Annotated in this window: 45 protein-coding genes (2 of these 45 cut by a window edge); 19 read left to right on the top strand and 26 right to left on the bottom strand. The window is 49.7% G+C overall.

The features are described 5' to 3' along the window. Window positions 1-1,085 carry the 5' portion of a PepSY-like domain-containing protein gene (locus tag NZM05_02700; protein MCS7012530.1) on the bottom strand. It extends 106 nt beyond the left edge of the window, so 1,085 of the gene's 1,191 nt are visible here — the first part of the coding sequence; it begins with the start codon at window positions 1,083-1,085; its stop codon lies off the left edge, out of view. Window positions 1,086-1,239: 154 nt separating this feature from the next. Between NZM05_02700 and NZM05_02695 the strand changes: the two genes are divergently transcribed. From NZM05_02695 to lpxA, 10 genes are all read left to right on the top strand, one after another. Further along, complete coding sequence (locus tag NZM05_02695) at window positions 1,240-1,518, top strand: hypothetical protein (protein MCS7012529.1); 279 nt, start codon at window positions 1,240-1,242, stop codon at window positions 1,516-1,518. Between the two features lie 98 nt (window positions 1,519-1,616). After that, the gene (locus NZM05_02690; protein MCS7012528.1) at window positions 1,617-2,729 is read left to right on the top strand and encodes a PorV/PorQ family protein; all 1,113 of its coding nucleotides are present in this window, start codon (window positions 1,617-1,619) and stop codon (window positions 2,727-2,729) included. Between the two features lie 3 nt (window positions 2,730-2,732). Continuing rightward, complete coding sequence (locus tag NZM05_02685; GenBank protein MCS7012527.1) at window positions 2,733-3,386, top strand: riboflavin synthase; 654 nt, start codon at window positions 2,733-2,735, stop codon at window positions 3,384-3,386. 32 nt (window positions 3,387-3,418) lie between these two features. Then, window positions 3,419-4,021 carry a class I SAM-dependent methyltransferase gene (locus tag NZM05_02680; GenBank protein MCS7012526.1) on the top strand — a complete coding sequence of 201 codons (603 nt, stop codon included), beginning with the start codon at window positions 3,419-3,421 and terminating at the stop codon, window positions 4,019-4,021. A 114-nt stretch (window positions 4,022-4,135) separates the two neighbouring features. Further along, a complete protein-coding gene (locus NZM05_02675; protein ID MCS7012525.1) occupies window positions 4,136-5,128 on the top strand; it encodes a hypothetical protein in 993 nt (330 codons plus the stop codon). An 85-nt stretch (window positions 5,129-5,213) separates the two neighbouring features. Further along, window positions 5,214-6,164 carry a phytanoyl-CoA dioxygenase family protein gene (locus NZM05_02670; protein MCS7012524.1) on the top strand — a complete coding sequence of 317 codons (951 nt, stop codon included), beginning with the start codon at window positions 5,214-5,216 and terminating at the stop codon, window positions 6,162-6,164. 2 nt (window positions 6,165-6,166) lie between these two features. Then, window positions 6,167-7,315 carry a radical SAM family heme chaperone HemW gene (gene hemW, locus NZM05_02665; protein ID MCS7012523.1) on the top strand — a complete coding sequence of 383 codons (1,149 nt, stop codon included), beginning with the start codon at window positions 6,167-6,169 and terminating at the stop codon, window positions 7,313-7,315. Beyond that, window positions 7,287-10,076 (top strand): DUF2723 domain-containing protein, encoded by a 2,790-nt coding sequence (locus NZM05_02660; GenBank protein ID MCS7012522.1) that lies wholly within the window; start codon window positions 7,287-7,289, stop codon window positions 10,074-10,076. The genes hemW and NZM05_02660 overlap by 29 nt, the downstream gene beginning before the upstream one ends. 31 nt (window positions 10,077-10,107) lie before the next feature. Continuing rightward, window positions 10,108-10,968 (top strand): 2OG-Fe(II) oxygenase, encoded by an 861-nt coding sequence (locus tag NZM05_02655; GenBank protein ID MCS7012521.1) that lies wholly within the window; start codon window positions 10,108-10,110, stop codon window positions 10,966-10,968. Next, window positions 10,965-11,780, top strand: a complete 816-nt coding sequence (gene lpxA / locus NZM05_02650) for an acyl-ACP--UDP-N-acetylglucosamine O-acyltransferase (protein ID MCS7012520.1) — start codon at window positions 10,965-10,967, stop codon at window positions 11,778-11,780. Before NZM05_02655 ends, lpxA begins: the two co-directional genes overlap by 4 nt. Window positions 11,781-11,842: 62 nt before the next feature. Here lpxA and NZM05_02645 read toward each other — a convergent pair whose 3' ends face one another. From NZM05_02645 to NZM05_02625, 5 genes are all read right to left on the bottom strand, one after another. Further along, window positions 11,843-14,122 (bottom strand): WD40 repeat domain-containing protein, encoded by a 2,280-nt coding sequence (locus tag NZM05_02645; GenBank protein MCS7012519.1) that lies wholly within the window; start codon window positions 14,120-14,122, stop codon window positions 11,843-11,845. Window positions 14,123-14,301: 179 nt separating this feature from the next. Beyond that, a complete protein-coding gene (ribD, locus tag NZM05_02640) occupies window positions 14,302-15,423 on the bottom strand; it encodes a bifunctional diaminohydroxyphosphoribosylaminopyrimidine deaminase/5-amino-6-(5-phosphoribosylamino)uracil reductase RibD (protein MCS7012518.1) in 1,122 nt (373 codons plus the stop codon). Window positions 15,424-15,478: 55 nt separating this feature from the next. Further along, window positions 15,479-16,393 (bottom strand): hypothetical protein, encoded by a 915-nt coding sequence (locus tag NZM05_02635; GenBank protein MCS7012517.1) that lies wholly within the window; start codon window positions 16,391-16,393, stop codon window positions 15,479-15,481. Between the two features lie 8 nt (window positions 16,394-16,401). Next, entirely contained in the window at window positions 16,402-16,929 is a 528-nt protein-coding gene (locus NZM05_02630; GenBank protein ID MCS7012516.1) for a dCMP deaminase family protein, read from the bottom strand. A 9-nt stretch (window positions 16,930-16,938) separates the two neighbouring features. Further along, on the bottom strand, window positions 16,939-17,718 hold the full coding sequence (locus NZM05_02625; protein MCS7012515.1) for a DUF547 domain-containing protein: 780 nt from the start codon (window positions 17,716-17,718) through the stop codon (window positions 16,939-16,941). 12 nt (window positions 17,719-17,730) lie between these two features. Between NZM05_02625 and NZM05_02620 the strand changes: the two genes are divergently transcribed. Further along, window positions 17,731-19,395 (top strand): NFACT RNA binding domain-containing protein, encoded by a 1,665-nt coding sequence (locus NZM05_02620; protein ID MCS7012514.1) that lies wholly within the window; start codon window positions 17,731-17,733, stop codon window positions 19,393-19,395. A gap of 75 nt (window positions 19,396-19,470) precedes the next feature. On the opposite strand, the gene NZM05_02615 is transcribed toward NZM05_02620, so the two are convergent. Genes NZM05_02615 through NZM05_02595 form a run of 5 tightly spaced genes read right to left on the bottom strand, consistent with a single transcriptional unit; the run spans window position 19,471 to window position 29,653 of the window. Further along, entirely contained in the window at window positions 19,471-20,589 is a 1,119-nt protein-coding gene (locus NZM05_02615; protein MCS7012513.1) for a glycosyltransferase family 4 protein, read from the bottom strand. Between the two features lie 2 nt (window positions 20,590-20,591). Beyond that, entirely contained in the window at window positions 20,592-21,713 is a 1,122-nt protein-coding gene (locus NZM05_02610; GenBank protein MCS7012512.1) for a glycosyltransferase, read from the bottom strand. 2 nt (window positions 21,714-21,715) lie between these two features. After that, window positions 21,716-27,253 carry a C25 family cysteine peptidase gene (locus NZM05_02605; GenBank protein ID MCS7012511.1) on the bottom strand — a complete coding sequence of 1,846 codons (5,538 nt, stop codon included), beginning with the start codon at window positions 27,251-27,253 and terminating at the stop codon, window positions 21,716-21,718. Continuing rightward, window positions 27,243-28,625, bottom strand: coding sequence for an O-antigen ligase family protein (locus tag NZM05_02600; protein MCS7012510.1), 1,383 nt, complete (start codon window positions 28,623-28,625; stop codon window positions 27,243-27,245). Before NZM05_02600 ends, NZM05_02605 begins: the two co-directional genes overlap by 11 nt. Further along, on the bottom strand, window positions 28,622-29,653 hold the full coding sequence (locus NZM05_02595; protein MCS7012509.1) for a glycosyltransferase family 2 protein: 1,032 nt from the start codon (window positions 29,651-29,653) through the stop codon (window positions 28,622-28,624). The genes NZM05_02600 and NZM05_02595 overlap by 4 nt, the downstream gene beginning before the upstream one ends. Window positions 29,654-29,791: 138 nt before the next feature. Between NZM05_02595 and NZM05_02590 the strand changes: the two genes are divergently transcribed. The 6 genes from NZM05_02590 to NZM05_02565 are packed head-to-tail and all read left to right on the top strand — an operon-like array spanning window position 29,792 to window position 38,905. After that, on the top strand, window positions 29,792-30,685 hold the full coding sequence (locus NZM05_02590; GenBank protein MCS7012508.1) for a DUF58 domain-containing protein: 894 nt from the start codon (window positions 29,792-29,794) through the stop codon (window positions 30,683-30,685). Then, complete coding sequence (locus NZM05_02585; GenBank protein MCS7012507.1) at window positions 30,682-32,100, top strand: BatA domain-containing protein; 1,419 nt, start codon at window positions 30,682-30,684, stop codon at window positions 32,098-32,100. The genes NZM05_02590 and NZM05_02585 overlap by 4 nt, the downstream gene beginning before the upstream one ends. Beyond that, window positions 32,090-34,321 carry a DUF4175 domain-containing protein gene (locus tag NZM05_02580; GenBank protein ID MCS7012506.1) on the top strand — a complete coding sequence of 744 codons (2,232 nt, stop codon included), beginning with the start codon at window positions 32,090-32,092 and terminating at the stop codon, window positions 34,319-34,321. The genes NZM05_02585 and NZM05_02580 overlap by 11 nt, the downstream gene beginning before the upstream one ends. Then, a complete protein-coding gene (locus NZM05_02575) occupies window positions 34,318-36,183 on the top strand; it encodes a hypothetical protein (protein MCS7012505.1) in 1,866 nt (621 codons plus the stop codon). Before NZM05_02580 ends, NZM05_02575 begins: the two co-directional genes overlap by 4 nt. A gap of 49 nt (window positions 36,184-36,232) precedes the next feature. Next, window positions 36,233-37,969 carry a S41 family peptidase gene (locus tag NZM05_02570; protein ID MCS7012504.1) on the top strand — a complete coding sequence of 579 codons (1,737 nt, stop codon included), beginning with the start codon at window positions 36,233-36,235 and terminating at the stop codon, window positions 37,967-37,969. A 3-nt stretch (window positions 37,970-37,972) separates the two neighbouring features. Next, entirely contained in the window at window positions 37,973-38,905 is a 933-nt protein-coding gene (locus NZM05_02565; protein MCS7012503.1) for a class I SAM-dependent methyltransferase, read from the top strand. Window positions 38,906-38,983: 78 nt separating this feature from the next. On the opposite strand, the gene sdhA is transcribed toward NZM05_02565, so the two are convergent. The 11 genes from sdhA to NZM05_02510 all read right to left on the bottom strand — a co-directional run bounded on the left by sdhA (window position 38,984) and on the right by NZM05_02510 (window position 49,894). Next, window positions 38,984-40,750 carry a succinate dehydrogenase flavoprotein subunit gene (gene sdhA / locus NZM05_02560; protein MCS7012502.1) on the bottom strand — a complete coding sequence of 589 codons (1,767 nt, stop codon included), beginning with the start codon at window positions 40,748-40,750 and terminating at the stop codon, window positions 38,984-38,986. 50 nt (window positions 40,751-40,800) lie between these two features. Next, the gene (locus tag NZM05_02555) at window positions 40,801-41,280 is read right to left on the bottom strand and encodes a Uma2 family endonuclease (protein ID MCS7012501.1); all 480 of its coding nucleotides are present in this window, start codon (window positions 41,278-41,280) and stop codon (window positions 40,801-40,803) included. A 19-nt stretch (window positions 41,281-41,299) separates the two neighbouring features. Further along, window positions 41,300-41,806 carry a succinate dehydrogenase, hydrophobic membrane anchor protein gene (gene sdhD / locus NZM05_02550; GenBank protein ID MCS7012500.1) on the bottom strand — a complete coding sequence of 169 codons (507 nt, stop codon included), beginning with the start codon at window positions 41,804-41,806 and terminating at the stop codon, window positions 41,300-41,302. An 18-nt stretch (window positions 41,807-41,824) separates the two neighbouring features. After that, window positions 41,825-42,268 (bottom strand): succinate dehydrogenase, cytochrome b556 subunit, encoded by a 444-nt coding sequence (gene sdhC, locus NZM05_02545; protein ID MCS7012499.1) that lies wholly within the window; start codon window positions 42,266-42,268, stop codon window positions 41,825-41,827. A 190-nt stretch (window positions 42,269-42,458) separates the two neighbouring features. Then, window positions 42,459-43,565 (bottom strand): glutamine-hydrolyzing carbamoyl-phosphate synthase small subunit, encoded by a 1,107-nt coding sequence (gene carA / locus NZM05_02540; GenBank protein MCS7012498.1) that lies wholly within the window; start codon window positions 43,563-43,565, stop codon window positions 42,459-42,461. Between the two features lie 4 nt (window positions 43,566-43,569). Next, window positions 43,570-43,929: a preprotein translocase subunit YajC gene (yajC, locus tag NZM05_02535; GenBank protein MCS7012497.1), complete on the bottom strand. Its 360-nt coding sequence runs from the start codon at window positions 43,927-43,929 to the stop codon at window positions 43,570-43,572. 145 nt (window positions 43,930-44,074) lie between these two features. Further along, window positions 44,075-45,349 (bottom strand): DUF1015 domain-containing protein, encoded by a 1,275-nt coding sequence (locus tag NZM05_02530; protein ID MCS7012496.1) that lies wholly within the window; start codon window positions 45,347-45,349, stop codon window positions 44,075-44,077. A 16-nt stretch (window positions 45,350-45,365) separates the two neighbouring features. Then, window positions 45,366-46,079, bottom strand: coding sequence for a segregation/condensation protein A (locus NZM05_02525; protein ID MCS7012495.1), 714 nt, complete (start codon window positions 46,077-46,079; stop codon window positions 45,366-45,368). Window positions 46,080-46,173: 94 nt separating this feature from the next. After that, on the bottom strand, window positions 46,174-47,166 hold the full coding sequence (locus NZM05_02520; protein MCS7012494.1) for a response regulator: 993 nt from the start codon (window positions 47,164-47,166) through the stop codon (window positions 46,174-46,176). Between the two features lie 75 nt (window positions 47,167-47,241). Next, window positions 47,242-48,828: an ATP-binding protein gene (locus tag NZM05_02515; GenBank protein ID MCS7012493.1), complete on the bottom strand. Its 1,587-nt coding sequence runs from the start codon at window positions 48,826-48,828 to the stop codon at window positions 47,242-47,244. A 127-nt stretch (window positions 48,829-48,955) separates the two neighbouring features. Further along, the gene (locus NZM05_02510) at window positions 48,956-49,894 is read right to left on the bottom strand and encodes a TIGR01777 family oxidoreductase (GenBank protein ID MCS7012492.1); all 939 of its coding nucleotides are present in this window, start codon (window positions 49,892-49,894) and stop codon (window positions 48,956-48,958) included. A 294-nt stretch (window positions 49,895-50,188) separates the two neighbouring features. On the opposite strand from NZM05_02510, the gene mutL reads away from it, so the two are divergent. Beyond that, window positions 50,189-52,039, top strand: a complete 1,851-nt coding sequence (mutL, locus tag NZM05_02505) for a DNA mismatch repair endonuclease MutL (GenBank protein ID MCS7012491.1) — start codon at window positions 50,189-50,191, stop codon at window positions 52,037-52,039. Between the two features lie 8 nt (window positions 52,040-52,047). Here the strand turns inward: mutL and mrdA are convergent, their stop codons facing one another. From mrdA to NZM05_02485, 4 genes are read right to left on the bottom strand one after another with little or no spacing between them, the layout of a single operon-like run. Next, a complete protein-coding gene (mrdA, locus tag NZM05_02500; protein ID MCS7012490.1) occupies window positions 52,048-53,853 on the bottom strand; it encodes a penicillin-binding protein 2 in 1,806 nt (601 codons plus the stop codon). Between the two features lie 11 nt (window positions 53,854-53,864). Beyond that, the gene (mreD, locus tag NZM05_02495; protein MCS7012489.1) at window positions 53,865-54,329 is read right to left on the bottom strand and encodes a rod shape-determining protein MreD; all 465 of its coding nucleotides are present in this window, start codon (window positions 54,327-54,329) and stop codon (window positions 53,865-53,867) included. Between the two features lie 18 nt (window positions 54,330-54,347). Next, window positions 54,348-55,187, bottom strand: a complete 840-nt coding sequence (locus NZM05_02490) for a rod shape-determining protein MreC (GenBank protein ID MCS7012488.1) — start codon at window positions 55,185-55,187, stop codon at window positions 54,348-54,350. A 29-nt stretch (window positions 55,188-55,216) separates the two neighbouring features. Beyond that, on the bottom strand, window positions 55,217-56,890 hold the full coding sequence (locus NZM05_02485; GenBank protein MCS7012487.1) for an ABC transporter permease subunit: 1,674 nt from the start codon (window positions 56,888-56,890) through the stop codon (window positions 55,217-55,219). Window positions 56,891-57,203: 313 nt separating this feature from the next. Between NZM05_02485 and NZM05_02480 the strand changes: the two genes are divergently transcribed. Next, window positions 57,204-57,671 carry the beginning of an ATP-grasp domain-containing protein gene (locus NZM05_02480; protein ID MCS7012486.1) on the top strand. It continues 753 nt past the right edge of the window, so 468 of the gene's 1,221 nt are visible here — the first part of the coding sequence; its start codon is at window positions 57,204-57,206; its stop codon lies beyond the right edge, outside the window.

Below are 57,671 nucleotides of genomic sequence, written 5' to 3'. Positions count from 1 at the left end.
TCGTCTGGCACTTCTACTGCTGGCAGCGGTTTTAGCACAGCCAGCGAGTCCAGCTTCAAGACAGGCAGGGTGGCTTTAACAGGCTGCGGCTTGAGCAAACTTATCTCTCTGTCTTTCGCTGCAACCTGTTCGCCTGCTTTGTCTGCAGAGGCATTTTGCGCTAGAAGCGTTACGCTCTCGTCTGGCTCACTTTCACTATGCAAATTTATCAACCTTCCTGTGGCATCCAGTGCTAAGGTTGAGTTACCTGTGCTGTCATTTACGCCAATGTGGTATGTGATATTGACCCTTCGTTGGACTGAGGTGATAGCTGCGCCCGCAAAGCTATCTGCCAAAGTTTCTTTGATAGCTTCGGGTAATTCTAACGGAGAAAGACTTTCGGTGAGCCGAATGAGTTCGCCGCCTTCCGCATAGATGGTTTCACGAAAGGTGTTACCTTCCTTGCTTTCAATCACCCAGTAGGCAATTCCATCATTTTCATACCGCCTGAACGCTAAAATTTCTGCATTGGGATAGGCAGCACTGAAGGCTTTTTGCACGGCGCTGGGCAGCACATCGACTTTGCGCACCACATTCCCCTTTGTGTCATAGACCGTTACAGCTTGTTCCTCGCCTTGCTTGGTCGTAACCTCATAAAGCGTTGGGGCCGCACTGACGATTTTCTTTGTGGAAACAATCGCTGCGTCGGCGTGCTCACTGCGCACTGCTTCTTTGATGGCTTCAGGCAGTTCTACAGGCGAAATGATCTCCACCAGTTCTACCAGCTTGCCATCTGCCGCAAAGAGTAACTCACGCTGCTTGGTCGCATTTCTTGCGCTAATTTTGTAGAACATCTCACCGCTGCGTTGCACACTGGTTGCACGAATGAACTCATCAGTTGGATATGCTTGCTCAAATGCCTGCCTGACTTCATCGGGCAGTTGGAGCAGTTTGAATTCCCTGTTTGATTCAGGCAACTTTTTCGGCTGAGCCGTAGCGGGTTTCTTTGCTCGGGCGGATTTGTCCTGCGCATCAAGCAACTCGGGCAGGAGCACACAGCGCAAAAGAACAAATGCAGCAGCATAGACAAAGCATCGTGTCGCCATATTTTCTCAAAGAAAGGAGTTCAGTCAAAGCAGTCCAAGATAAAAAATCGGCAGCAGAGAACTTTCCCGTCTATACGGCTCGCCTTGCCCAAAGTTCCAATTTTCACTTTACTGTCTCGCAACGATTTAGGGTAGCTTACTGTTGGGTGCTTAGGTGAAGGAGATTGCCTTTTCAACTGACCGTGACGCATCGGTCATAAACAATAGAGAAACCATGTCGCAGAATAAGGAAGGTCGAACTGAGGAGCGTCAGATGCCTGACACGGTGCGCACCGCTGGCTCTGAGAGCATTCGCGAAACAGATATGGGCACCTTGCTTAACAAACCGAAGGTGTCTGAAGAGGTCAAAAAGACTGTGATAAAGAAAGAAAAGAAACTGCCTGACACGGTACGCACCGCTGGTCACGACGATATTATGGCAACGGATAAGTAAGTTTGAGCCACAGTAGAGAGACTGCAGAGCGGCTTTGAAGTGTTCCTGAAAACTTCTATATCGAAGGCGTCGGACAGACAAGTCTTTCCCTGCTAACGATGTTAGCGCAGTGGCGTATCATTTTACTACTACTTGGATTATTTGTCTTTTGGCTTCCCTCTGGGCAGGCACAGGTCGTTTTGGGCAAATATGCAGGTGAATTTCTGGCATTCGGGGTTGGCGCCAGAGCCCTTGCAATGGGCGGCACAGCCACTGCGTTAGCACAAGATGTAACTGCTGGCTACTGGAATCCTGCTGGGCTTTCGCACATTAATTATCCACAAATTGCCTTGATGCACTCGCAAAGCTTTGGCAATGTGGTGAACTATAACTACGCTGCAGCTGCCATTCCATTTGAAGAGAATAAAAGTCTCGGGCTAAGCGTGATGCGCTTGGGCGTCTCTGATATTCCCGACACGCGCAGCGCTTGGGACGAAGCACGCAATCGTCCAATAGATAACGCAGAAAATCTTATCACGCGTTTTGGAGCAGCTGATTGGGCTGTTCTGGCATCGTATTCAGTAAAGACGCCTTACAAGCTCTCTTACGGTCTAAGTGCCAAGTTTATTTTTCGCAATGTTGGCACTTTTGCGAATGCATTTGGCGTTGGTGTTGATGCAGGCGTGCTGTATGAGCTTGGGAGCTGTTTTACCGTTGGCATTGCCGTGCAAGACATCACAACTACTTTTGTCTCTTGGACAACTGGACGCAATGAGCTAATTGCTCCTACTGCAAAATTAGGCGGGGGTTACACGCTGGAAGCACTCTTTGGCCGCTTCACGGTGGGAATTGACATTGACACCCGCTTTGAGGGACGCAAACATGCGGCGCATCTTTCGTTAGGTACTGTTAGCTTCAACTTCCGAGGTGGTTTAGAATATGCGTACAAAAACATTGTCGCAATTCGCGCAGGCATAGATGACATTGGTCGCTTAACCTTAGGTGCAGGGTTACGCATTGCCAAGCTGAACATTGATTACAGCTTTGCTCGCTTCGATGGCACAGACCAGCTTGGCAATTCACATCGAATCTCTTTGCAGTTAGAGTTAGACCAAGAAATTTTCCGCCGCAAAGGCTATGTGCCTCCGCCTGAAGAAACGGGGGCCTCTGAGGAACCAGCGCCAGCTCCCTCTGAGAAGGAGGAACCAGATAACCATGCTCAGCGCCGCTAAGCGATGTTTACAGGTATCATCAAAGATGTGGGTGTTGTGCGGCATATTGCCCATCGAGGCAACGGCTTACGCATCACGGTTGAGTATCAGAGTACCGACTTTCGTGATATAGCGGTCGATGAAAGCATTGCACTAAGCGGTGTATGCCAGACTGTCGTTGCCACCCATCCGCCGTGTTTTGAAGTAGACACCGTTGAAGAAACCTTGAAGAAAACGACTCTCGGTCGCTGGCAAGTGGGCACACGCATTAACTTGGAACGCGCTCTACGCACTGGTGACCGAATGGGTGGACACTATGTGCAAGGTCATGTCGATTGCGTGGGTCAAATTATCGAGCTGCGCCCACTTTCTGCAAGCTGGATTTGTAAGGTTGTTTTCGACTCACAGTTTGAACCTTACATTGTCCCTGTTGGCTCAATCGCAGTCGATGGCATTAGCCTCACGGTTGCAGCGCTCGAGCGAAATGTTTTTACTGTTGCGATTATTCCTTACACCTACCACCACACTACCCTTTGCGACCGCAAGGTTGGCGACTATGTGAATCTGGAGTTCGATGTGCTTGGCAAATACGTGGCAAAGCAAGTGCAAGCGTGGCTATCCAGCAAGTCTGCGCCAGAGCCACTTAGCGAAGCACGACTAAAGCAACTTGGCTACTGAACTTAGGCTGCAGATTCATCATCTCTAAACAGATGTCCAGAACACTATGGAATGTTCAAGCAAGGTTTTACGCCATCTTGCGGGCTAACCCTATTTCAGCATGCATACTCAGAAAGGAAAATGAGGCTCTCTTGCAGCTTTTGCACAGCATTCCGCACCGCACTTTCCGAGCCGTTTTAGATGTAGGCACTGGCACAGGTAACGCTATTACAGTTTTTCAGCAAGCGGGTCTTGCCAGCCAGCATTTTTATGCGATTGACAGCGCAGAAGAGATGGTCAGTGCAGTGCGCCAACAATTTCCCACAGTGCAATCGCTTTGTGCACAAGCTGAACACTTGCCGTTTTGCAACCACACATTTGATTTGATTCTTTGCATTGGTGTCTCAGAATACATTAGTTCGCTGCCTCAGTTGTTGCAGGAGCTTTCTCGTGTCTTGGTGCCGGACGGATTTTTGGTCATTACGGCTGCCACTTCTACTGCGCTGAATTGGCTGAGATATGCACTTTTGCATCCTCTTTTCCTAAGAAATGAACCTGCACTGCGCATAGCTTTCGAGCAAGCTGATTTCACGGTCGTCCAAATGCGGAACACCTTGCTACAAGTGCAATTCCTGCTACGCAAAGAGCGCAGCTAAGCGCGCCTACTTACCGAGGGCATAACGAAGAAACGTCAAGTTTTGAGTATGTTTAGCGCTGGCGTAGGCACTTTGTGGCGAGATGCACTGTGCAGCCTTTGCAGGGGCGCCAGTATGAACGAAAAAGATTGGAGAATGCAGGACACACGCACGACGGTTGCACCAACCGCCGTTCACTTGGCTGTGGCTTGGGATTGGGAATACGACTACGACTTCATTCGCATTTTAGAGCAAGCGGCGCAGCGTCATCAAGCTCGGTTGCTAACTATCTGCGCCTACAACTTAGATGAAGTGCTAGCTGCTTTGCGTGCCAGCCGGCTGCAAATCGGGGTGCTGCTCGACAGAGCCAGCGATACCAACGAACTCTTTATGCCACTTCAGCCACTTGCCCAGCGACACGGCACCCGCATCATCAACCCATTTGAGATTTCGCAACGCACGATGGACAAAGCCACAATGCACTATTTGCTTATTCAAGCTGGCGTGAATGTGCCTCATACCGTGATTTTGCCGCCATTTGAAGTTGAACGCAAGCTCAACACTGCTCTAATTGAAGCGATTGCCCAACTCAAAATGCCATTTGTGCTGAAACCCGCTAACGGCGGTGGCGGCGAAGGCGTGGCAAAGTCCGTCTACTCACCCTTTGATGCCTCTGCGTGGCGACAGATTATTCCTTGGGACAAGTATCTGGCACAGGAAAAAATCTATCCAAAGTATCTCTACGGTTGGCGATGCTGGTTTCGTGCCTACTATCTCTTTGGCGAAGTTGAAATCGCATGGTGGGACGATGAACGCCACCTTTATCGCTCCCTTTCAGACAGTGATAAACTGCGCATTCCTTTTGAGGCAATGTGCGACGCGATGCAGCGCATTGCCAGAGTCTCACAGATGGATTTTTTTTCCAGTGAACTTGCGCTTTCTGTAGATGACCGCTTGGTAGCTGTAGATTATGTCAATGACCCAATTGACTTGCGCCCCAAATCTCGCCATTTTGACGGTTTGCCCAACACGCTGGTTGAACGCATCGCAGACAGTCTTATTCAATTTGCGCAGCGCCACTGTGTGCATGCTTTTGCATCTACTCCTGTCTCGCTCTCTCTGCCATGAGCTTGGATATGCCCAGTGCACGCTCTCATTGCTTTTTCTGCCTTGAATTCTTAGAATGCACACTGATTTTTGCAAAAGAGAGGCGATGCCACTCAACATTCCACTGGTTGAACTGCCTGAACCACTGCTCTCGCAGGAAATTCAGCGCCTTCAGCTATCACCTGAGCATGAGCAAGCGGTGCGTCAGTTTGCACGCGATGGCTACTTTGTGCTTCACACAGAGTTGCCTATGGCGCTCTTAGACCATGCGGCCCAAGCTATTCGCCAATTGTGTTATGCTCCCGATGGGTCGCTTCGGCAGACGCGCATTATGGATGCGTGGATGGTAGAGGACGCATTTCGCCAAATTGCCATAGCCGATAAGGTGCTGAGGTATCTTCGGCTTTTCTACCAGCGTGAGCCTATCCCATTTCAAACTTTGAACTTTCCCGTAGGCACGGAGCAAAAGACGCACAGCGACACGATTCACTTTCACTCCTACCCGCCGCGCTATATGTGCGGTGTTTGGGTTGCTTTGGAAGATGTGGATGCCGACAGCGGTCCACTTCATTACTATGTGGGCAGCCACAAGCTCCCGCTCTATGAGCTGTATGACATTGGTCGCTGTGGCACACTGGCATTTTCAACACCGCAACCTGAGCACTATGGGCACTACGAGTCATTTGTAGAATCTTTCATTGCCTCGCAAGGCTTTGAGCGCAAAGAGCTTGAACTGAAAAAAGGTGAAGCACTCATCTGGGCTGCCAATCTTTTTCACGGTGGCTCGCCTATTCGCAACCGTGCGCGCACACGCTTCAGCCAAGTTACACACTACTACTTTGAGAATTGCATTTATTACTCACCCTTAATGTCCGACCCCTACGTTGGCAGGGTGTATATTAAGCCTGTGATTGACATTCGCACGAAGCGCTTTGTGCCGAGCCGATTTAACGGTCGTCGGGTCTCGCTCTTTTATGGGCAGACTTTTCTTGGCAAGTTGCGTCAGCTTGCCAAAGTAGGCTATCTTCTTTATCGCTTGCATACCAAGAAAGTTTGACGGTGGCAGGACTCTATTTCCATATTCCGTTTTGTCGGCGCCGCTGCAACTATTGCGACTTCTATTTCACGACGAACACGCGTCTCATAGAGCAGTTTTTGGACGCCCTTTCAGTGGAAGTCGTCGCCCGTGCTGAGCTTTTCCAAGATGAAATCGTTGACACCATTTACTTCGGTGGCGGCACGCCTTCGCTGCTAACCGCTGCACAGCTTGAGTCTATTCTCAAAAACGCTGAGCAGCATTATCGGCTGGCTTCCTCACTGGAAATCTCGCTTGAGGCAAATCCAGAGGATATTACCGACGCGTATCTAAAAGACCTTGCGAACATCGGTATCAATCGACTCAGTTTGGGCATTCAGTCCTTCAAGTCAGAGAAACTGCATTGGCTCTCGAGGACACACACCGCCGAAAAAAGTCAGGCAGCCGTAGAATGTGCTAAGCGACACTTCCAGAATGTCAGCATAGACCTCATTTTTGGTGTCGAGAATGAATCGCTGACGGATTGGGAGAGCGAACTGCGCACTGCACTCTCTTTTGAATTGCCGCACCTTTCTACCTATTCGCTCACGATTGAGCCACGCACGCTGCTCAGTAAGCTCATCAAGCAGGGCAAGCGCCAACCCCCGCTGGATTCTTTGCAAGCGGATATGTTTCTGCTCACAATGCACGTGCTGCGCCAATATGGTTATGTGCACTACGAGGTCTCTAATTTTGCCCAGCCTCATTTTCAGTCGCAACACAATTCATCGTATTGGAATCGCGTGCCTTATTTGGGCTTCGGTCCTGCGGCGCACTCTTTTGTGAAGACTGAGCGTGGTGAGGTGCGCTTTGCAAATGTGGCGAGTCTGAACACCTACCTTGCTTCGCCTACAGATGCGCTGCTTTTCCAAGAAACGCTTACTGAAAAAGATATCTTCAATGAAACTGTGCTTTTAGGTTTGCGGCAGGAGAAGGGCATTAATCTCTCGGAATTGGCAAAAAAGTTTCGTAACTTGCAAGCTCAACTTCTAAAACAGTATGAAGAGAAGGTTTCAACTTTTGTCGCTTCTGGGCTTTTGCTGCAAGAACGGTCGCCTGCGGGCGACATCATTAAACTGACCGACAAAGGATTCACACTTGCTGATGAAATCGCCGAATCTCTCTTCCTCTGAAACCATTTCAACTCGTCCGATGCTCACACATCGCAAACTCAATGCTTACATTGCTATCGGGGTCTATGCCGTAGCGCAGTTTGTCTATCTGCTCACTGTTGCGCCGACTTTCTCTTTTTGGGATTGTGGCGAGTTTATTGCTGTTGCAAACACCTTGGGTGTGCCACATCCGCCAGGGACGCCTATTTTTACACTCTTAGGTAGGGTCTTTATCATTCTTCTGCCTTTTATTGAAGACATTGGCCTGCGCGTTAATCTTATCAGCACGATTGCCGCATCACTGGCGGTGATGCTGACCTACCTTATTACCATTCGCCTCATTCGCATTTATCGTGGCACAGACCCTGATAGCTGGACACTGCCGGAGAAAATCTCCGCCTACGGTGCAGGTGTGGTTGCTGCGCTTACTCTTGCATTTTCCGATAGTTTTTGGTTCAATGCGGTGGAAGCCGAAGTGTATGCATCCTCAATGTTTCTCAACACGGTTGTGGTCTGGCTGATGCTGCGCTGGTACGAATATGCCGATACAGAAACAGGCGATAGGTGGCTTCTTTTGATTGCATATGCTTTCGGCATTGCACTGGGCGTGCATTTGCAAGCGCTCTTAGCATTTTTTGCGCTGGCGCTCATTTACTACTTCCGTCGCTACGAATTTTCTATCAAGGGCTTTGCGATTTTGGTTGTGGTCTCGTCGCTTATGTTCCTTGTCATCTATCCGGGCATTGTGCAAAAGCTCCCGCAACTGATGCGCGACACGTCCCCCCTTGTCGGCGTGCTAATTGTTGCCGCACTCATTTATGCCGTCTACTACACCTATCAAAACAAAATGCGCTTAGCCAATCTGGTTGCCACCGCGCTCATGCTCATTATCATTGGTTACAGTTCAATGACGCTCATTATGCTGCGCGCGCAAGCTAAGCCACCTATCAACGAAAATGCGCCTGCTACATTTGAGAAGCTCTTCTCCTACCTCAACCGTGAGCAATACGGCGATTATCCTTTGTTCAAACGCCGCTGGTCAAATGACCCAGAGCATCAGCGCAACTACCAGAAGTATAGTAGCGACTTTGATTTTTTCATCAAGTATCAAGTGGCGCATCTTTACCTGCGTTATTTTGGCTGGCAGTTCATCGGGCGCGCTGGTGATGAACAAGATGACGGTGTAGATTGGTCAAAGCTCTGGGGTATTCCTTTCGCAGTGGGCATTTTCGGTGCAATCTACCACTTTAGGCGCAACTGGCAGATGGCGTTGATGGTTGTCGCGCTGCTTTTGCTGACCGGTGTTTTCATTAACATCTACACTAACCCACCCGAACCGCAACCACGCGAGCGCGACTATGTCTATGTGGGTAGTTTCTTTGCTTTTGCTATCTGGGTCGGTATTGGCATTGATGCACTCTTTGAGACCCTACGCGAAAGCATCAAGGAAGAACCTAAGCTCACGGCTGGCGCCGTTGCAGCGTGTGCATTCGGTCTCATATTCATTAACGGTAATATGCTGCGTGTCAACTACCACACGCACGACCGCTCTGGCAACTACGTGCCTTATGACTATGCCTACAATCTCCTGATGAGCTGCGACAAAGATGCAGTGCTCTTCACTAATGGTGACAACGACACCTTTCCACTCTGGTGTTTGCAGGAGGTTTATGGCATTCGTCAAGATGTGCGCGTCTGCAACCTCAGTTTAGCCAACACGGATTGGCATGTGTGGCAGTTAAAAAACGAAGAGCCTCGTGGTGCGAAGAAAGTTAAAATGAACATCTCTGACCGTGAGTTGAATTCAAAGGACTTTGGCTATGAGCCTTGGCGCACAAGAGAAGTTGTGCTCCCTGTGCCCGACGAAGTTAAGCGGGGCGAATTCAAAGCTTATTATGAAGGACGTGAGCGCGGCACGATTCCAAATCTAAAAGGCAATTACACAATTGTGGATACGATTCGCTGGACAATGCAGCCTGTCCTGCAAGGTCCTAACAATCAGGGCTACATTCGCGCACAAGACCGTGTGGTCTATGAAGTTATCACCAATAACATCTGGACACGCCCGATTTACTTTGCAATGACGGTCAGTGAATCGAACCGCATTGGCATTGACGAATACTTGCGTATGGACGGCTTTGCCTATCGCGTCGTGCCGATTAAGTCAGAAGGCTATGGTGTGATAGACACGGAGATTATGTATGATAAGCTGATGAATGTTTTTCGCTACACCAACCTGAACAATCCGAGTGTTTATTACGATGAAAACACGCGCCGCTTGGTCAGCAACTACAAAAATGTCTTTCTGCGTCTGGCATCGGAGTATGCGAGCGACCTTAACGGCACAAGTCGCATTCGTGAGAAAGATGGCACGGTGAGAGAAGTACCTAACCGTGAGCTTGTGATTGCTATCTTGGACAGAGCTGAGTCGACGCTACTGGACTCCGAGCAAGACGCAGACTACCGCCTTACGCAAGCCGCGATTCGCATGTATGCGGCTGCAGGCGCCAAAGACAAAGCAATGAACCTAATGAGCAAAATGGAGCGCGAGGTGCAAGCAATGATGATTAAGTATCCACAAGACCCGCTGCCGAATTTTTACCTTGCACAAGCCTACCGCTCACTTGGTGAATACCAAAAAGCCTTGCCAATTTACCAGCAGCTTGCTAGCCTCTATCCGAATGACCCGCAGCTAAAGCAAGAAGTAGAGGAACTTAGGCGCTTAGCCGCTGGTATGCAAGCGGTTGATAGTTCAGTTTTGCAGAAAGAAAAATTAAATTGACAGCGTGTTGTAACTCTAACCTATTACCGCTATGGCTATCGCTACAGAGACGCTACGCCTGATTCAGCCAAAGTGGCTCGAACCTGAGACGCTTTTGAATTTGAAGCGGCGTTATGATACAGCTCATCCTTATCCGCATATCGCAATTGATGGCTTTTTGGACGAGTCCGTTGCAACGATGCTTTATGAGCATTTCCCCAAGCTCTCACAGATGAAAACACACTACGACGGTCTCAACGAGCGCAAGGCAGAGGACAGTCAGTTTGAGCAGTATCATCCGATTTTCCGTGAGTTGCGTGCAGAACTCTTCAGTCCCACTTTTCTTCGTTTTTTGGAAACGCTCACTGGTATCAGCAACCTCACTACTTGTGAAGGACCTTTGGGTGCAGGTACGCATCAAGGGGGCAATGGCAGCTACTTAGACCTGCATATTGATTTCAACATTCACCCTACTGAGCCACTGCATCGTCGCATCAATGTGCTGATTTTCCTTAACAAATTTTGGAAAGAAGACTACGGCGGCCAGCTGGAGCTTTGGGACGAACACCTTACAGCCTGTGGTGCTGCTTACCTGCCTATTTTCAATCGCTGCGTGATCTTTGAGACCAACGATAGATCCTATCACGGCTACTCTAAAATCAGCGTGCCAGCGCATGAATCACGCAAGTCGTTTTACGCTTACTACTATACACCTGCACCGAAAGAGATTAAATACCATGATACGACCTTCCGCACTCGCCCCAATGAACCTTTCACAAAGAAGGCACAAACTCTGGTGAAAGAGCACACCAAGAACTTCATCAAGCGTCAGCTCAAGAATCTTGGGCTTATTGAGCTTTACAACCGCACCTTCTTTGCCTTGAAAACGCGAAACAAAGAAAAGGCAGAATGAGCGTTGCGGAAGTGGACATTCATCCGACAGCTATTGTTAGTGCAGGTGCAAAGCTCGGCAATGGCGTGAAAGTCGGTGCATACTCTGTGATAGAAGATGATGTAGAAATTGGTGAAGGCACTGAAGTCGGTCACCATGTCGTTATCTACAGCGGCGCACGCATTGGAAAATACTGCCGCATTTTTCCTAACGCCGTAATTGCAGCCATCCCACAAGACCTCAAATTTTTTGGTGAAAAAACTTTGCTTGTTGTCGGCGACCATACAACCATTCGCGAGTGCGCCACGCTTCATCGTGGCACTATTGCGCTTGGCAAAACCGTGATTGGCTCACATTGCTTCTTGATGGCATATGTTCATGTCGCACACGACTGTGTGATTGGTGACAATGTGATTGTCGCCAACGCAGTGCAGTTTGGCGGTCATGTGGTTGTCGACGAATACGCTTTTCTGGGTGGCGGCTCCGTAGTGCATCAATTTACGCGCATCGGTAAGCACGCCATGATTGGTGGAGCGGCCAAGGTGGTGCACGATGTGCCACCATTTGTAACAGCTGATGGAGTGCCTGCGCGCTTCGAGGGCATCAATGTCGTCGGGCTGCGGCGACGCAATTTCAGTTCAGCACAAATTAATGCGATGCGTGACTGTTACCGCATTATCTTCCAGTCTGGCTTATTGCTGCGCAACGCAATTGAACGCGTGAAGACTGAAGTGCCCGACTCCCCAGAGCGGCAAGAAATCTTGCAATTCTTTGAAGCTCCCAGCAAGCGTCAGTTCATTCGCCCCTACACCAGCGTGCGACATGAGGGGTAAAGCCGCTTCGCTGCGAATCGCTAGTGAAGTGCCTGTCACGCTTGCAGAACACTTGACTTCGGTTACAAGAATGGAATATCCAAATCATCGCTGGTTGTGCGCCGGTCTGGACCTTTTGCGCCTGGCGTGCGATTTGCCTTGCGCCGCTCGACAGCCACTGGGATATTTACCTTGCGCCGTTCTTCTCGCTCACGGCGAGGCCCTTTGCGGCGGTCTAAATTCGTTGCGCCTTCCTTGTAGCGTCTCTCCAACTCTACAAAGGATTCGAGCGACAGCATCGGTGCAGTAGAAAGTTTAATTGTTTTCTCGCCCGTTGCCACCGCCAAGCCGTTGCCATCGGCACTGAGTGTTACAGCGTAGAAGCGCCCTTCACTCTGGTCAATTTGTGCACCAGTGTGCACATCCCACAGCTTAATTTGGCACTGTTTAGAAATGCGGTTGTATGAGGTGCTTGTCAGTGAGCGACCGTCTCTGGCAAACTGCACGGATTCGATGCCGCTTTCGTGTCCTTGTAACACCCGCAGCTCTTTGCCAGAGGGTATCTCCCACAGGCGAATCGTTTTATCCCAACTGCCTGACGCCAGCATCTCACCAGAAGGACTGTATTCAATAGAGGTTACACTGTGCGTGTGCCCCGTTAGTGTTTTGGGTTTGGCAGCGGTTTTAACGCTCCAAAGCTTTATGGTTTTATCGGCACTGGCAGAGGCAAGTTGCTTGCCGTCGGGGCTGAAGACGACCTTATTGACCGTATCCGTGTGTCCTTTTAGCGTTTTTACTTCTTTGCCTTTTGCCACGTCCCAAATTTTGACTGTCTTATCGGCACTACCCGACGCCAAGAGCTTACCATCTGGGCTGAATGCTACTGTGTGTACAGCGCGACTATGTCCCTCTAATTTTTTGATTTCTTGTCCCGTCTCTGCATTCCAAAGCCGAATGACGTGGGTACTGCCCGCTGTTGCAAGGATTTTTCCGTCTGGACTGTAGGCTAAGGCATAGACATAGTTTCTGGCTGATTCTTCCATCAAAGTTTGCAGTTGCTCGCCAGTGCGGGTATCGGTGATAATGGTTTTCCAGCTTGCCGAAGCCAACTGCCGCCCATTCGGGCTAAAGACCATTGCGTTGATACGTAGGGCGTGACCTGACAGGTTCTTTTGCAAGCGAAAACTGGTGGGCAAAAGTCGCCAGCGGCGTTCTCGACGCACCTCATTTTGAATGTCGCGCAGATTGAAGTAGTTCTTCATCTCAGCGCGCTTTTCGAGTTCGTCTAAAATTGGTGCCGCTTCACTATCGCTGACCATCATTTCACGGCATTTCTTTAGCAGTTCTCTTGTTTTTGCATCGGCTTCGGTCAAAAGCTGGTGCAAGTAGTCCAAGATCGCAGGGCGCATTATGAGGTCATAATCTGCTGCAGTCTTGATGGCATAAAAAGGTTCAACCTCAAGCACACGCCGCAGCAGGTCAATTGCATCGCTATCCTTCTTGGTTAGCGCATAGCCTTTGGCAGAAAGAAAACCTGCCTCTAAGAATTTGGGCGAGAGTTGATAGGCTCTTAGCGCCATCTGGCTCATAGCGTTGTAGTCACCCAACACGTAGCTTACCACCGCTGAATGGAAATACGCATCCGATGCCGCAGCGCGCACGGCGTCTTGGAAGCTCAATTCTTCACCGTAGAAGACGCGTAACAGCGGCAATGCTAACGTATCTTCTTCTTTCTCTGCAAGGTCTGCTGCTTTGCAAAGCGCCTCTTTTGCCTTCTCTGGATTGAATAGGTTAGGCACATACAGGTATATCAGCCCTACCCGATGCCAAAGCGTGTATTCGTTTGGTCTTTTCTCCAACACTTCTTCCATACGCTTTAGCGCTAAGTCGTAAAGGTCATAATCACTTAGACCTTTTGAGTAGTGCTGCATTGCTTGCTCAATGCGCTTGGCAAGGTATTCTTCTGCTGTTGAGATGCGATAGAGAAGTTGCATATCTCGGACTTCGAAGCGCTTGCAATGCTCTTGGTCTAAGTTGAATGCATAAACCCAGTCCAAAGCCGCTGCATTCTCAGTCCAGATAGTGCTATGCCTTCCTAAGGCGGTTGCACTTTCCCATACTTTATCGTTTAGCTCACCTATCACCGCTGCTTGTGCTCGCTTCATTGCGTCGCCTAACTGGCGCGCTTGGCTATCGTCGCTTTGCAGTAGTGATTGAGCCTGCTCTAAGCGCTGCTGATACCAATCTGTCAGTGCTTTTTGAGCTTGCTCTTCCTTCTCCAGATTGGACATTGCTCTTAGGTAAGCAAGATATTGCTCTGTTCGAGTTGCACGAGATGTCGGGTCAAAAGAAAAGGCTGGCATAGCACCACTGGTTTAGGGTTAAGGCATTGCTTAGCCCAAAAATGCTACTTTTTTGTGAATTTTCACGCATCACTGGGTCTTGGGCGTCTCGCTTGATGGGGAAGCAGCTACACGCCGCTTTTAAGGGTTTTCAAGCTACAAAAGGCCTATTCGCTCTTCTTAGCCGGGGGCAGATAGACTCAAAAGTATCCCTCCAAGAGCACTGTCTCTTCCAAGATTTTCAGCGACAGGTTGCGCAATTTTACGCTCTCGTCGAGGTGTCTAAGGTTAAGCTGCCCGATGCTCGAGAGCGCATCGGCACCGAGAATTTTAGGAGCGATGAAGAGGTAGAGTTTATCGCAGAGCTGAGCGCGTATAAGCGATGCAAAGAGCTTAGCTCCACCTTCGACCAGCACCGAGAGCACTTTTTCTTCATAGAGCGCTTCCATTACTTGCACAAGGCTTAACTCATCATTTTTTTCCGCCACAAATCGGGTTGCTACGCCTTGACGATTTAGTGCATCGATTTTGGGGTGCTTGCGGTTCACTTTGGAAGTAAAAAGAATCGTTTTTGCATCTTGGTTAAAAAGATTAGCGTGAAGTGGGACACGCAACTTGCGGTCTAGCAAAATGCGGATGGGGTTTCGCCCCTTGACCGCACGCACTGTAAGCAATGGATTATCTGCTAAGGCAGTGCCAGTCCCAATCATCACTGCGTCATGTTCAGCGCGAAGCTGATGAGCATATGCGCGAGCTGCTTCACTTGTAATCCACCTTGATTCTTTGGTTTTGGTTGCGATTTTTCCGTCAAGGCTTTGTGCGAGCTTGAGAGCCACGAAGGGAATGCCCTGAGTATGGTATTTGATAAAAGCTTCATTGAGCTGCTCGGCTTCCTCTTTGAGGACATCTACTGTTACCTCAATTCCTGCTTCTCTCAGTTTTTTAATACCCCGACCTGAGACTTTCTTGTAAGGGTCTTTGCAGCCAACCACCACGCGCGGAATTTTCTTCTCAATAATAAGGTCTGTGCAGGGTGGTGTTTTTCCGTAGTGTGCACACGGCTCAAGATTGACATAAAGCGTCGCGGCTTGCAAAAGCGTGGGGTCTTTCACTGATTGAATAGCGTTCACTTCGGCGTGTGGACCGCCAAAGACTTTGTGCCACCCCCGCCCAATCACCTTACCTTGATGCACCAGCACCGCTCCGACCATTGGATTCGGGCTGACCTTGCCTACGCCTCGTCGAGCCAATTGGAAGCACTCACGCATATAGCGTTCATCTTGTGCCAGCCGCTCTGCTTCTGACCACTTCTCTCTCGGCATATTTGCCGCTTTTCACTGGTTTTTGGTTTTTGCCTTTCTTACTTCACTTGCACAGCTACGCCCTGACTTCGAGAGGTAACTTGTTTATAGCCTTCAAAATCAGTGTATTGATTTGTTCTTTTGGCAGGGTTACGAAGAAATCTTCGCTCGATAAATCCAATAGGCGATACGAGTATGTAATCAGTGGCTTGGGGTCGCGTTCTATGATTGCTTTCGAGCAGAATTCGTAGATGCCCCTATCGATTTCGGCAGTAATAAACGGCGACAGTCGATGCACGAGGTAACAGGCTTCCAGTGCTACGTCTAATAACTTTCCGCATCGCTCCAAGTGTCGAGCTGAGGTCTGAGAACCCGGTGGCTCTTCGTAGTAGAGGATATACGCCATCGCTGCATCGTGTAGATAGCGTCCCATTACTTTAAGCGACATTGCGCAATAATTTTCCCAAAAGTCTGGCTCGGCTGAGGCAAAAAAACGCTTGTACATCGGATTCATTGCCCGCTCGTACAGCATCCAAAGCAGCATAAATGCCGCATCGGCTGGCACCTTTTTTAGGCGAGAGAGCAGCATCACGGCATCAAGCGAGGACTCCATTACGGCTGTATCAAACGGCGCATACATCAGCATTGCGGCCAGCCGAAGGCTTTCGTATTTCCAGAAATCTTCCTCAATCTCATCTGGCTTGCCACTTAGTTTGCTTAACTCCACCTCGACTTCTTCCAAGATTTTCTCACGGTCAGCCGACAGCAGTATAGTCTCTCCTGCCTTAATGAGCTCTGCTTTAGCTTGCACTTCCATCCGCTCTTCTTTGGCTACGCCTGAGACATAGAGAAACAGCAGCACAGCACGGGCTTGCTGTTTCTTTTCTGGCAGGATGCTGCTTTGCAAGTCGAGCAAGGCTGATTTCGTCAGTGAATTAGGGTCAAGGTGATAGACTTCGTCCCAAAGGTAGAAGAGAGGTCTCCGTGACATCGGTTCAGCTAAGAATGGTTCGGCAAGATGTGTGCGTTTTCAATATGCACCTGAATGAGGCGCACGCCCGAAAGACGCAAGAGTTCCGAAATATGCTCAATCTTGTAAGGCTTGTCGTAGTAAATGGTCTTAATGCCGACATTGATTAAAGCCTTCAGGCAATTGAGGCACGGGCTTGCCGTTACATAGATTTCTGCATCTTTGATAGAGACCCCATGCTTTGCCGCTTGAATGATAGCATTCATTTCTGCGTGAATGGTGCGCATACAATTCTCTTCGACTGTGCCGTCGGGGTGCGTAGATCTGTAAATCAGGCAGTTTGGACCGTCGCAATGGGGTAAGCCGGACGGCGAGCCGTTGTAGCCAGTTGCCAAGATATTGTTGTCTCGCACAATTACAGCGCCAACATGCGCCCGCTCACATGTGGAGCGCAGCGAAATCAGATGTGCTACACGCATAAAATACTCCTGCCAGCCAATTCGCTTGGGCTTTTCGGCTGCACTTAAAGACCCATTTTCATGCTCAAACGCTTGCATAAGGCGAGATTATTTTTGCTCATTGAGTTCCCAATTGTAGTCTAGAAATTTAATGGTGATGTTGCCTGACTCCAGCCGTCGGCGTTCTTCATCGGAAAAATATGGCGCAAGATACAGAAGAAGCGATGACTTTTTCTTCTCAAAATCTGAGCGATACCAATCAAAAATTCTGGAAAGGTATAGCGTATTTTCTTCTAATCGGAATGCATTGCGCACACCATCGCGCAAAAAGTTTTCTGCCTGTTCTCTTAGCTGTTGCGCCAATCTTTCACCCGTGTAGGCTTCGCTTCTTAGGATAGGGCACGACACTGAGGCACAATTTACCGCAAAATGAATTTTCTCTTCGCCAAACTTGGCACGCAAAATGTCGTGTTCAATCTCATCCAGTGAATACACTCTACCACCAACTTTGCAAAACTTGCGCTTCCAAGGGCTATCAATTGGGAGCGTGAGGTAGCCCAAAGCGCTTAGGTCGGTGATGCTCTTTATCGGGTAGTGGTCTACGACAAGTTTGAGTGTGTAGGCATTATAAGCATTAATCCAAAATGCGATTTTTTCTTCCTTTGTCGGTAGCGCCTCTGGGTCAGCTTGCTCTAAGTCTTTGAGATATGCATCAAGCAGTGGCTCTTGCTTCAGTCCTGCATAATTTACTTTTCCATCCTGCACATATTTTTTCAGCACTGCGTCAAACTTGCTGTGGTCAAACGCTTGTTTCATTTGCGCCAACGCAATCGGTGATAGGTGAAACATTACAGATAAACTTACAAGATAGGTCTTTACAATTTGCATCGGTTAGACATAATGACTAAAAGTTACTTTACGCTCTATGCGCTGGCCTTAGAACTTAAAGCGCGTCTCGAAGGCGGCTACATCTTCGAGTCTTTCTCACAAGAAAAAAATGAGCTGCGCATTTTGGTTTTCGGTCGCAACAAAGAGCGCTTGTCGCTGGTTGCGACGGCTCATTCACCACATCTGCCACTCTATTACTCTGAGGACTTTCAGCGCAAGAAGCGCAACACTGCCAGCCTTATGCCATCTGCCAACGATAAGCAAATCCAAGCCGTAAAGATTTCCGACAGCGACCGCATTCTATACTTGGAGCTTGAAGACAATCTCTCGTTTGCCTTTCAACTTTTCAGTGCTGATACCAACTTCTTTTTGCTCAAAGATGGACTTGTGCAGGAATCATTCAAGCAAGCGCCAGAGAAAATCGGAAAGCCTCTGCAAGTAGAAGCCCGCACACCAATTTTGCGCTCACTTGAACGGCTTGCAGTAGACAAAGATGCATTCTTCCAAGCTATCAACGCTTCACTCTTGCTCCAACAAAGCAAAAAAGAGCAAGAAAAATTTTTGACCAAGCAGCTTATTGGCTTTGATTTGTATTTGGCGCGAGAGCTGCTTTTTCGGGCACGTCAAGCTCACTCTGCGCTCTTACCCGATGCACTTTACCACGCTTTTCAAGATCTCTTCTATGAGCTGCTTTCACCTGAGCCAAAAATTTACTCTTCTGAAAACCGTATCTGGTTCTCTCTCGTTACGCACACCCATACCCCCTTTGAGCGAGTGGAAACCTTTGAGTTAGTAGGCGATGCCCTGCGCATTTATGCGCAACGGATGCATCAGCAAGAGCATTTCGGCAAAGAGTTACTTTCCTTGCAAAAATCACTGGAGCGCTTGCTTCAGAAGACGACTGAGCAAATTCAAGCAATGAAAATACACTTAGCACACCATCGTGCTGAGCAATATGAGCGGTTTGGACATCTCTTGCTTTTGCACCGTGAACAGATTGCCAAAGGTCTGACAGAAATTGAACTCAGTGATGTGTTCGCAGCAGGTGAGCGCGTCACAATCCCACTCGATCCTGCTCAGTCCGCGCTGGAAAATGCAGAGCGTTACTTTTCACGCGCCAAATCTGCACGACAGAGTATCGCCACCACCCAAAAGCGACTGGCTGAGTTTGAGCATCATCTTAGCGTGCAGCAAGCGCTGCTTTCCGAGCTTAAGAGCCTCACCACGCCCAAAGCATTTAGAGCATGGCGAGAAAAAAACTTGGAGTGGCTTAAAAAATTTTCTCTTCTACAGACAGCACAAGCAGAGCAGGTGCAACTGTTTCGTCGTTTTAAGATTAGCGACAGCGCAGAACTTTGGGTTGGGAAAAACGCAGAAAACAACGATGTGCTTACCTTCAAGTATGCGCGCCCGAATGATATTTGGCTTCATGCGCGTGGGGTCTCAGGGTCGCACTGCGTGCTTAAAGCCTCACGCAAGCCAAGCAAAGAAGAACTTTTGCGCGCCGCCGAGATTGCAGCCTACTATTCCTCAGCCCGCACCAGTGAACTTGCACCCGTTATTTGCACGGAGAAAAAGTATGTTCGCAAGCCCAAAGGGGCTCCGCCCGGTAGCGTCGTGGTCTCTCGAGAAGAGGTGCTCATCGTCACGCCACGCTTATCACTGGAAGAGACTTAGTTGCTGTGCCTGCCTTGCTTTGCACCCCTTTGCATACTACGCCTTGATGACGATACTGTCAAGACATGCCCATCACTATGCTCTCACGCTTGCTTCAAGTATTGCCAATGTCTTTTTGGCAGAATCTGACCACGAGTATGCCTTTGCGCGTTCATACCCCTTCTTCACCAAAGAGGCTCGCAATGCATCGTTGCGCCAAACTTCCAGCAAAGCTTGTGAAAGGTCTTCCTCTGTGCGATACATTAAACCTGCATTGCCAGCTGTCTCAGGCAGTGCTGCACGATTTGCCACAATCACCGGGCAGCCTGATTGCATCGCTTCCACAATTGGCAAACAAAAGGATTCATACTGACTGGTTACAACCAGCGCTGCAGCAGCAGTGTAAAAGGCTCGCAAATCTTCCGATGCCACATACTTTGCACGAAAGACTTTTTCCTGCAGCGCGTTTTGCTCAATAAACGCCTGAATGCGCGTTGCATCGTTGCCGTCGCTACCGACCATCACAAGCCGCAATGAAGGTTCTCTCTCCAAAGCAGCTTTGAATGCACGCAAAAGTTCCAAATAGTTTTTATACCTGTGGCTAATGCCAACGCATAAAAAAAATCGCTCGAAGAGCACGGCATAGCTCTGCAGAATTGCTCTCTGTTCAGCACTTGAAAGCTTTGTTTCAAAATGCGGCGCTGCCGCTGCAGGCACGACCGAAATCCGTTCTTGCGCTACGCCATAGTGCTTTACAATATCTGCTCTTGCATATTTCGATACAGTTATGATGCGCGTAGCGTGCCGAATAGAGCGCTCTATCATCGCACTAAGATACCAGCGCCGAACTGGCTCAATTAGCTCTGGATATATCTTAATCAGCGCATCGTGAATAATTACCACTGATGGCACATGGCTCTGCACTGGTTTGATGAAAAAAGGATAGAGCGCAACATCGGCTTTGATGTGCTGTAGCTCCTTTGGTAGCACAAGCTGTTCCCACAAAATCCGATGCGCTGTGCCGCGTAACTTTACTTTCCGCACATTCATTTTCTCAGACTCAAACTCACTTGCTTTTTGATAGCGTGCATCAACAAATACGCTGAAGCAATGCGCGGAAGGCAGGCGAGAAAGTGCCACAAGCAATTGATGGGTGTAGAAACCAGTGCCTGCATTTTGATTTTTGAGCAGCAGCGCATCAATTGCAATATGCATTGCTAAGCTCCCTGAATTTCTTGAAGAATAGCCGATAGCTTCATTGCGACAGTTTTCCACTCTGCTTCGGTGCGTCTATGCACGACGCCGCTGCGAAATGCCCACCACATCTTGCGCTCGGTTGCGACAGAATGTATCGCTTCAGCCCATTTTGCGATGTTGTAGGTTGGAATCAGCTTACCTTCTACGCCATCTGCAATGAGTGCCCTTAGTGCAGGGGTTTGGCTTGCCAGCACAGGCACCCCGACGCTACGCGCCCATTGTAGTACCCCGCTGGCTGAGACGAATCCTAAATCCAAATACGGCATAGCCAGCACATCCACTGTGCGCAGGAATGCCGCAATCTGGTGCTCTGGTAAGTAGCCCCTTAGCTGCACGATTTCTTCGAGCCGATATTTTGCTACTTGTGCTCGCAAGCGTGCATAATAGCGGCAACCTTTGAGTGTAATAGGCTCACCATAGATTATCAGTTGCGGGCAAGATTTTCTTTCAGCCTTCAAGCGACGCACGGCTTCAATCAAGATATGCAAGCCTTTGTGCGGATTGATGTAGCCAAAATAGCCGAGTGTCGGGACTAGTGACTCTGGCTCAGGCACACATTCGGGAGGGTCAAGGTAGAGTAGATGCGGCACATAGAAGACTTTTGGCACAAAGGGGAAATATTGCCTAAACTTCTGTTCCAGTACTTGTTTGCCCAGCTGTGTTAGGCAGAGAAATATGTCGTGCGGCATAGTCACTTGTCGCTCAACGACCCAGCCCAGCGTGTCGAGGAATGCTCGGCGCAGTGCCCGCATCAGTGTTGTAGCTGACATTCGCTCTAAAAGTGGGGTCATTTCCACTGCAAAGCGTGGCGGGTCGTGAATTGTAATCACGCGCCTGAGGTCAGGTCGGTGCCGCTTTTGCTGCCAAAGTGCTTGGAACACTTTGCCTTCTCCGACACTCATTTCTGCCATCACCACACTGCCTTTTGGCAGGTCGGCATAGCACTGCATAAACTCCTGCTCATCTAAGCGGTGAAAGGCAATATGGGGCGCATACTTCTTTATTGCCGACATCAGTAGCGAGGCATATTGTGAAATGCCATTGAGCGGATGGGGCTTCGGGGCAAGGTAGAAGACTTTCATCGTTATCGCACAATTGCCAGTCGCTCTGTCTTCGTAATTGTTCCCTTTGGGGAGCGCACCACCACGCGATAAAGATAGACGCCGCTGGCTAATAGGTCGCCATCTTGGTCACGTCCGTCCCAAGGAATGCGGTAGTATTCTTGCCAGCTTGCGCTAATGACCGGCATTGCATCTAACACTTGCACCAAGCGACCTGCAATCGTATAGATGTAAATTTTGAACTCCGTTGGTCGCTCATCATCTGGGCTGGTGAGCCGAAACGCAAATTCCGTTTTGTCAGAGAACGGATTTGGATAGTTGAATAGGTTCTCCACCTTGAAGCTGCTTTCTACGACGAAGCGCACTGTCGTTGTGGCACTATCAGCAGTGTTGCCTGCTGCGTCACGCACGACCACAGAGAGCGTGTAGATGCCATCTGCCAGCGTTGGCGTAAAGACCACGGTCGCAGTGGGGTTGCCCAGTGTGGCAGGCACAAAGGTCAGCACATTTGACTGTGCATAAAAAATCGGACGACGATTGAGAAACAACCGAATGGAGTTTGTGTCTGTAAGAGAAAGTGTGTTATCGGTTGCGCGAATTACAATGCGTGGACGCTGGCGCACGGTCTCGCCATTAAAAATGCGGCGCCCATCAAACTCAATCGTTGCAGTGGGGCGTATGGTATCAGCCCGCACAAATGCCGAAAGCGTAACCCGATTGTTTTGCTTGGAAAGCTCTGCCAGTTGATTGTTAGGGTCAAGCTCAATCGCCACGGTTTGCCAGCCAAAACGAGGCTCGGTATTTGCACTAAGACGCAGTAGCGTCGCTTGATTTGGCAAGAGTGAATCAATGCGCAGCATTTGCAGCGTTTGGCGTGCGCCGCTTGGCAGCAATCGAGTGAGCTGAACTGGAATGTTGCGCAGCGTCGACTCGCCCAAGTTGCGCACTTCAGCAATCAGTTCAATTGGCTCACCGGCTTCAACAGAATCGCGCACGACCCGTGCCGTTTGATACGATAGCGCCGCATCACCTGCTTGGGTGTAAGCCAGTGTTACAGCCGAAAGCAGCGGCGCTTCGCCCGTTGCAGGACTGCGTTGCAAGGTAGCACGCAGTCGAAGGTAGGGATACATTTGCGCATCAATGCGAGAGAGGTCCATGCCTATGCGCTGCGTGGTGGTTAGCAAGGAATCTTCTCGTCCGTCCAAGCGCACGCCGATAAGGGTAAAGCGTGTTTGTTGTGTCTCACCTGTGCTTTGCCAAGACAGCCGTTGCCAGCGTGCAGCCGGTCCAATTCGGTCCGTAAGCCAATCTGCACGCAGACGCTGAATGGTGATGGCAGTGTCAATAGTGGTTACCTCCTGTGTGGCGTCGCAGCCAATTTGCTGGGAGCGGTCGCAGCGTGTGCCCCATGCTTCGGCATAAAAGCCTCGATTTTTTGTGCCAATAAATGCCCATGACTCCCGAAAGCGAAGGCGGCTGAAGTGCTGACTGCCTAATGCTTCCAAGCGCTGACGAATCGGATTCATCCCAATGTCGCGCGTATCCGGCACGGCATCAACAAGGCTGATGAGCGCAAATTGGCTTGGCGTCATTGCATCAATTAGGCGAGTGAAGCGTCCGGGCAGCGAGGTATCCGAGTTGACCAGCGTGTAGGGAAACATTGTAAGAAAGTCAAAATTCTCCACGCGTGAGACGCGCACCCCTTGTGCCGTGTCCAGAATCACCACATTTAAGCCACGCAGCGGCCCGCGTGAAGGTGCGCCAATGGAAATAATATCAAACTGCCTATCCTCACCCACGATGATTTCATAGAAGAGACTGGCAAGCTGTGCATTCAATCCAACTGAGCGCACAATCAGCGGCAAACGCCCTGTGCCATTCGTGAGACCATTGGTTTGCCACACCAATCCTTCCAAGCGATTGCGAAGAAGATGCGTGCCAAATTGTTGCCATGTGGTTTGCAGTGCTGGGTCATCGGAGAATGAGACAGGCATCACTTGCCAAGGCGCATCCGAGCTGCCCTCCAACACCCGCACGCGCCAAAAGTAGGGCGTGTTTGGCAATGGCAAAACACTGGGTCGCCATTCAGTGATGTATTGCCCTTCTTGCACATTACCGCTTCGCACGCAAAGCGGGCTATTGAACCGGTCGGTGGTATCGAGTTCAAATTGATAGATGCGCGGCGCATTCGGACGCTCACTGCGACTGAGCACAGTCAAAACAGGCCTCTCGGCTCGGAGCACCCCGAAGGCTGGTAACTTTGTTCCGATCACCGTGTTGGCACTCACATTTGCACGCAGCAGTAGGCGGTTGTTAGCTTTTGTAACCTCTGGAATGCGGTTTGGCTCATCGATGACCAGTTCAAGTTCATGCACACCGACCTGCCCTGTAAAGCGAAGTTGCACCACCAGTGAATCGCGTAAGCCAATCGGATGCAGCGTGGTATCAAGCATCAACACTGGCGCAGGGTTTTCTGCCCAGCGGTCATAAATGCGCAGACTTACGCCTTCACGGGTCGCCAGTCCATAGTTCTCAATCACGATGGACAGCGGCTGCGCAAGGCTTTCGTCTAATGTTTGATTCAGGAAGGTTGCTTGTCCAGCTTCCAGTGCAAGGTCGGGCAAAGTGGCAAGCGGGATTGGAGCCGCAGGGTCGCCTTGCAAGTTGTAGTGGTCAATTGTGCCTTCCAGCGCTGCGCTAAAAAAGCCAAACTGCTCACGAAACGCCCGATGTGCGGAGAACCAAATTTCGCCTGCAGTGCGCAGCGTATCGCAAATGGCACGAAAGACACCTTGACTGAGAAGGTGGTCGAGCGATGGAAAGCCCCAGCCAGCTGTGCCGATAAAGCATAGCGCGCCGCCCTCTGGCGAGAGTAGAAACTTTTCTGCAAACGACTTTCCAAACGGCTCTGCGAAGCGTCCCGTATTGCAAGTCCAACTCAGCACCAGCGGATAGCGCGCACGATTTTGCAGCGTCAGCGGGTCGCCCAGCGCCAAATCCCAAGTGTTAGAGCCCGCATGCCCAATGTAGTGCACCACTGAGCTGCCACGCTGCATTGCACTGCGAATTTGCGCCTCAAGCTGCGTACTCACGAAGGGATTTTGGTCATCGCGATATAGCGTATCGGCTCTGCCTGCAATGGGCGGCGGCGTTACAAATGTGGAAATAATGCTATTGGCGTAGAAGCGAAATAGCTGCTGCTCTTGCACATTGAATCCGCCATTGATGAAAAGAAAGTTTTTGTGCCACCTCTCCGCTCTGGCAGCCGTTTGATTGTGGCTTAGCAGCTTGCTGAGGTACGTTTCAGCTTCGGCGATGGTGTAGACGGGGATACGCCCAATCATCATTCGGGGAATGTTGCGAAACGGTCGTGCAGGGTCGTTGCTAAAACTCACGAACCAGATGTCGCTCACTGGCTGCCCAAAAGTTGGCACAAGTGCGGGTCGCTCCGATGAGACGCGCAACTTCTTTTTGACATCACGGTTTGCGCCGCCGAAGAGCACCACATAGCGCGGTCGCGGCGCACGCCAGTTTTCAAACGCATACTTCAAAAACTGCCGTATCGCCATAGGGTCATAAAGTCCAAAACCAAATTCGTCATAAATCTGCTCGGTCTCAACTACCTCGGTGCGGTATCCACCGCCTTGCGGTGAAGCACGAAACGCTGCTAAGCGATTTGCCTGCGCTCGAAACAAAGGGTGTGTAATGATAATGTAATCGGCTGTGCGATTCGGACTGCGAAGTGGCAGCTTTGCCTGATGCACACGCACAATTGGACGAAAGATGTTACGCTGCTCTGCAAACAGATATCGCTTATTTGCGCTTGTGCTCATGCGCAACCGCTCTCCACTTCGGACTGCCCCCGATAGCCTAACTGTATCCGTCAGGTCATAGAGCACAAAATCACCCTCAACCACACCTGACAGCTCAATATCTTGCCCTGTGTTACCTGTAGCGAAGAAGAATTGCCGTTCTAGTGTAGGCACGGCAAAACTGCGTAGGTAGGAAAATTCAATCCAATCGAGTGCCACAATTGCTACCGCCGTTTGCGCACCAGTGCGCCGCAGTCGATACAGCAGCTGGTTTGTGCCGTTTCGCAGAGCTAATGCGTTAAACGATAGCGTGTAAGTCTCAGCCCCTCGACCTGAAAGCGGAATTGTGCCGATTGGTGCGCCGTTTAGAATCACTTCAAATTCAGCCGTGCCGTTTGTAGTATGCGCAAAACGAAGTCGCGCTTGCGCAATGCCCGTGTTTAGTGCGCCCTCGAGCTGGAAGCTAACTTGCTCTGCATCAGTAGGAAAGGCTGGGCTGACTTGAAAGAGTCGCTGCGCCCACCCTTCGCCCAGAACCCGCTCAGTGATGTATTGCCCTTGTTCTGTGAGTGCCGTAACATAGACACAATCTTGCTCAATGTAGTATGTCGCTAAAAAACTTTGTGCCAGCGCTGTGCCACGCGGTGTGGCTGAGGCAGTCTGTACGCGCCGTCCCCGCTCGCTACCCCAAGTCAGCCAATAGACACTGGTATCGCTGTAAGCGTTTCTTAGCTCGGTAACTGTGCCCACCACATTCCCTGTAAATTCGTCCAGCAGTGGTTCAGGATTGCCACGGTTGAAGGAGCCGAGAAACTCGATTTCGTCAGTTGGGTCAAATCGCCCGTCGTCTTCACCGCGCACCAGAATCGGCATCTCTTTGCCTTTGTAAATTAGCCGTAAGGTGCGCGGGTCAATGCCAGAGAGACTAACCCCTGCAGCAGCAATTTCGGCACCCGAAATGCGGTAGAGTCCATCTTCAGTGGTCAGCAATTTGAGATATGGCTGCGAGGGGTTATACCAAGCCCCTGTGCTATCGCTAAATGCGCTTCCTACTTGGCTGGTTACAGAAGGCGGGGCGCGAAAGGCTTTGGCATCCTTGTAATTCACAAGGTTTCGACGCAGAAACTCTTCATCAAGGTCGCTATGAGCACATGTCGGGTTAGACCATTGACGGTTTGCTGCAGGCACAAATGACCAACTTAGTTCAATCAGGCGATGCCAGCGCAGTTCTCTGCGCGCTGCAGCATATTGCAAAGGCGCTACTTGCACTTCCGCCACATATTGTGAGCCAACAAAAAAATATCGCACCACTCTGGCAAGCGAAGTAGGGAACACTTCCGCCGATTGGTATAGCGGACTTTGACGCAGTTTCGCCGCAAGGTCTTTTTCTGCATACCTTGCCGCTTCTCCAAGAAATGGCGACAGTAGAACCTCTGACTTTGTTTCACCTGCAAGGCTTTTTGCAGAAATAGACAACGCTGCACCGAGCGGCACACCAATGTAGAGCACCTTCACAGGCACAAACGGTGCAAGCACTCCTGTTTCATCAGCCTTGAGCGTCTCTTCTGCAATGCTACTTTCACTGAGTTCTGCACGCACAAATTCTCTACCGCCCACCTTCTCATTCACCAAACGCAGGTGATACGAGGGCACATATGTTTTTCCTGAAAGTTGATTTGGCTGCGCTTCTGCGCTCAGGGCCATCACAAGGTTCAGCAGGAGCAGCCATTGAGCAGCCTTATTCGGCATCTGTCAGGGTTTCTTCCGAGGTTGCAGATGAAGCTATATCGTGCAACATTAGCCAGCCTACTATCACACCCACTGCCAGCCAGAGATGCACCGCTACCAGCGAGCCTAAGGTAAAAAATAAAGTTAGCACAGCGGCAAATAGCCCCAAGAGCACAGCGCTATTTGCCTTTACAATGCGATTTGATAGCCGCACTGCGCGCACCAATTTTATCATCAGCTTGCCAATTGCATAGAAGAATAGCGCACCACCGACTAAACCCGTCTGCGTTAGCACATTTACATAGACGATTGACACCGCTTGCGGCATTCCATCGGTGCTAGGCTCATAGACTTCGAAGAAGAAAGGCACAAAGGGTCCAATACCGACTATCGGATGGTCAAGAAAAATTTTGAGACCCACTTCCGCTTGATGAATCCTTGCTATGCGAGATATAGCATACACATCTGTCTCTTCGGCAAACAGCTTTCGGAGAAAAGCGACATCTACTGTATTTAAGACAAACTCCCATTGTCCGAGTAGCGTCACCATAGCAGCTACTGCCAACAGCGCTGTTGCCACACCTTTAAGAACTTTGCCCAGTGGATAGGTTAGCCCAGTTACAATCAGTGCAAAGAGCATCATACCCACCAGTGCAGATGTAGAAAAAGAAAGTAGCAGTGCCACAATATTCAGTAGCAAGATTGCTTTGAGCACCCATTTGATTGCTAAATGTTCTTTGGCATCAGACTGCCACTGCTTGATAGCTAACACGGTCAGCGGAATGATTATGCTCAGGTAGCCCCCAAATGGACCAGGCTCAAAGTATGTGGAAGCAAATCGCACTGTGCCACTGTCGAAGAAAATGCCGCGTGGCGCTTCAGGACGGTCAATAATTCTTCCGAATTCCAGTGCTTCAATCTCAAAGCCAAATACAAAACTGAACAGTTGATACAGCGCATAGAGAGATGGTAATAGAGACCCCAGTGCAGCTGTCGTTAAGATTGTCCTAAGGCCTTCTGGCACTTCCGTGATGAAGCGCACAACTTGCCACGCAAACAGCATATTCAGTAAGAGATACAGGTTCAGTGTGAAGCGATGTGTCTCCACCGACCCAATGTATTTCAGCTCTGGCAGGCTGCCAAAGTTACGCAGCTCAATGTAGCCTGCAAGTTCTGCGCTCACGCTGACGAGAAAGAATGCAAGACCGATTTTTTGCCACTCAGATAGCGCCTGACTTTCTCGCACCTGAAAGAACGATAGCACGCCCAGCACAGCCAGCAACACTTGGTATGTCTTTACTGTGATGCCTGCTACTGAGAGATAGAGTAGCTGCTGCAGAGGGATTGTAAAAATGGTTGTCAGCAACACAGTGCGACAAATTACATCTCTCATTGGTGTCGCATTGCTTTCCAAATTGCTTGAGCTTGTGCGCACTGTCCCTTTCGCCATTGATTGAATAGCGAGAGCAGAAGTCGCACATACACGATTGGCAAAAATGCTGGATAAAACTTGCGCACGAATTTAATCCGACTGCGCGTGGTATGAAACACAGATGTTGGACTCCACTCTTTTGGCGTATTGCCTACGCTTCGCCCACTCTTGTGATAGACAATGCTCTCTACGGCATAGCCCAACCTAAAGCGCCCTTTGGCGCGCATAGCCCAATCCAATTCCTCGAAGTAAAGGAAATACTCTTCGCTCATTAAGCCAACTGTCTCCAAGAAATTTCTTGATACCAGCATTGAGGCGCCCATCACATAGTCCATTGAGGCAGCAAGCCTACAGCGCATTTCAGCAGGAATATCTGTCAGGCACTCCTCCTCAGCAATGTGTGAAGTGAGTCCAAACCACTTGTGGTATCGTCCCCCGCCGAGCGTTTGAATACGCGAAGGGTTGTGGTAGTATAGCACCGTTGAGCCACATAGTCCAATTTTGCAGTCTTTGCTTGCCGCCTCAATCAACCGTGTAAGCGTATCTGGTAGAACAACTGTGTCGCTGTTAAGCAGCCAGATGTAATCAAATTGACAATACGATAGTGCATAACTTAAACCTACATTGTTGCCGCCTGCAAAGCCAAGATTTTTGCCCACCTGAATCAGCGTGAGCTTTGCATCAGGTTCATCTTGTTTGCTGCACGGTCCTGTCTGTGCCAGAGTACGCTCAAGGTATGCAATTGGTTTAGCAATCGGTGTGCAGGGCAGAGCCGACAGTGGACTTTCAGGCGGCACAGTGAAGTGATATCTCCCTTCCGCCCACGCCTTGATGTAAGCAGGCGAATCGTCGGTAGAACCGTTGTCACACACTATTACCCTGTAATTCGGGTAGTTCAAACGAAATACGCTCTCTAGGCATTCAATTGTGTCGCACCAGCCATTCCAGTTGAGCAGCAAGATGATAACTGACGGGTAATGCTCCAGCATAGCAATACACTGACCGTTCGGTTTTTTGCTCACCCATTCTCTCTCTCGGCTGCAGAGAGCAATCTTGGGGAGAGGATTTTGTCTAAGCCATTAGGAATGTGAAATTTAGGCTTTTGCATTCACACTGGATTTGCCAGAATGTCTGTTCACACTTATCGCTTTATTGACCCGCGTGCGCTGGCTGCAATTGCACGCTTGGAGCTTGTTGCCAAAACCGTCGTCGACGGCTTTATGTTAGGCTTGCATCACAGCCCGCACTCTGGCATTGGCTTGGAATTCAGTCAGTATCGCAGCTATCAGCCGGGTGATGACCTTCGGCAAGTGGACTGGAAAGTGTATGCGCGCTCCGATAAGTTCTTCGTGCGTGAGTCCGAAGTTGAGACCAGCATTACCATTCGCTTTATGCTCGATAGCAGTGCCTCAATGAACCATACAGAAAATGGGCTTTCCAAGTTTGACTACGCACGCTTCCTTGTGGCATCACTAGCCTACCTTTCACATCATCAAGGTGATGCAATTGCTCTAACCGCCTTGAACTCACAGCAGCAAGTATGCATTGAACCACGCCACCATCCACAACATTTGCACCGAATCTTGCACACGCTGGAATCATTGACTGCACAAAGTAAATGGGGCGAGTGGCATACGCTCGAGACCGTGCTCCGTCCCTTGCGCCATCGTGAGCTAATTGTTTTCATTAGTGATTTACATGAACACACCGAAGAGCTGCAAACAGCTCTGCGTAAATTAGCAGGTCAGCGCAACGAAGTCTTGCTCTGCCATCTACTTGGCGCTAATGAGCTTACACTCTTGCAACCTGCAGCCGCTATTTTTGAAGACTTGGAGACAGGTGAACGCGTGCCTGTGCAAACCGAAGCCATACGCCAAGCCTATCAAGCTGCATTCACAGCGCATCTATCCTCACTGCGAGAAAAGTTTTTGGAGCATCGCATCTTTTACCATCGCTTTCTGATTCAAGAGCCACTGGATAGAGCGCTACAGGCTTTTCTCAACGCACGCAAAAAACTATGATGGAATTGCTCTCGCCGTGGGCACTGTTTGGTCTTGCTACGCTTACCATACCCCTGATTATTCATCTGCTTCGCAGTCGCACTGCCCCGATTGTCAAGATTGGCTCAATTAAGTTTCTAAGAGAGACTGAATCAATTACCTCTCGGCGCTGGCAACCCAGCGAGTGGCTTCTACTAACGCTGCGACTTCTGCTGCTTAGTGCGTTGGTGCTGTTGATGGCTGACCCTGTCTGGTATCCATCCAGCCATGCGAAGCGCAGCCAGAGCTGGGCACTCATTAGCCCTGAACTATATTACCACACAACCGACAAGACTTTTTTTCTACTTTTGGATTCGCTTCGAGCATCAGGCGTAGAACTTCGTTGGCTTGCTGCTGATTTTCCACCCTTCAAAGAGTACGATAGCGTTGCCTTAGCCAGTGAATCCATCTGGTCGCTTCTGCAAGAGGCAGATGCTGCACTGCCGCTCTCATCATCACTCTGGATACTTACTAGCGACAGACTGCTGCAGTTTTACGGCACCAGACCTACTTTACGCCGAAGGGTGCAGTGGCACACCTTCACGCTAAGTGAGCAAAAGACTTGGGTTCAATCGGCACGACTCATTGGACATGATAGCGTATGGGTCATTACAGGAGAGAGCACCCCACATTACACACGCTTTCAAGCAGCGCTGCAAAGTGCTGCAGCCGCAACGATGCGTCACACCACTGTGATGCCCCCCATGGCGCCACAAGTTGTGGCAATCCTTTATGAGGACTCTCGCCAGCGCGATGCTGAATATCTCGAGTTAGCCATCAAAGCAGCCAGTGAGGGATTAAAACGCACGGTGAAAGTTGTGCGCACACGTTCCTTGCCACTGCTCAGCACCGCATCACTGATTTTTTGGCTCTCGAGCGCCCCCGTCCCAGACTCACTGTTTTCATCGCTACGCGGCAAGACAAAAATTTTCTTTGATGCACGCACGCAAGGCAAAGCAGTGCAACAGAGTTTTCTAACCTCCACAGGGGAGCGCATTGCGCTTTGGCGTCGTACGCCTGCTTCGCCCTCGAACCTTGCACTCTGGTATGATGACTTTGGTGAGCCGATTCTTGAAGCAAGCAAGGTTGGCCCAAACCAGCAATATGCGTTTCATAGCCGCTTTTCACCCGAGTGGAGCGACTTTGTGCTTAGCCCAGCTTTCCCTGAGTGGCTGATGTCGCTTTTGGAAGAACCTGCTTCCATCACCGCTGAAAACGATTTGCGCCGCATTACGCACTTGCAATGCCTGCCGCAGCACGATAGCCTGCACCGTGTTCCATTCCTAACGCCCCCCCACACCGCACGCCAGTCCCTAACACTTCCTATCTGGATTTTCGCCGTGATTTTGTTTATCATTGAACGCCTATTTTCACAACGCAAGTCCCATGTCATCTGACATGCTGCACGCACTCACGCACGAGTGGAATCGCAAGCAGTTTGTCGGCCTTGTTCTGAGCAGCGCCGGCATTTCACTTGTGCCGCTTGCACTAACAAGTTGGTTTGTTGCTTTACCACTTTGGGGACTCAGTTTGGTTTGGTTTACACTTGCAGTCGGCACAGGCGGTGTGCTGCATTTTCTGCGAAAAGTATCGTGGGCTACTCCTGCACAAGTTGCCCAGCATCTGAACCGTGTATGCCCTGAGCTGGAAGAGAGCGCTGAATTGCTCTTAGCCCACCCTGATGACTTGCCTCCCCTGCAACGCTTGCAGCGTCAGCGCATCTGTAATCGGCTTTCCGCTGTGCAGTTTCGCGCGCTGTTACCCAATCCGATTCGACCAGCCCTCTTGCGCGCTGCTGTAGGCATCATTTGTGCGCTATGTATTTTCGGCACACATGTTTTTGTTCAGAGCCTTCACACTACCAAATCCCCTTCCACTGCTACCCGCTTGTCGTCATCACTACCAGCCGATGTGCCGCATTTTCACATTACAATAGTGCCTCCACACTACACTGGCAAACCTACCATACGTCTTTCACAGCCGAACATCTCGTTTCCTCAGGGCAGCACTGCGCTATTTGAACTACACTTCTCACAGCCAACTTTGTGGGCACGTCTTGTTTTCAATGCGCGTGACACGCTTCTGCTCTATCCTTATAGCCAGAGCCACTTTGCTGGCCAAACAGTCTTAAACGCCAGTGGATTTTACACGTTAGAATTTGCAGACAGTGCAGGCGCACTGCATACCAGCGATTTTTATACGCTTGAGATGCAACCTGACCAAGCCCCTACAATTGTGGTTTCTGAACCCATGCTTCGCAGTGAAGTGGATATGCTGCATCGCCCTGCAGTGTGGCTCAAAGCTCATATTTCAGATGATTACTGCGTCAGTACTGCCAGCGTTGTGGTAACCACTGCGCACGGCAAGGGCGAAAACATCACCTTCAAAGAGTATCGTCTACCTTTTGCAGCAATTTCTGGTGAGACTTATTCGCTTCGGCTTGATTTGGTGGCACTGGGACTTTCGCCTGGCGATGAACTCTACTTTTTTGTTGAAGCGCTTGATACATATGAGCCGAAACCGCATCGCACCCGTTCCGAGACGCACTTCGTTTTCATCAAAGACACAGCAGATACGGACAGCGAGTTTAGTATGTCGCTACCGATTGCTGAACAGCCCGAATACTTCCGCAGCCAGCGCCAGATTATCATTGATACTGAAAAATTGCTGCGCGAAAAAGCATTGCTCTCTGAAGCAGAGTTCAATCGCCGCTCGGAAGCAATCGGGGTTGACCAGAAGGTCTTGCGCTTGCGCTACGGTAAATTTTTAGGCGAGGAATTTGAGTCTGCTATCGGCGGCACAGATATTGAGGAAGTGATGAATGCTATTACCCCTAAGGATTCAGTGATGCACCCTTTGATGAAATTTGTGCGTCACATTCACGATGAGCATTGCGGGCATCTTAAACTATCAAGCGATGCAGCTGAAAAAGGTCTGGGTTCGGAGTCGGTCGAGAAAATAATGAGCCGCTTTATGCACATACACGACAGCGAAGAGGGTGCTACATTTTATTCCGATGACATTAAGGCGCAACTTAAAGCGGCACTGGCAGAAATGTGGGAGGCTGAACTTTATCTAAGAATGCATCGACCTGCCGAAGCACTGCCCTTCGAACTTAAAGCTTTGCGACTCCTAAAAACCTTGCAGCATCAATCTCGGCTCTATGTGCAACGAATGGGATTTGAGCCTCCTCCACTAAAACCTGACGAAAAGCGCCTATCAGGCAAGCTTGAGAACATTCAGTCTCGCCTCTCGGAGCAAACTGTTACCTTGCCCGATGCGTATCAGCCTGTTCGTGCTGCCCTGACCGCGCTGCAAAAGGCAAAGGCTGGACACATCTTGACTGGCATAGACTTGCATGCGTTAGAGCAAGGCGGCATGCAACTGGCAGAAGCTGCACGCCATCAGCCTACGCAATACCTTAGAGCACTCAGCCTGCTGCGCCGCACACTCAGCACCCTGGAGCGCAAAGCAGCTATTGCAAGTAGCTGGCTTGAACCAATTGAGCACGCTTTCTTGTCACTTCTTCCACCCGCTGAGTCTTCTGTCTCACAGCCTTCATCTCTACCTTCCAGTGTTGGGCACATGTATCTCAATTCCATTCGTCAAATTCAGTGAGCGAACTGCAATTTTCCAGCGCATATAGCGGGTTTGTGCTCGCTACCAGTCTTGCACTGCTTGCTTGGCTTTTTTGGCGCGAATGGCAGCGTCCTGAGCGTCGGCATCTTCTCTGGCGACTTCTTGCAACTTTTCTTGCAGTTCTTTCTCTTTCTATGCTCGCCCTGCAGCCCTCACGTGTGCTTAGAGTGCCTGCGACCGAGGCTGTCTTACTGACGGAAGGTTTTTCCCTCTCTCGCCTTACACGCTTTCTTGACACAGCTCAAGTCTCTCATATCTTTGCGCTCGGTCCGTCCGTGTGGCAAAGCTTGCAAGACAGTGCGCGGGTTGAGCACACACTGCGCATCACGCCTGTGCCTGACCTTGCGTTTCTCCACCGACATTTCCCTGATGTGCATAAGCTTATTGTGTTCGGCTGGGGATTTGAGCATAGTGATACTACTGACCTTGCGCCCTTCGACATCAGCCTTCTTCTCGCCGATGTGCCAAGTGGATTTCGCTGGATTTCTGTGCCACCCTCTGTCTCATTTGGTCAGCCAGTCTTTGTTCGCGGACTATACTATCAAGCCAGCGGTGAAGCGACGATGCTTTGCTTTGCCAGTGCTTCACAAATTCTGGATTCTCTACCACTGCAGCCAATCGGGAACACACGCTTTGAGTTCTCTACCACGCCCAAGCAGACGGGGCAATATCTCTACACGCTATTCAGCCGCACTGCATCAGGTGATACACTCTGGCAAGAAGTTGTGCCTATTTCCGTTGTGCCTGCTGATACAATCACCGTGCTTTTGATAGAAAGTGCTCCTAACTTTGAGACCCGTCAGCTTAAGGCATGGCTTGCTGCGCGTGGTAACCATGTTGCCAGTCGCACTACAATCAGTAAAGAGAACACTTTCTCAGAGTTTTTGAACCTTTCTGCTCGCTCACTTAACGCATTGACGGAAACACTGCTACAAGATTTTGATGTGCTCCTGCTTGATGCTTCTTCGCTCGCCACACTCTCCGCAGGGGAATGCATAGCACTTCGGCGCGCCATTGAGAACGGATTAGGCGTCTTTCTCTTTTTGAATGATGCCGCTGAGCTGAAGCGAATCTCGTCAGAGTGGTTACGCTTGTTTGGCGTGCCTGCTGCCGCCACTGTGCCAGACGACTTGCACGATGCAAAGGTTCACATTAGAGACTTTCCTGTATCAGATGTGCCACCCTTGCCTGCTGTAACTGCACTGCTAAGAAGCGATGGGCGCAGCAAAGTCTTGGCGCACGATGCTGCAGAGCGTCCGCTTGCAATCGCAAAAGTGCACGGACTGGGTCACTTAGGTTGCAGCACGGTCCAAGACACTTATCGCTGGGCGTTAGCAGGACGAAGTGAGCTTTATGCTGCCTATTGGTCGACGATTCTGAAAAACCTTGCTCGTCCTAACGCAACACAGCCAGAGTGGCGACTCTTAACTGTGCTACCCGTTGTGGATCAGCCACTCATGCTTGAACTCCGCACGCTTGCACCTTTCCCAATTAGCGTGGTGCGAGCAGGCACTATGCAAGATTCTCTTTTTCTGATACAGGACTTGCACGAGCCAACTATCTGGCGCGGCACATTCTGGGCACGTCAAGCTGGCTGGCACGCAATTTCCGACGGACGCTACACGATGTGGTTTTATGTGTTTGATAAAACCGCCCGCATTGCACAGCGTGCGCTAGTGAGGCACGCTTTCACGCAGCATTACACCAATTTCCTGCGTCCGCAGGCACATAGACCGCCTCAAGTGGTGCAGCGCAGAGTTGCTCTTCCACTTTGGCCGTTCTTGCTTTTGTTTGTAGCTGCCGTCGGCTATCTTTGGGCTGAGCGAAAGGTCTTGTTCTAACCTATCTTTTTTGTCTGTAACACATAATAGCTCAAACTCTCTTGCAACGATGAAGAAACATCCTTTGGCTACGCGCCTTGTTGCCATCTTGCTTGCCGTGTCGGTGTTCGTGGTCGGGGCAGGCTTTATCCGTCCATCTGACTCTTTTTTTGAAATCGCCAAGAATATCGAGCTGCTTGGCAAAGTCTATCGTGAAATTGCGATGAATTATGTTGATGAAATTTCCATCTCCGAGTTTATGCGCGCAGGCATTGACGGTATGCTCTCGACCTTAGACCCCTACACTGTGTTTATGGACGAAGAGCAATCGGAAGATGTCGACCAGCTGACAACGGGCAAGTATGCGGGCATTGGGGTCTCAATTGGCTCTGACCGTGAAGGTGGTGTAGTGATTTATTCCATTACTGATGGCTATTCTGCGCAGAAGGCTGGAATGCGCATTGGCGATAGAATCATCAAGGTCAACGGGATGGATGTGCGGCGAAAAGATGTCTCTGAGGTGCGCGCACTGATTAAAGGCGAGCCTAACACTGAAGTCAAAATTACAGTGGAGCGGGAAGGAGAACGCCACCCATTGGAGTTTACGCTCATTCGTCGTGAAATTCAGATTAAAAATGTGCCATATGCGGGTCTTATTGACGATGAAACCATCGGCTACATTCGCTTAGAGCGATTCAGCCTCAATGCAGCTAATGAAGTGGCTGACGCCTTGCAAGCACTGCAAGATTCTGCACGCGCGAAAGGAAAATCTCTGCAGGGCGTAGTTTTAGACCTGCGTGGCAATCCAGGTGGTCTCTTAGATGCAGCGGTCAATATTGCGGGTAAGTTTGTCGAGCAAGGCAGCGTGATTGTAACTACACGCGGACGCGACTCTCTACGCGTCAAGACATATGTTTCTTCCACGCCTCCTCTTCTCAAAGAGACGCCCCTTGCTGTGCTTATTAACAACAACAGCGCTTCAGCGTCGGAAATTGTAGCTGGGGCTATTCAGGACTTGGATCGTGGCGTAGTAGTAGGCACACGCTCTTTTGGTAAGGGACTGGTGCAGACCATCACACGCTTGCCTTACAACACTTCACTTAAAATTACGACGGCGAAATACTACACGCCTTCCGGTCGGCTCATTCAGGAAGTGGATTATTTCCATCGCAATAAGCGCGAAGGGAAGCGTTCTGTCTTTGTCAATGAGCCTGATACGGTGCGTCAAGCTTTCAAGACCAGAGGCGGACGCATTGTCTATGATGGTGGAGGCATTACCCCTGATTTAGAAGTACCTGATGATGTGCCTTCCGTTGTCGAGTCGGCGCTATATCGCCGTTCTGCCTTCTTTAAGTTTGCCAATCAATACCGCAGTAAGCACCCGAATCTGCCCAAAGATTTCAAAGCTGATGACAAGCTCTTTGCTGAATTTAGAGCCTTCCTTGACCGCGACAATTTTCTCTACGATTCAGAAGGCGAAAAAAAGTTAGCAGAGCTTTCAGAAATTGCTGTGCGATACGATTACAATGAAAACCTTCGCAAGCAAATTGCAGATCTGCAAGCTGCGATTTCCGCTGAGAAAGAAAAAGAGCTGTTGCGTCAGAAATCACGCATTCTTAGCGTCTTGGAGCGAGAAATTCTCACCCGCTACTACGGCGACCAAGCTGGGCTAATTGCTGGCTTAAAATCTGACAAACAGCTTAAAGCTGCAATCGCCTTGCTTAAAGACCAAAAGAGATACAAAGCAATGCTTGCCGCTGGACATCAAGTCGGGGGTGCAATAATGTCTAAAAAAGTCAAGAGATAGTGTATGCCGCCAACGGAGTTCGAACCAGAGTCACCTGTAAAATCCGTGCAAGCCTTTTGGAACACTGAGGCATGCGGTACTCACTTCATTCAGGATTTCAGGGACGACAAAGAGTTCTACGACAAATATCGTGCCTTTCGCTACCAAGTCGAGTGGCACATTCCGCAGCTTGTGCCTTTTGCAGAAGCCAGAGGCAAATCGGTCTTAGAAATTGGCTGTGGCAATGGCGCTGACGGTGTGCTCTTTGCGCAGCACGGTGCAATTTATACGGGAGTTGATCTTACGCCAACCGCTGTGGAAGCTACACGTAAGCACTTCGCGGTGATGAACCTATCTGGCACCTTCCAAGTGGAGAATGCAGAGAGTCTGAGCTTTGCAGACGAACAGTTTGATATAGTCTATTCACATGGTGTCTTGCATCACACCCCGAATCCCATCAACGCGTTCAATGAAGTGTATCGTGTCCTGAAAAAAGGAGGTCGGGCTATTATTATGCTTTATCACAAGCATAGCTTCAATTACTACGTGCGCATTATGCTCTATATGCGTGCGCGCGTGCTGCTAAAAATTCTGCTGCGGCTTGGCAAGCATCGCTCCGACCGTGAACGATTGCACAAGAACCTGTTAGGCATTAGGGGCAACAGCAACAAAAGCATTTGGCAATTGCACTACGAGAATTTCTTGCGGCAAGGTTGGTCATACTTGAAATCAGAAAACTTTGTGCACCACTGCACGGACGGCCCTGAGTGCCCGTTTGCATATGTCTACACAAAGCACGAAATAGAAAAGCTCTTTTCACGCTTTACCCACCTTGAAATGAAAGTTGCTCACTTCCCGCTGCGCAAGTATCGCTTCGGCAAGTGGATTCCCCTTTGGTTGGAACAGGCACTTGCATCTAAAATTGGGTGGTATCTGTTCATTTTTGCAACGAAGTAAGGAAGCATAGGCTTGCACAGAAACAAGAAAAGCGAACTTGGAGTCAGTTCGCTTTCTTGTGCGTAGCAAACTCTCGCTCTAATACTTTCGCTCTTTCGGGACGAATTTGTCACGATACTCCCAATCACGTTCTGCCAGTGCCATATTGACTGGTTTGTAGGAAATTTCTGTGCTGCCATCTTCATGCACGAGGCAGAGCGTATGCTTGAGCCAGTTTGCATCGTCACGCTTGGGATAATCTTCACGGGCGTGTGCGCCGCGTGACTCTTTGCGGTGATATGCCCCCTCAATAATCGTAGCAGAATACTCAATCATAAACTGCAGCTCAACTGCATCGAGCAAATCGGTGTTAAACTCTTTGCCTTTGTCTTGCACCACCACATTTTTTGCGCGCTCACGCAACTTCTTAATGTCGCGGCAGGCTTCTGCTAAGAGTTCTTCGGTGCGAAAGACCCCAACCTTATCCATCATCATCTGTTGCAAGTCTTCTCGAATCTTCGCCACGCTTTCTCCTTGCGTGCGTGAAAGAATTGCATTGAGCTTTTCTCGCACCTTCTTATCTGCATCTTTTGGCAGTGGCATCTTGCCTTTGGTCTCTTGCACGAACTTGACCATATCCTTGCCTGCACGGCGACCAAACACAATTAGATCCAAGAGTGAGTTTGTGCCCAAGCGATTAGCACCGTGCACCGATACGCAAGCCACTTCTCCTGCTGCCCAAAAGCCTACCTTTACATCGTTTTTTGCATTATATAGCACGCGCCCATCCACATTAGTGGGAATGCCCCCCATTGCATAGTGGCAAGTCGGCTGTACAGGGATTGGGTGCTTTGATGGATCCACCCCCAAGTAGATTTTCGCGAAAGTAGAAATTTCTGGTAGTTTCGTCTCAATTTGCTTCAGCGTAAGGTGCGTAAGGTCAAGGTTGATGTAGTCCTTATTTTTGCCCACACCGCGCCCTTCACGCACTTCCAGATACATTGCACGTGAAATCATATCGCGCGGTGCAAGGTCTTTAACTGTGGGCGCATAGCGTTCCATAAAGCGCTCACCTGCTGCATTGCGCAACACGCCGCCTTCCCCGCGCGCACCTTCCGTAACCAGAATACCCAAGCGATATAGTCCTGTAGGATGAAACTGCACAAATTCCATATCTTCGAGCGGAATACCGTGCTGCATAGCAATTGCTAACCCGTCTCCTGTATTGGCGTGAGCATTTGAAGTGGTCTTGTAAGCTCGCCCAAATCCACCTGTGGCAAACATTACGGCTTTGGCATGAAAGAGGTCAATATCGCCCGTGCGGATGTTGTAGGTTACCACACCGCAGATTACGCCATCGGTCTCACACAAATCCAGCACTTGGAACTCATTGTAGAAGCGCACTTTTCGCTTGATGCACTGTTCATACAGCGTGTGGAGGCATACGTGTCCTGTGCGGTCGGCTGCATAGCAGGCTCTGCGGACAGGTGCTTCGCCAAAATTACGCGTGTGCCCACCAAACGGACGTTGTGCAATTTTGCCGTCCTTCGTGCGTGAAAAAGGCACGCCAAAGTGTTCCATCTCAATGATGGCGCGTGGGGCATCATTGCACATAATCTCAATCGCATCTTGGTCGCCAAGGTAGTCTGAACCCTTTACGGTGTCAAAAGCATGCCAGATAGGGTAATCTTCTTCTTCATTGCCAAGCGCGGCGCAAATACCACCTTGTGCAGCTCCTGAATGAGACCGCAAAGGATGCAGTTTCGAGATAACGGCTACATCACAATACTCTGCAGCCTCCACGGCGGCACGTAGTCCAGCCAGCCCTGCGCCTACAATGACTATTTCGTGGTTAAATACTGCCATACTCCCTGCGCTTCGTTTGAATTTTGCATTAGAGAAATTTTCCCAGACGACTATGCGCCGAAAAGCTCTTCAATCGTAATGTGGACACCTGTCTGTTCATCTTTCACTTCACCGCTTGCAACTACTATAGGCCGCTCTTTTGCCGAGTAGATTGCAATCATACGCAGTGACGGGAATATGACCCAGACTACCTGTACTCCTGCACGATGATACTGCTGAACTCTCTCTTCCAATTCTGAAAGTCGCTGCGCGGGAGAAAGAATCTCCATAACTAACAGCGGTGCTTCCGTCACTTTCACTTCGTCATGCTGCCAGTCGTCGGGACGCTTTGGATAGATTGCTAAATCAGGTGTAGCATCTTTTTCTGGCAAAGCCAGTGTAACTTCACTCACTATGTCATACTGTGTGCCGTAACGATTTAGCAAGACTTGAGATAGCCTTGCCTGTATTTTTCCGTGATTCCTGCTTGGCACTGGCTTCCCACGTTCAAGCTCATACTCTGACGGCGCTACTTCAATCACGGCTTCCATTGTCTCTATTGTCCCACGCTCAGTTTGGCAAAAGTTGGCTCAGGCTAAAACTTGGTGGATTGTATGGACCTGCGGTCAGCACAGTTTGTGCCCCAATCACAAACAGCGAAATTGCCAGCACCCAGCAAGTTGCTACGAGTGTAAGTCGCACACCTTGATGCTTAGCGTAGTCGTCAATAATGTTGAGCATACCATTAAAACCGTGATACAGCCCAAAGATGAGAAAGAGTAAGTCAAAGACTTTCCAGAGTGGATTAGACAGTCGCTTGGTTACTTTTTCGTAGGTAATGATATGTTCACCTAACTTTGGATCAGTAATCAATCCTGCTTCCACCGCTTTTTTGTATTCAGGATATTTCTCGGCGTAGGCTGCACGAATTTGCCTGTATTCCTCTTCATCAGCGAGGTAGTCGGTGGGCATGTGTTGCACCCAGAAGTGCCCAATGAGCGTAGCTAAGAGCAAAATGCCTGAAATGCGCTGAAAAAACCAGCCGAAAGCACCACTTCGCTTTGCTTCTCGCTTCATTTTCAAAACTCCTTTCTCTTATTTGAAGAGCGGCGTGATAAAATATGGGGCAACAATCGGATAGCCACCGAGCAAAATGATAAGGGCAGATAGCACCAGCGTTACGTAGAACATTCTCTTTTGCTTAGGCGACCAGCCCAGAAAATCTACCATCACGATACGAAAGCCATTGATGGAGTGATAGGTCACGATTGCCAGCAGCGCCAACTCACCCAGTTTGAAGAGTGGGCTACGATATGAACTCATCAGGGCATCGAACTTAGCAGGGTCATACAGCGCCCGCAAGCCAAAAATGTGAATGATGAGGTAAATCACCATTCCAATGCCAGAAATGCGGTGCAAAAGCCACGCCCACATTCCGGGTCGCCACTTGTATTCTAAGATGCGCCGTATTGCACTCTGGAAGCCTGCAAAGTAGGGAAGTTTTGCGGCGGTTTTCGGGTTCTGTGTCTCAACTGCCATACTACGTTACTACCTTTCTTAGTTTGAAGCATTCTTTGTTACAGCTGCTGCGTTCAGCAGAGAGGATTAACGCAAAAAATGCTACGAAAATTTACTGCTCTTTTGCCTCAATCCAAAGGCGCATATGCTGCTGCATTGCAAAGCGGTTTAGACGCATGCAAAAAGTGCAGGCAATTTGCACCTCTCACCCTCAGTCGCGATACTCCTCCATCAACCTTGTAAACTGTGTGAAAAGGTAATGTGAGTCGTGTGGCCCTGGCGATGCCTCTGGGTGATACTGCACGCTGAAAATCGGCAGGCTCTTGTGCCGAAAGCCCTCTACGGTCTCATCGTAGAGATTTAGGTGCGTGAGTTCCAGTTGCTTAGGCATAGACTTGCGATTGACCGCAAAGCCGTGATTTTGTGCAGTAATCTCAATCTGTTCAGTTATCAAATTCTTGACAGGGTGATTGCTACCATGGTGTCCGAACTTGAGCTTGTAGGTCTCTGCGCCAAATGCAAGCGCCAAAAGCTGATGCCCTAAGCAGATACCAAAAATTGGCAATTCTCGCTTAGCAAATTTCGGGTTTGCAAGTTGTTGAATCGTGTCAATAGCGTAGCCGAGTGGCTCAGGGTCTCCGGGACCGTTGGAGAGAAACACGCCATCGGGACGCATCGCCAGCACTTCTTCAGCTGTTGTTCGAGCTGGCACTACAGTTACTTTGCAGCCTACTTGCCTTAGCAAGTTCAGGATATTACGCTTGATGCCAAAATCAAACGCCACCACGCGATACTGCGCTGTCTCCAAGCGCTCCCACTCATATGGTTCTGCTGTCGAGACATAGCTTGCCAAATCCAGTCCAACCATCTCTGGAAGATTCCGCGCGCGGGCAACCAGCGTATCAAGGCTCTGCTCTGCAGTTGTGATAATGCCACGCTGCGCCCCTTTCTTGCGTAGAAGCCGCACCAGCTTGCGCGTGTCAATACCGGCTAAGCCAGGGCGACGGTGTGCAACTAAAAATTCTTCCAACGTTTGTTCAGCCGCAAAATTGCTCGCAATCGGTGAAAGCTCTTTAATAATCAGCCCTGCAGCCCAGACCTTCGCCGACTCTACATCTTTCTGATTTGCACCGTAGTTGCCAATTAGTGGATAGGCCATTACGACAATTTGACCTGCGTAGGAGGGATCGGTCAGAATCTCTTGATAGCCCGTATATGCGGTGTTGAAGACGACCTCGCCTTCGGCTTCTGCATCGTATCCGAAAGCAATGCCTTCAAACACATCACCACTTTCCAACACCAGTTTCGCCCGTCTCATTGGCTTAATCCTTAGGCTCGAGTTTATTTGCCGTCTCTGTCTTTTCTACCGTTGCAATAGCAGAGCGGTCAAATTTTAGCCGCACATTTTCGCTAGCCTGAATGACGACGGTCTTCTTTTCTGGATTGATTTCCACAATCGTGCCATGCAATCCACCTATAGTTACTACCTTATCGCCCTTCTTTAAGGCATCAAGCGCCTTCTGACGCTCTTTCTCCTTTTGCTGTTGTGGGCGAATCATAAAGAAGTAAAAGACCAACACAATCAGGATAAGTGGCACGATTTGAATCAGTGGGTTCGGCGTTTCGTTTGGATTTCCACTTGGCGGTGCCAGTAGAAAGAAAATCGATAGAAGCGTCAACATGTTCTACTTTGCTTGTTAAAGCCTTCCGTTAGTTTTGAATTGAAATCTCAAGATACATGCCTGCTTGCTCTCTTACAATCTCGAACCTGCTTCTGAAAGTTTCTTACCCGTCCCTATGCCAGTCAGCAATGTAACGCTACACTGACTACACCAGACGATACATCACTGTGCCTGTGAGCACTTTCGGATAAAAGAAAGTGGATTTCTGTGGCATTACTTCACCGATTTTGGACACTGCCTCTACTTCAGCTACGCTTGTTGGGTTCATTATGAACCCCAGCTGTGCTTTGCCTTGCTCTACTTGCTCAAAGACCTCATCCATATCCTTCGAGTAATTGAGGTTGGTTTGCAATGCTTGCGCCTCCGGCGACAGGCCTAAGAATTTGCCGATGATAAGGTGATGAAGCAGCGTTACATCTAAGGTTTTCAAGGCCGCAGGCATTGCATCGGGAATGGCGGTCTCCAAATCGCAGGTTAAGTGCAAGCCCCAAATTTGGCCTTTCGCAACGACCCCAAAGGCGTGATGCAGATGCCTTGCTAAAAAGGCTTTTAGACTGAGCTTGTCAGGCAGCGGCTCGATGCGAAAGTAGGTTTGCAAACGATGCAGCAAGTCACTTAGTTCAAATTGCGGAAGGCTATGCACGAGCCGATGAGTTGGAAACACCACTAAGCCCTCATCAAACATATTGGTTAGGAAAATCATAATGAAGTTATAGGCTTCGCTGCCTTGATGATGTGGATTCTCTGCGCGCCGCAAGTTGCGATAGTTCAGCGCCGTTTCATAGCGGTGATGCCCATCGGCGATGAAAATTTGCTTTTCTCGCAGCGTTGCAACCACCTGCTCAATGATGCCAGTATGTGTGCATCGCCAGACGCGATTGCGCGTTTGCTGGTAATCGATTGCATCAATGAAGGGCGCTTGTGAGTCAGTGATAGACGCTAATGCGGCTTCAACTTCTTTCTTTGCATCACTATAAAGTCCAAAGATTGGGCTGATATTTGCCTGAGTCTTAACAAAGAGTTGCAAGCGATCTTTTTTCGGTCCCGAAAGTGTCTTCTCGTGGGGCAATACGATGCCCTCACTGAATTCGTAGAGCTTGCAGCATGCAATAAACCCTTTTCGCGTATAGACTTTGCCTTCTTTCGTTGTGAAAGTCTGGTGATAGGGATAGATTGCGGGCTTTTCATCTTGCCTCAGCACCCCGCTTGCCAGCCATTGGCTGAGTCGCTCAGCTGCTGCCTCATACTTATTTTCTTCTTTGGGCAGCTCAAGCCGCACCGCATTATATTCTGACTTTGCATACAGCGCCGCTTGCATTTCTTCTGAAATCACATCGTAAGGTGGACAGAGCACATCTTCGAATGAAGCAATGCGCTCTGGATTGTAGGTAATACCTCTGAACGCTGCAATTTCAGCCATACAGGTGGGTTAGTTTTTATGTCGCTTTGGTCACCCAGAAGTCACTGTAGTCGTCGCGCACAATAATGTGAATCAGGTGTGACTTTGCCATTTCCAAGATAGCCAGAAAAGTTACGATCACCACAATTCGCTCGGTCGCATCTTGCACAAACTCTCGAAACGACAGCTGGATAGTCTGTGAAAGGCGATCTAAAATTTTCTGTGTTTGCTCCTCAATAGTAACGGGAACGCGTGGAATCTCGTGCACCGTCTTTTTGGGAATGTGCGACAGTGCATATTGGTAGGCTTGGATGAGGTCAAAAAGCGTAGGACGCCTAAGCGATGATTCATCTACAATGGGAGCATCAATTGACTCAAAGTGTGTGCGCGCAAAGTGCTTGCGCCGCTGCTCTTCCAGTGCTTGCATCGCCAGTGCCATTTCCTTGTAGCGCTTGTATTCCAAAAGTCGCTGCACTAGCTCTGTGCGTGGGTCAAATTCATCTAACTCTCCGTCTGATGACTCTGGGCGTGGCAAAAGCATTTTGGCTTTGATGCTCATTAGCACCGATGCCATGTAGATGAAATCAGCCGCCACTTCAAGGTTTAGTGTTTGCAGTGCATCAAGGTATGCTAAAAAGTCACTTGTGATTTTGGAAATCGGAATGTCGTAAATGTTTAGCTCATCGCGCTTGATGAAAAAAAGTAGAAGGTCAAGTGGGCCTTCAAACTCTGAGAGCGCTACACGATACATACTGTCAAGTTTGCCAAGTTAAAGCTGATGAAAGTGGTGCAAAAATAAAAAAGTCGCCCAGAGGGAGCGACCCAAAAGTGTAGCAGAGTAGTGGTTACCCAACGCCAAAGAGCTTTTTGGCAGCACGGAGCTTTTCACGCCACCAGTTGCCTTTCTCTGTAGCTTGTTGCTCAATGAGCTTCGGCGCAACTTTTTGAGCTACGGCGTGAATGTTGCGCGTGGGCTGTGTCTTGTAGGTGCGTGCCCTTGCAAACGCAAGCTGGATAGTCTTATCCAAGTCTTCCACAGAGCACGGCTTGACATGGTAGCGATAGACCTGAAACTCATTGATAGACTTAATAGCCAGCAAGGCATCTCGCACCTGTGTCAGGAGAATCGTCACGATGTCAGGATACTCCTGCTTGACCGCATAGAGAAAATCCATTCCATCTTCGCTGTTCAAGTTAAGGTCTGTCACCATCACCTCCACAGGATTTTTAGAAAGCAAATCAAATGCCTCCTGAATTGAGCCAGCTGGCAGAACTTTATACTTCTTCTCAAAGACCTTTGTCATCGTGTTCAGCTGCTCGCGGTTGAATTCTACGATGAGCAAATAGCCTTGCTGTTCGCTTGGTGGCGGTGGCGGCTCTTCTTCAACCAGCTCCTCCACAGGCACATTCGCTTTGTTTTTCAAAATCTCCGAGCGGTCAGGATAGACCTGACTGACCTTGAGCGCAATTTCAGCAGCCGCACTTACGGTCTCACGAAGCTGGTCAACTTTCCAAGGCTTCGTAAGGTAGCGGAAGACTTCGCCCGAGTTCACGGAGTTCATAATCGCATCAAGGTCGCTGTAGCCAGTGAGCAAAATCCGAATTGTGCCTGGACTTATTGTCTTGATGATACGCAAGACCTCATGTCCCAGCATTCCTGGCATACGCTGGTCGCTCAGAACGACATGGATTTGATTCTGACGGACAATCTCAATTGCATCCTTGCCATTTGTTGCCGTAAAGATGTTATACTGCCTACGGAAGGTTGCCGAGAGCGATTGCAGCACTAGTGGCTCATCATCAACCAAGAGCAGATTGATTTGCGGATTTGTAGACATAGAACTCTCACCCTGTTTGAAGAGTTTTGCGAAAATATATCTTTTCCAGCGGTTTTTTGCGAATGCTAAGCAAATTTAGTTGAGCGCTGGCACGTTTTCAAACACCCGTTCTTCCTTGATTTCAGTCTTCATCGGCAGGTAGATGAAAAAGTCTGTACCTTTGCCGACTACACTCTTCACCTCAATACGACCCTTATGCCCTTCTTCAATAATTTTCCGTGAAATAGACAGCCCCATACCCGTGCCTTGACCTACTGGCTTGGTCGTGAAAAATGGGTCGAAAATTTTGTTGATAATCTCCTTTGGTATGCCCATACCATCGTCTGAGATTTGTATGACCACCTCGGCAGCTTTGGGTGAAATGTAGGTCTTCAACCAGATGTTACCTTGCCCTTTGTGTTTTTCAATCGCATAGGCTGCATTGGAAATCAGATTCAGGAACACTTGGTTTAGCTGGGCTGGCGCACAGAGGACTTTCGGCAATTGTGCGTATTCCTTGTGAACCGTTACATGGCGCTTCAAGAGATGGTTTGCAATCACCAGTGTGGAGTCTAAGCACTCATTGACATCAGCCATCTGCATCATAGACTGGTCGAGGCGAGAGAAGTTCTTGAGATTGACAATTAGTTCTTGAATGCGGTCAATACCCTGCAAGGCACTCTGAATCATCATTTTGTTTTCTTCAACTACGCCGATTTGCTCCAGCTCATCTAACTTCTTGACGGTCTCAGGAATCTTTTTCTCTACCTCTTCATAGTTGCCTCTCGCAAGATCTTTGAAAACGCTGCTGGCGCTCTGGAACACTGCCTGCAGTTCTTTTTCATTCTCCGCAATGATTTCTACATTGTTGCGCACAAAGCCAAGCGGGGTATTCATTTCGTGAGCCAGACCTGCGACCATCTGACCGAGCGAAGCCATCTTCTCGGACTGCACCAGCTGACTCTGGGAATCTTGAATGATTTTGGCTTGCTTTCTCAGTGAAATCGTCAGCCGCACAGCCATTGCAGCAAACACCAGAATGCTTGCCAAGAGCGCAAAGACCTGAATAGTTTGCAGGCGGTTTTGTCGCTCGGTAGCCAGCTCACCGAGCTTGACGATAAAGTCGCGGTTATCGGCAAGAATCGGCTCATCATTTTGCACAGCAAAATCAATTGCTGCTAGTAGCATGTCAGGGTTAATCTTGCGCGTGGCTTCATACTGATGCGAAATACCAATCAAGGAATCGGCGCGGGGATACCATTTGCTTGCAATATCCATCACAAACTTGCGCGCGCGCTCATCTTTAACAGGGTCAATTTGATACTCAACGCCCTCCAAAATGATCTTGCCACCTCTGTCCAGTGCCTTCACTGTGCCATCAAAGACCTCAATGGAGCGGCGGTAAAGACGGAAACTGGTGTCAATCGTTGCGAGCTTCTGTTCAGCTAGCGCAAACTGTGTGCTGTCGCCCGCAATTAGCTCATACTCAGCCAGCGTCGTCTGCGTCTTGAGCAAGTTGCGGTAAGCACGGCTCCAGTATTCTTGTTGCTTAGTAGCGCAAAAGATTTGTTCAGCATCGCGGCGGCTTTCCGTAGAAAGATTGATGTTGAGCACAAACACTGCGGCAACCAGTGCCAGAAAAAGCACGCCATAGATGACCAGTTCAGTGTACTGGAACGTCAATTGCTGACTATCACCCTTTTTCGCCATGGTTCTAACGAAGTTTGGTTATCAGTATCAGTATTTGCAGACTTGATAACTAAGCTCTCTATTGCCACCTGACTTGGTGCTTGCTCAGCGCACTCTGCTGCTACTTTCCGCGCTGAATCAGGTCCCGCAACGCATCTTCCAGTCTTGGATACTGAAAAGTATAACCCAGCTCCAAGAGCCGCTTTGGAATGACACGCTGACCTTCAGCAATCACATCTGCCGCTTCGCCAAAGAGCACTTGCAAGGCTGCTTTTGGCACAGGAAAAATGGACGGTCGTGATAACACTCGCCCCAACGTTGACGCCAGCACAGACATCATCACTGGTTCTGGCGCTGTAGCATTGAGCGCTCCGCTGACATCGGCTCGGTCTAAGGCAAAGAGGAAAATCCCGACTTCGTCATCAAGGTGAATCCAAGAGACCCATTGCTTGCCGCTGCCGATAGGACCGCCTGCAAACAGGCGAAATGGCGTTAGCATTTTTTCCAGTGCCCCGCTCTTGGTAGAAAGCACAACACCTGTTCGCACAACAACGGTTCGCACGCCGAGTGCCTGTGCAGCCAGCGCTTCTTTCTCCCAGTCTATGCAAACCTTAGCCAGAAAGTCAGATGCAGGCGGTGCACTTTCGTCCAGCGCTGGCACGGCTTCCCCGTAGCCCTGAACGCCATAGTAACCGACTGCGGACCCAGAAACGAAGACGGAAGGTCGCTTAGCAGCGCGCGCCAGTGCTTGGACTATATAGCGCGTGCTTAGAACGCGTGTGTCGTAGATTTGCCGCTTGTAGTCATCATTCCAGCGTTGCGCTACAGGTGCGCCCGCCAGATGAATCACTGCGTCCGCTTTACTTAGCGCTTCTTGCCAGCCTCCTTCGCTTTGGTATGCCTCCCAATGAACATACTCCGCTGCGCCCGGCAACTGCGTTGCAGCCCTCTGGGGGTCTCGCGTGAAGACAATTACGTTATCCCCCCGCTGGCGCAGTTGCCTAAAGAGCTCTGACCCGATGAGTCCTGTGCCACCGGTCAGAATTACCGTCTTTGCCATGAAGAGATTTTACCCTAACTGCAAACTTACAAAAGAAAAAAATCGTTCAAAAATCCTAAAGAAACTTAACGTAGACGCAACACGAACCTGTTTTGATGCAAACACCAAAATTCTCTCTTTGCATTTCAGCTTTCTTCGGAGAACGGAAGGCAACACTGGCTTAACTTCTACGGGAAAGTGTCAGCGCCTCTTTGAACAGTGCCACTGAATTTCGGGCACACGCTGAACCTGATGCTAAGAAACTGTGTTGAGTGCAGTGATGAGTGACTCTTACCTGTCTAAACTTGATGTGCAATGGCTCTCATCAAGAAACTACCTGATGCAGTTGCTAATAAAATTGCCGCTGGTGAAGTGGTGCAGCGCCCTGCTTCAGTTGTGAAGGAATTAGTGGAAAACGCTATTGATGCGGGTGCAGATGATATTTTGGTTCTTGTCAAAGACGCAGGCAAAACGCTCATTCAGGTCATTGACAACGGCTGCGGCATGGCATCAGACGACGCCGTGCTTGCTTTTGAGCGCTTTGCGACTAGCAAAATCTCCGATGTAGAAGACTTGGAGAATTTGCATACACTTGGCTTTCGTGGTGAAGCTCTCGCCAGCATTGCTGCGGTAGCGCAAGTGGAGCTAAAAACTAAGCGGCGTGAAGATACGGTGGCAACGCTAGTGCGCATTGAGGGCGGTATGCTCCAAGATACGGCTGCTGTGCAAGGCGCAGATGGCACGTCTGTCAGCGTGCGTAACCTTTTTTTCAACATTCCTGCACGGCGCAAATTTCTTAAATCAAATGCTACGGAGTTCAAGCACATCTATGAAGCCGTTCAAGCACAGGCGCTTGTTCATACTGACATTGCCTTCGCTCTGGTCTCAGATGGGGAGGATGTCTTTCGCCTCAAAAGTGGCTCGCTGCCAGAACGACTTGATGCTTTCTTTGGTCAAGATTTCAGTAAAGGACTCATTGAAGTTTCAGGCGGCAATTCGCTTCTTTCGCTCAAGGGCTACATTAGCAAGCCTGCTATGATGAAGCGCAGCAAAAATGAGCAGTTTCTTTTCATCAATGAACGCGTGGTGCACAGCCGCCTCATTTCGCACGCAGTGATGCAAGCCTTCGGAGAACTGCTTCTTGAACGGCAGCAACCGTTCTTTTGCTTACATCTCACGCTGCCCCCGCGACATATTGATGTAAATGTGCACCCCTCAAAAATGGAGGTGAAGTTCGAAGATGAACGCAATGTCTATAACTTGGTTTATGCCATCGTGCGCGATGCTGTGCGGCAGATTGACTACGCACCAACTGTCAAGTTAGAAGAAAAGTCTGAGGCGCCTTTGTTACCCATTTCAATGCATTCCTCCTCTGTAGAGCCTGAGTTCATTGGACTGGCTAAGCGCTTGCGCTACGAGACCACAGACCGAGATAGCCGCACTTCGCGTATACTCTACGAAGATTACCAGACTTTCCGACAAGCCACTGCGTCGGAACCATCTAACCAGCGGCACCGTAGCAGCTCAAGCCTACTGCCTGACTCGCCCCAGCAACTTGTCTTCCCTTCCGACACCGCTCCTCCGGAGGAGAAGACCAATGAGCGATTTGTTTGGCAGGTTCACAACAAGTATATCCTGACACAAATCAAGTCGGGGCTAATGATTATTGACCAGCATGTTGCGCACGAGCGCATTCTCTATGAGCGCGCGCTGGCAATTATGAATTCTGGTGTGCCGCATTCGCAGCAACTGCTTTTTCCTCACCGCATTGAGCTTAAACCATGGGAAGCCGAGATTTTGGAACAAATCCGCGATGACCTGATTCGACTGGGCTTTTCATTCCGAATGTTTGGCAGTCGCACGCTACTGGTCGAGGGCATTCCGCCTGATGTGCGTCCGGGGTCAGAGGAACGCATTTTGCAAGAGATTCTTGAGCAGTATCAAACTTATACGCAAACGCTTTCGCTGGGGCAAAGGGAGAGATTGGCTGCCTCATATGCGTGCCGCAGCTCGATTATGGCAGGAGATCGACTCACCGCACACGAGATGCAGGTGCTGATTGACCAGCTTTTTGCTACTTCAATGCCTTATGTCTGTCCACACGGTCGCCCAATTATCATCAAACTTTCGCTTGAAGAGCTGGATAAGATGTTCGGCAGAACATAGCGCTGCATTTAAGGCACACTTAGCGACAACAAGGTTTGGGTTGAGTCTTGCGCAGGCATGCGCCTGAGATAATGCTCTATGAGCTTGCCTGCAATCGGTGCCGCCACCGCGCCACCGAACCCTGCGTTTTCTACCAAGACACACACTGCAATGGTCGGCTTGTCATACGGCGCAAAGCCGATGAACCAAGCGTGGTCTTCGCCGTGTGGGTTCTGAGCTGTGCCAGTCTTACCTGCTACTTCAATACCGGGAACTTGGGCAGCTCTGCCTGTGCCTTCTGAGACACAGAGCCGCATTCCATTGCGCACAATGTCGAGGGTCGTCTTTGAAATAGGTAAGGGCTTATGTTCAAATTGCGGGTAGCGCAGTTCCCCTGTTTGTTTGTCACGATAGGCTCTGAGCAGATGCGGTTGCACCAGTGTGCCCAAGTTTGCCAGTGCTGCCACGTAGCGCGCCATCTGAATCGGCGTGGCACCAATATCGCCTTGACCAATACCCAGATTCACCAAAAAGCCATCGTGCCAGCCGACTTTATAAGGCCCATAGCGTTTGTTGAAATACTCACGCGTGGGCAAGGGCGGCGTTTGTTCATCGGCAATATCTAAGCCTGTCTTTTCACCAAACCCGAAAAGCGATGCGTATTTTGCCCAGCGGTCTAGTCCAACCCGCAAAACCAGTTGGTAGAAGTAGCTATTGCAGGAGTGTTGAATTGCACGGACAACGTCCATTCCACCATGTCCTTTGCCACGATGGCAGAGAAAGTTTTTGTCGCCAAACTTGAAGTAGCCTGAGCAGCCAAAGATGGTTGAGGGCGTGATGACTTTTTCTTCCAGCGCAGCAATTGCACAAATCATCTTGAAGGTTGAACCCGGCGGATAGCGCGTTTGAGTCGTGCGATTAAAGAGCGGATTTTTGGGGTCTTTGACTAATGCATTCCAAGTTGCAGCGTCGGTCGAGCCTTCCAGCAGCGCAGGGTCATAATCTGGTTTGCTGACCATAGCCAGCACCTCCCCATTCTGGGGATTCAGGGCTACGATAGAGCCAGACTTCCCTGTAGCTGTCAGCAAACTTTCTGCCACTGCCTGCAGCGATGCATCCAAGGTCAGAAACAAATCGCTGCCTCGCTGGGCAGGAACATGCTGAGCCCCGCCTTCATACTCGGCAATTTGCTTGCCTAATGAATTCACAATCATCAGCTTGTAGCCACGCTGACCACGTAGGTATTCTTCATATGTTTTTTCCAGCCCAGCATAGCCGATAATGTCGTCACGTGCATAGATGTCTTTCGGCAATTTCTCCAGCATCTGCTTTGAGATAAACTTTGTGTAGCCTAAGATATGCGAGGCACTGAAATCTTTGCGTGGATACTTACGCTTGTTTTCCATTACGACATCAATGCCCGGCAATCGCCAGAGATGCTCTTGCAAGCGGCAAAAGGCTGGAAAGCTAATGTCGCGTAAAATGCGAGAGGGCGCATATCGACTATAACTCTCTGCTTCTTTGATTTTGTCTGCAAGGAACTGCTCGCTCACTCCGAGCAGCGCTGCCACCTCAGGAAGTTTGGTCTTGTCAAATTCGGCTGGCACAATTTGCACCGAATACTGGGGCTGGTTTTCCACGATAGGAATCCCATTGCGGTCGTAAATCGTGCCGCGTGATGCATCAACGGGAATTTTGCGTACGCTATTTTGCGAAGAAATTTGACCTAGCGCTTGCGACGAGATAACCTGCAAGTAAAACAGCCTTCCAACCAACACTGCAAAAATGAGGCTTAATGCGCCATAAATCAGTGGCGAAATCGACTTGTCTTGCATTATTGACTTTTTTAGAGCCGGTAAAGTATCAAGGTTTGCGTTACATATCCCAGCAACAAGTTGTAACACACACTCACTACCGCTGCCAGCACATACTTCCACCACACCATTGCAATGCCGAAGCTGACAAGGTAAAACGCTACCGTGCTCACAAAGCTGGCTAATGCTACTGCCGTAAAAAATTCCTGCTGTCCCAGCGCTCCCTCGCGCTCACGAAAAAAGCCCGCAGCGAAACCTGCAATTGTCTTAGCAAATGCATCAATGCCTAATGTGCTGTGCAGCAAGTCCATCATTAGCCCGATGAAAAAGCCCAGTGTTGTGCCCAAACTTTGCCCCTCACGGCGTGCGATAAACACTAGCCAGATTAGCACGATATCTGGCACTGCACCGTAGAGTATTAGCCGATCCAAAAGAAACTTTTGCGCAAATCCTAATAAAAACGCCACTCCAAGGTAGAAGATGATGCGCCGTAGCAAAGCTCTGCTCCCGAAAAGTTATTGCAGTTCTCTGTATCGCCGCTGCACCGCTTCCAGCTCCTTATCAGGTGGGCGCATCATCACAAAGACGTGTTCCAGCGTGCCGAAATCTACCGACGGTTCAACACGAATTGTGTAGAAGAGCTGTGAGGCGGTCTTATCCACTGCCACAATTGTTCCAACTGGAATGTTCGGCACGGCAAAAGAGCTAAAATGCGCGGTCAGCACGCGTTCACCTACTTCCACCGAGTTGCTCAGTAGCACATGCTCTACGGCTGCCAAGTGTTCCGATGGAATCCACGACAACACTCCTGCAGCACGATGCTTTTCCAACACCACGCCCACCTTGAAATCACGGTTGATAATTGGCTGCACGATGGCATAATTTGGTGAGACCAGCACCACTCGCCCAACTAACCCTTCATCGGTTACCACTGGCATATTGACCTCAACGCTATCATTACTGCCCAAGTTAATAGTGAAGAGATTGCGCTCGTGTGAAAATGTGCGGTCAACGATTTGCGCTAGCTTCAATGGGTATGCGGTGTGCTGCTTGTAGTTCAGTAGCGCACGCAGCTCTTGATTTTCAATTTGAGCCGTGCGCAGCAGTGAAAGCTCTGCCAACAGTTCGGTGTTGCGTCGCTGCAGCTGTGCATTTTTCTGCGCCAGACCGAAGTATTGTGGCAACAGTCCCAGCATGCGTTCTATGGTGGCATAAAGTTCCAGACCCGAAGCACGAATTAGACGCAAAGCAGGTGTTTCCGTATTGGCCATGAGCGCCAGAGACAGCAAGCAGAAGCCAGCCAGCAGTAAGTATTCTTTGAAATCAAGCAGGATTGCCTCGAGAAGTTTTTTCATAGCGCCTTAATTGGCTAATCGCACTGCATTTAGAGTTGAAGTGGCGTCTCTGCTGCACGTGTTTGAAACAGTCTATTGAACGCCCAAGTTAGCGCAAAGATAAGCGTGATGAGCAATACCCCCTCTGCAGCAGCCAATCCAAAACTCCCTATTCGAAGCTGAGAAAAAATATCTACGGCAATTGGCAGATTGTCGGGCGTGTAGAGCAAAATTGAACACGGAAATTCGCTTATCGCACCGATGAAAGTAAATAGAAAACCTGACGCTAGTGAGGACAAAATGAGTGGCGCAATGACTCGTCCGATAATCCGTAGGTAGGGCGAGCCCAGCGTAGCCGCTGCTTCCACCAGCTGGTAGTCGAAGGTTTCCAGCGTTGCTGCAACGCTGCGCGTGATGTATGGCAAGTGTCGAATAAAATACGCAAGCGGCAATAGCATTGAAGAGCCAACCAGCACTGTCCCAAAAGCAAAGATTGATGGCTTGGCAAAGGCTGCAATCAGATTGATAGCCAGCGCTGTGCCCGGAATGGCTAAGGGCAAGAGCAGCAGTGCCAGCATAACTTCACGCAAGAAAATCCTCCGCTGTGCAATCAGCAATCCTGCAACCAATCCAAATACAAGGTTTGGCACACTGGCTAAAACTGCCATTGAGAGGCTATTGAGAAAGGGACGATATACCGCTGCATCAGATAGCAGCCGATAGTAGTGCTCAAGGCTATATTGCGTCGGCAGAATACTGGTGCTTGCGAGCGGGTCTTTTGCAAAAGACATCAAGACTAGCGCAAAAATTGGCAGTGCAATGAAGAGCACTTGCAGCATAAAGAGCAGAAAAAGCGGTAGCGGTAAGCGCTCGAGGGGTAACTCACGTGGCGCTCCTCTTGAGCGCACCGTCAAGCGCATCTGTGCATTACACACTTCAAACAAAAACACCGCCGTAACTGAGAGCGCGACCAATTCTACTGTCATTGCGCTCGCAACGCCGAATTCGCCCGAGATCTTTTGATTGAAGATTTCCACCGTCAAAAATGCCGTTTTGCCGCCAAAGAGCAACGGCGCTGTAAAAGACGTCATGCTTAGCACAAACACGATTAGCGCCGCAGAAAGTAGCGATGGTCGCAGCAGCGGCAAAAGAATTTTCCACACACGTGACCATGCACTTGCGCCCAGATTTTCTGCAGCTTCCAACACCGCAGTATCAATTCTGGCGAGTGCTGCGCTGACAAACAGATAAAACTGCACGTAGAACGAATACAGATGCACGAGCCACACTGCCCATAACCCCTCAAATGAAAAAGGTGGCGCTGGCAGTTTGAAGAGCCCCTGCAACAAGCGCGACAACACTCCAGATTCGCCGTAGAGAAACTGAAACGAAAAAACGCCCACCAGTGGCGGTAAGCCCAGCGGCAAGAGCACAAGGCGTGACAGCAACCCTCTGAGCGGAACATCAAACCGCCAAAATGTGTATGCCAAGGTGGTGCCGAACAGTCCTGCTCCTAACACAGTGAGTAGAGAAAGCAAGATTGTATTTGCAAATGCACGCAGGCGTTCAGGGCGCTCTACAAGCGACACGTAGTTCTGGAAGGTGTACTGACCCTGTGCGTCATAAAACCCGCTGTTTAGCGTCTGCAGTAGCGGATTTAGCACATAGCCAATGAGCACAAAGAAAATGAGCAGATTTAGTAGCAAGATTGCAAGGCGTGTCATTTGGCAAAGTAATGTTGGCGTGCTGTAAATATAGCGAAGAACACCTTGCGCCGACCAACGCACAAACCAGTATTGCGAAAGCGTGAAGATACGCCTTCCATTCGCAACAGTATAAATGTGCGCTTACCCCTGCCCTACCGCTTTGCAGTGCACCACTGCTTTCTCTTGCTAAAAGAAAGGTAGAGTGCGGATACCTTCACACTCACCATTTTTGCAAAGCACTGCATTACCCTATACTTTGACCGTATGCACTTCGTGTATAACTTGCACCAACAGTTGTTGTAACAACAAAGGAAAGGTCTTTCTTGAAAATATGCCTGTGGTAGTATTTGTTGCGCCGCTTTGTAATGCTGGAGCACTGGCATCGCTGGAAGCACTTGCCAGTTTGCCTGATGTCACTTTGGGTGTAATTAGTGCTTTTCCGCAGGAACGCTTGCCAGAGGCGATTCGAGCCCGAATTGCGGGGCATTGGCAAACCCACCTGCAGGCTGATGCCGATGAACTGCTCTACGCTGCCTCGAAACTCCGAGATTATTTCGGGCGTATAGACTGCATTTTTTCTTCCAATGAACACGTTCAAGAGCCTATTGCACAGATCCGAGAGCACTTCGACTTGCCCGGGCTTCGCCCTGCCGTAGCTCACAACTTTCGCAACAAAGCCAAAATGAAGGCGCTTTTCCAAGCGCATCAAATTCCCTGTGCAAGGTTTCAGCGCATTCGTCGTCACAGCGACGCCCACCAGTTCATTGAGCAGGTTGGATTTCCCATTATTCTCAAGCCC

This window comes from Chloroherpetonaceae bacterium, from assembly GCA_025056565.1.
Taxonomy (GTDB): domain Bacteria; phylum Bacteroidota; class Chlorobiia; order Chlorobiales; family Thermochlorobacteraceae; genus Thermochlorobacter.
Note: the sequence above shows the minus strand (reverse complement) of the source record. Positions and strands in the feature narration are given on the sequence as shown.

Bases quoted from the DNA above. Each gene is read 5' to 3' on its own strand.
- NZM05_02690 (MCS7012528.1), top strand. From the start codon at position 1,617: ATGTTAGCGCAGTGGCGTATCATTTTACTACTACTTGGATTATTTGTC.
- NZM05_02685 (MCS7012527.1), top strand. From the start codon at position 2,733: ATGTTTACAGGTATCATCAAAGATGTGGGTGTTGTGCGGCATATTGCC.
- NZM05_02680 (MCS7012526.1), top strand. From the start codon at position 3,419: ATGTCCAGAACACTATGGAATGTTCAAGCAAGGTTTTACGCCATCTTG.
- NZM05_02675 (MCS7012525.1), top strand. From the start codon at position 4,136: ATGAACGAAAAAGATTGGAGAATGCAGGACACACGCACGACGGTTGCA.
- NZM05_02670 (MCS7012524.1), top strand. From the start codon at position 5,214: ATGCCACTCAACATTCCACTGGTTGAACTGCCTGAACCACTGCTCTCG.
- NZM05_02660 (MCS7012522.1), top strand. From the start codon at position 7,287: ATGAAATCGCCGAATCTCTCTTCCTCTGAAACCATTTCAACTCGTCCG.
- NZM05_02655 (MCS7012521.1), top strand. From the start codon at position 10,108: ATGGCTATCGCTACAGAGACGCTACGCCTGATTCAGCCAAAGTGGCTC.
- lpxA (MCS7012520.1), top strand. From the start codon at position 10,965: ATGAGCGTTGCGGAAGTGGACATTCATCCGACAGCTATTGTTAGTGCA.
- NZM05_02645 (MCS7012519.1), bottom strand. From the start codon at position 14,122: ATGCCAGCCTTTTCTTTTGACCCGACATCTCGTGCAACTCGAACAGAG.
- ribD (MCS7012518.1), bottom strand. From the start codon at position 15,423: ATGCCGAGAGAGAAGTGGTCAGAAGCAGAGCGGCTGGCACAAGATGAA.
- NZM05_02635 (MCS7012517.1), bottom strand. From the start codon at position 16,393: ATGTCACGGAGACCTCTCTTCTACCTTTGGGACGAAGTCTATCACCTT.
- NZM05_02630 (MCS7012516.1), bottom strand. From the start codon at position 16,929: ATGCAAGCGTTTGAGCATGAAAATGGGTCTTTAAGTGCAGCCGAAAAG.
- NZM05_02625 (MCS7012515.1), bottom strand. From the start codon at position 17,718: ATGCAAATTGTAAAGACCTATCTTGTAAGTTTATCTGTAATGTTTCAC.
- NZM05_02620 (MCS7012514.1), top strand. From the start codon at position 17,731: ATGACTAAAAGTTACTTTACGCTCTATGCGCTGGCCTTAGAACTTAAA.
- NZM05_02615 (MCS7012513.1), bottom strand. From the start codon at position 20,589: ATGCATATTGCAATTGATGCGCTGCTGCTCAAAAATCAAAATGCAGGC.
- NZM05_02610 (MCS7012512.1), bottom strand. From the start codon at position 21,713: ATGAAAGTCTTCTACCTTGCCCCGAAGCCCCATCCGCTCAATGGCATT.
- NZM05_02605 (MCS7012511.1), bottom strand. From the start codon at position 27,253: ATGCCGAATAAGGCTGCTCAATGGCTGCTCCTGCTGAACCTTGTGATG.
- NZM05_02600 (MCS7012510.1), bottom strand. From the start codon at position 28,625: ATGAGAGATGTAATTTGTCGCACTGTGTTGCTGACAACCATTTTTACA.
- NZM05_02595 (MCS7012509.1), bottom strand. From the start codon at position 29,653: ATGCTGGAGCATTACCCGTCAGTTATCATCTTGCTGCTCAACTGGAAT.
- NZM05_02590 (MCS7012508.1), top strand. From the start codon at position 29,792: ATGTCTGTTCACACTTATCGCTTTATTGACCCGCGTGCGCTGGCTGCA.
- NZM05_02585 (MCS7012507.1), top strand. From the start codon at position 30,682: ATGATGGAATTGCTCTCGCCGTGGGCACTGTTTGGTCTTGCTACGCTT.
- NZM05_02580 (MCS7012506.1), top strand. From the start codon at position 32,090: ATGTCATCTGACATGCTGCACGCACTCACGCACGAGTGGAATCGCAAG.
- NZM05_02570 (MCS7012504.1), top strand. From the start codon at position 36,233: ATGAAGAAACATCCTTTGGCTACGCGCCTTGTTGCCATCTTGCTTGCC.
- NZM05_02565 (MCS7012503.1), top strand. From the start codon at position 37,973: ATGCCGCCAACGGAGTTCGAACCAGAGTCACCTGTAAAATCCGTGCAA.
- sdhA (MCS7012502.1), bottom strand. From the start codon at position 40,750: ATGGCAGTATTTAACCACGAAATAGTCATTGTAGGCGCAGGGCTGGCT.
- NZM05_02555 (MCS7012501.1), bottom strand. From the start codon at position 41,280: ATGGAAGCCGTGATTGAAGTAGCGCCGTCAGAGTATGAGCTTGAACGT.
- sdhD (MCS7012500.1), bottom strand. From the start codon at position 41,806: ATGAAGCGAGAAGCAAAGCGAAGTGGTGCTTTCGGCTGGTTTTTTCAG.
- sdhC (MCS7012499.1), bottom strand. From the start codon at position 42,268: ATGGCAGTTGAGACACAGAACCCGAAAACCGCCGCAAAACTTCCCTAC.
- carA (MCS7012498.1), bottom strand. From the start codon at position 43,565: ATGAGACGGGCGAAACTGGTGTTGGAAAGTGGTGATGTGTTTGAAGGC.
- yajC (MCS7012497.1), bottom strand. From the start codon at position 43,929: ATGTTGACGCTTCTATCGATTTTCTTTCTACTGGCACCGCCAAGTGGA.
- NZM05_02530 (MCS7012496.1), bottom strand. From the start codon at position 45,349: ATGGCTGAAATTGCAGCGTTCAGAGGTATTACCTACAATCCAGAGCGC.
- NZM05_02525 (MCS7012495.1), bottom strand. From the start codon at position 46,079: ATGTATCGTGTAGCGCTCTCAGAGTTTGAAGGCCCACTTGACCTTCTA.
- NZM05_02520 (MCS7012494.1), bottom strand. From the start codon at position 47,166: ATGTCTACAAATCCGCAAATCAATCTGCTCTTGGTTGATGATGAGCCA.
- NZM05_02510 (MCS7012492.1), bottom strand. From the start codon at position 49,894: ATGGCAAAGACGGTAATTCTGACCGGTGGCACAGGACTCATCGGGTCA.
- mutL (MCS7012491.1), top strand. From the start codon at position 50,189: ATGGCTCTCATCAAGAAACTACCTGATGCAGTTGCTAATAAAATTGCC.
- mrdA (MCS7012490.1), bottom strand. From the start codon at position 53,853: ATGCAAGACAAGTCGATTTCGCCACTGATTTATGGCGCATTAAGCCTC.
- NZM05_02490 (MCS7012488.1), bottom strand. From the start codon at position 55,187: ATGAAAAAACTTCTCGAGGCAATCCTGCTTGATTTCAAAGAATACTTA.
- NZM05_02485 (MCS7012487.1), bottom strand. From the start codon at position 56,890: ATGACACGCCTTGCAATCTTGCTACTAAATCTGCTCATTTTCTTTGTG.